General features: G+C 63.1%; 54 protein-coding genes (2 of these 54 cut by a window edge). 26 read left to right on the plus strand and 28 right to left on the minus strand.

From position 1 onward, the window contains the following. On the plus strand, positions 1–1,214 hold the 3' portion of the coding sequence (locus tag EJV47_RS01530; protein ID WP_126691374.1) for a DUF4270 family protein. Its footprint begins 97 nt before the window's first position; 1,214 of the gene's 1,311 nt are visible here — the last part of the coding sequence; the start codon falls outside the window, past its left edge; the stop codon is at positions 1,212–1,214. Positions 1,215–1,319: 105 nt separating this feature from the next. Here EJV47_RS01530 and prmA read toward each other — a convergent pair whose 3' ends face one another. The 10 genes from prmA to uvrA all read right to left on the minus strand — a co-directional run bounded on the left by prmA (position 1,320) and on the right by uvrA (position 12,468). Next, a complete protein-coding gene (gene prmA, locus EJV47_RS01535; protein ID WP_126691375.1) occupies positions 1,320–2,159 on the minus strand; it encodes a 50S ribosomal protein L11 methyltransferase in 840 nt (279 codons plus the stop codon). A gap of 207 nt (positions 2,160–2,366) precedes the next feature. Further along, positions 2,367–2,753: a 7(1) septoil knot domain-containing protein gene (locus EJV47_RS01540; RefSeq protein ID WP_243650969.1), complete on the minus strand. Its 387-nt coding sequence runs from the start codon at positions 2,751–2,753 to the stop codon at positions 2,367–2,369. Between the two features lie 348 nt (positions 2,754–3,101). Then, positions 3,102–3,866, minus strand: a complete 765-nt coding sequence (tpiA, locus tag EJV47_RS01545) for a triose-phosphate isomerase (protein WP_126691376.1) — start codon at positions 3,864–3,866, stop codon at positions 3,102–3,104. A gap of 205 nt (positions 3,867–4,071) precedes the next feature. Continuing rightward, complete coding sequence (locus tag EJV47_RS01550; RefSeq protein WP_165903576.1) at positions 4,072–5,016, minus strand: tetratricopeptide repeat protein; 945 nt, start codon at positions 5,014–5,016, stop codon at positions 4,072–4,074. An 85-nt stretch (positions 5,017–5,101) separates the two neighbouring features. Further along, the gene (locus tag EJV47_RS01555) at positions 5,102–5,905 is read right to left on the minus strand and encodes a hypothetical protein (RefSeq protein WP_126691378.1); all 804 of its coding nucleotides are present in this window, start codon (positions 5,903–5,905) and stop codon (positions 5,102–5,104) included. Between the two features lie 55 nt (positions 5,906–5,960). After that, on the minus strand, positions 5,961–6,374 hold the full coding sequence (locus tag EJV47_RS01560; protein ID WP_126691379.1) for a DUF2251 domain-containing protein: 414 nt from the start codon (positions 6,372–6,374) through the stop codon (positions 5,961–5,963). 71 nt (positions 6,375–6,445) lie between these two features. Then, positions 6,446–6,556, minus strand: a complete 111-nt coding sequence (locus EJV47_RS29100; protein WP_424321747.1) for a PID-CTERM protein-sorting domain-containing protein — start codon at positions 6,554–6,556, stop codon at positions 6,446–6,448. A gap of 180 nt (positions 6,557–6,736) precedes the next feature. Further along, on the minus strand, positions 6,737–8,806 hold the full coding sequence (locus tag EJV47_RS01565; protein ID WP_126691380.1) for a T9SS type A sorting domain-containing protein: 2,070 nt from the start codon (positions 8,804–8,806) through the stop codon (positions 6,737–6,739). A gap of 179 nt (positions 8,807–8,985) precedes the next feature. Beyond that, a complete protein-coding gene (locus tag EJV47_RS01570; protein WP_126691381.1) occupies positions 8,986–9,465 on the minus strand; it encodes a hypothetical protein in 480 nt (159 codons plus the stop codon). Positions 9,466–9,633: 168 nt separating this feature from the next. Then, on the minus strand, positions 9,634–12,468 hold the full coding sequence (gene uvrA / locus EJV47_RS01575; RefSeq protein WP_126691382.1) for an excinuclease ABC subunit UvrA: 2,835 nt from the start codon (positions 12,466–12,468) through the stop codon (positions 9,634–9,636). Between the two features lie 224 nt (positions 12,469–12,692). Between uvrA and EJV47_RS01580 the strand changes: the two genes are divergently transcribed. Both EJV47_RS01580 and EJV47_RS01585 read left to right on the plus strand, forming a co-directional pair. Further along, complete coding sequence (locus tag EJV47_RS01580; RefSeq protein ID WP_243650970.1) at positions 12,693–12,920, plus strand: helix-turn-helix domain-containing protein; 228 nt, start codon at positions 12,693–12,695, stop codon at positions 12,918–12,920. Position 12,921: 1 nt separating this feature from the next. Beyond that, a complete protein-coding gene (locus EJV47_RS01585) occupies positions 12,922–13,515 on the plus strand; it encodes a ScaI family restriction endonuclease (protein ID WP_126691384.1) in 594 nt (197 codons plus the stop codon). Here EJV47_RS01585 and EJV47_RS01590 read toward each other — a convergent pair. Next, positions 13,512–14,369, minus strand: coding sequence for a DNA-methyltransferase (locus EJV47_RS01590; protein WP_126691385.1), 858 nt, complete (start codon positions 14,367–14,369; stop codon positions 13,512–13,514). The two genes, EJV47_RS01585 and EJV47_RS01590, sit on opposite strands and share 4 nt — an antisense overlap. A gap of 438 nt (positions 14,370–14,807) precedes the next feature. Here EJV47_RS01590 and EJV47_RS01595 point away from each other — a divergent pair, with 438 nt between their 5' ends. From EJV47_RS01595 to EJV47_RS01610, 4 genes are all read left to right on the plus strand, one after another. Continuing rightward, positions 14,808–16,148, plus strand: coding sequence for a hypothetical protein (locus tag EJV47_RS01595; protein WP_126691386.1), 1,341 nt, complete (start codon positions 14,808–14,810; stop codon positions 16,146–16,148). A gap of 545 nt (positions 16,149–16,693) precedes the next feature. Beyond that, a complete protein-coding gene (locus EJV47_RS01600; RefSeq protein ID WP_126691387.1) occupies positions 16,694–17,389 on the plus strand; it encodes a hypothetical protein in 696 nt (231 codons plus the stop codon). A gap of 131 nt (positions 17,390–17,520) precedes the next feature. Beyond that, positions 17,521–18,522, plus strand: a complete 1,002-nt coding sequence (locus EJV47_RS01605) for a hypothetical protein (protein WP_126691388.1) — start codon at positions 17,521–17,523, stop codon at positions 18,520–18,522. Next, positions 18,519–18,992: a DinB family protein gene (locus tag EJV47_RS01610; protein ID WP_126691389.1), complete on the plus strand. Its 474-nt coding sequence runs from the start codon at positions 18,519–18,521 to the stop codon at positions 18,990–18,992. Before EJV47_RS01605 ends, EJV47_RS01610 begins: the two co-directional genes overlap by 4 nt. A 12-nt stretch (positions 18,993–19,004) precedes the next feature. Here the strand turns inward: EJV47_RS01610 and EJV47_RS01615 are convergent, their stop codons facing one another. Then, the gene (locus EJV47_RS01615) at positions 19,005–19,535 is read right to left on the minus strand and encodes a hypothetical protein (RefSeq protein WP_126691390.1); all 531 of its coding nucleotides are present in this window, start codon (positions 19,533–19,535) and stop codon (positions 19,005–19,007) included. 399 nt (positions 19,536–19,934) lie between these two features. On the opposite strand from EJV47_RS01615, the gene EJV47_RS01620 reads away from it, so the two are divergent. The 5 genes from EJV47_RS01620 to EJV47_RS01640 all read left to right on the plus strand — a co-directional run bounded on the left by EJV47_RS01620 (position 19,935) and on the right by EJV47_RS01640 (position 26,276). Then, positions 19,935–20,618, plus strand: coding sequence for a hypothetical protein (locus tag EJV47_RS01620; RefSeq protein ID WP_126691391.1), 684 nt, complete (start codon positions 19,935–19,937; stop codon positions 20,616–20,618). A gap of 127 nt (positions 20,619–20,745) precedes the next feature. Beyond that, positions 20,746–21,774: a hypothetical protein gene (locus EJV47_RS01625; RefSeq protein ID WP_126691392.1), complete on the plus strand. Its 1,029-nt coding sequence runs from the start codon at positions 20,746–20,748 to the stop codon at positions 21,772–21,774. A 203-nt stretch (positions 21,775–21,977) separates the two neighbouring features. After that, complete coding sequence (locus tag EJV47_RS01630; protein ID WP_126691393.1) at positions 21,978–23,009, plus strand: acetate and sugar kinases/Hsc70/actin family protein; 1,032 nt, start codon at positions 21,978–21,980, stop codon at positions 23,007–23,009. A gap of 247 nt (positions 23,010–23,256) precedes the next feature. Then, complete coding sequence (locus tag EJV47_RS01635) at positions 23,257–24,756, plus strand: alpha/beta hydrolase family protein (RefSeq protein ID WP_126691394.1); 1,500 nt, start codon at positions 23,257–23,259, stop codon at positions 24,754–24,756. Between the two features lie 119 nt (positions 24,757–24,875). Further along, entirely contained in the window at positions 24,876–26,276 is a 1,401-nt protein-coding gene (locus EJV47_RS01640) for an alpha/beta hydrolase family protein (RefSeq protein WP_126691395.1), read from the plus strand. 71 nt (positions 26,277–26,347) lie between these two features. On the opposite strand, the gene EJV47_RS01645 is transcribed toward EJV47_RS01640, so the two are convergent. The 8 genes from EJV47_RS01645 to EJV47_RS01680 form a co-directional block, all read right to left on the minus strand. Continuing rightward, entirely contained in the window at positions 26,348–28,402 is a 2,055-nt protein-coding gene (locus EJV47_RS01645; RefSeq protein WP_126691396.1) for a DUF4974 domain-containing protein, read from the minus strand. A 35-nt stretch (positions 28,403–28,437) separates the two neighbouring features. Beyond that, positions 28,438–29,523, minus strand: a complete 1,086-nt coding sequence (locus EJV47_RS01650) for a FecR family protein (RefSeq protein ID WP_126691397.1) — start codon at positions 29,521–29,523, stop codon at positions 28,438–28,440. 171 nt (positions 29,524–29,694) lie between these two features. Further along, on the minus strand, positions 29,695–30,519 hold the full coding sequence (locus tag EJV47_RS01655) for a DUF4249 domain-containing protein (protein WP_126691398.1): 825 nt from the start codon (positions 30,517–30,519) through the stop codon (positions 29,695–29,697). Next, the gene (locus tag EJV47_RS01660) at positions 30,516–30,782 is read right to left on the minus strand and encodes a hypothetical protein (RefSeq protein ID WP_126691399.1); all 267 of its coding nucleotides are present in this window, start codon (positions 30,780–30,782) and stop codon (positions 30,516–30,518) included. The genes EJV47_RS01655 and EJV47_RS01660 overlap by 4 nt, the downstream gene beginning before the upstream one ends. Then, on the minus strand, positions 30,782–33,151 hold the full coding sequence (locus EJV47_RS01665) for a TonB-dependent receptor (RefSeq protein ID WP_126691400.1): 2,370 nt from the start codon (positions 33,149–33,151) through the stop codon (positions 30,782–30,784). Before EJV47_RS01665 ends, EJV47_RS01660 begins: the two co-directional genes overlap by 1 nt. Before the next feature lie 271 nt (positions 33,152–33,422). Then, the gene (locus EJV47_RS01670; protein ID WP_126691401.1) at positions 33,423–34,157 is read right to left on the minus strand and encodes a head GIN domain-containing protein; all 735 of its coding nucleotides are present in this window, start codon (positions 34,155–34,157) and stop codon (positions 33,423–33,425) included. Positions 34,158–34,370: 213 nt separating this feature from the next. Beyond that, the gene (locus tag EJV47_RS01675) at positions 34,371–34,973 is read right to left on the minus strand and encodes an RNA polymerase sigma-70 factor (protein ID WP_126691402.1); all 603 of its coding nucleotides are present in this window, start codon (positions 34,971–34,973) and stop codon (positions 34,371–34,373) included. Positions 34,974–35,098: 125 nt separating this feature from the next. Further along, positions 35,099–36,397, minus strand: a complete 1,299-nt coding sequence (locus EJV47_RS01680) for an MFS transporter (protein ID WP_126691403.1) — start codon at positions 36,395–36,397, stop codon at positions 35,099–35,101. Between the two features lie 363 nt (positions 36,398–36,760). Here EJV47_RS01680 and EJV47_RS01685 point away from each other — a divergent pair, with 363 nt between their 5' ends. From EJV47_RS01685 to EJV47_RS01710, 6 genes are all read left to right on the plus strand, one after another. Continuing rightward, on the plus strand, positions 36,761–37,186 hold the full coding sequence (locus tag EJV47_RS01685; RefSeq protein ID WP_126691404.1) for a hypothetical protein: 426 nt from the start codon (positions 36,761–36,763) through the stop codon (positions 37,184–37,186). A 94-nt stretch (positions 37,187–37,280) separates the two neighbouring features. Beyond that, on the plus strand, positions 37,281–37,817 hold the full coding sequence (locus EJV47_RS01690) for a DUF6799 domain-containing protein (RefSeq protein ID WP_126691405.1): 537 nt from the start codon (positions 37,281–37,283) through the stop codon (positions 37,815–37,817). Positions 37,818–38,053: 236 nt separating this feature from the next. Beyond that, a complete protein-coding gene (locus EJV47_RS01695; protein WP_126691406.1) occupies positions 38,054–38,689 on the plus strand; it encodes an RNA polymerase sigma factor in 636 nt (211 codons plus the stop codon). Next, the gene (locus EJV47_RS01700) at positions 38,667–38,858 is read left to right on the plus strand and encodes a hypothetical protein (protein WP_126691407.1); all 192 of its coding nucleotides are present in this window, start codon (positions 38,667–38,669) and stop codon (positions 38,856–38,858) included. Before EJV47_RS01695 ends, EJV47_RS01700 begins: the two co-directional genes overlap by 23 nt. 85 nt (positions 38,859–38,943) lie before the next feature. Beyond that, the gene (gene nth, locus EJV47_RS01705) at positions 38,944–39,618 is read left to right on the plus strand and encodes an endonuclease III (RefSeq protein WP_126691408.1); all 675 of its coding nucleotides are present in this window, start codon (positions 38,944–38,946) and stop codon (positions 39,616–39,618) included. 21 nt (positions 39,619–39,639) lie between these two features. Continuing rightward, positions 39,640–40,059 carry a hypothetical protein gene (locus tag EJV47_RS01710; RefSeq protein WP_126691409.1) on the plus strand — a complete coding sequence of 140 codons (420 nt, stop codon included), beginning with the start codon at positions 39,640–39,642 and terminating at the stop codon, positions 40,057–40,059. A gap of 2 nt (positions 40,060–40,061) precedes the next feature. On the opposite strand, the gene EJV47_RS01715 is transcribed toward EJV47_RS01710, so the two are convergent. Continuing rightward, positions 40,062–41,261 (minus strand): glycosyltransferase family 4 protein, encoded by a 1,200-nt coding sequence (locus tag EJV47_RS01715; protein ID WP_126691410.1) that lies wholly within the window; start codon positions 41,259–41,261, stop codon positions 40,062–40,064. 141 nt (positions 41,262–41,402) lie between these two features. Continuing rightward, positions 41,403–42,416 carry a gliding motility lipoprotein GldB gene (gene gldB / locus EJV47_RS01720; protein ID WP_126691411.1) on the minus strand — a complete coding sequence of 338 codons (1,014 nt, stop codon included), beginning with the start codon at positions 42,414–42,416 and terminating at the stop codon, positions 41,403–41,405. A gap of 112 nt (positions 42,417–42,528) precedes the next feature. Here gldB and EJV47_RS01725 point away from each other — a divergent pair, with 112 nt between their 5' ends. Next, a complete protein-coding gene (locus EJV47_RS01725) occupies positions 42,529–43,197 on the plus strand; it encodes a porin family protein (protein WP_126691412.1) in 669 nt (222 codons plus the stop codon). A 157-nt stretch (positions 43,198–43,354) separates the two neighbouring features. Here the strand turns inward: EJV47_RS01725 and EJV47_RS01730 are convergent, their stop codons facing one another. The 3 genes from EJV47_RS01730 to EJV47_RS28855 form a co-directional block, all read right to left on the minus strand. Further along, positions 43,355–44,962 (minus strand): Rne/Rng family ribonuclease, encoded by a 1,608-nt coding sequence (locus EJV47_RS01730; RefSeq protein ID WP_126691413.1) that lies wholly within the window; start codon positions 44,960–44,962, stop codon positions 43,355–43,357. 468 nt (positions 44,963–45,430) lie between these two features. After that, complete coding sequence (locus tag EJV47_RS01735) at positions 45,431–46,342, minus strand: tetratricopeptide repeat protein (RefSeq protein ID WP_243650971.1); 912 nt, start codon at positions 46,340–46,342, stop codon at positions 45,431–45,433. Positions 46,343–46,449: 107 nt separating this feature from the next. Continuing rightward, a complete protein-coding gene (locus tag EJV47_RS28855; protein ID WP_279389053.1) occupies positions 46,450–46,968 on the minus strand; it encodes an HU family DNA-binding protein in 519 nt (172 codons plus the stop codon). A gap of 21 nt (positions 46,969–46,989) precedes the next feature. On the opposite strand from EJV47_RS28855, the gene mutY reads away from it, so the two are divergent. The 4 genes from mutY (at position 46,990) to recG (ending at position 51,471) form a co-directional block, all read left to right on the plus strand. Further along, on the plus strand, positions 46,990–48,033 hold the full coding sequence (gene mutY / locus EJV47_RS01745; protein WP_243650972.1) for an A/G-specific adenine glycosylase: 1,044 nt from the start codon (positions 46,990–46,992) through the stop codon (positions 48,031–48,033). A gap of 94 nt (positions 48,034–48,127) precedes the next feature. Continuing rightward, a complete protein-coding gene (locus EJV47_RS01750; RefSeq protein WP_126691414.1) occupies positions 48,128–48,565 on the plus strand; it encodes a single-stranded DNA-binding protein in 438 nt (145 codons plus the stop codon). Positions 48,566–48,690: 125 nt separating this feature from the next. After that, on the plus strand, positions 48,691–49,278 hold the full coding sequence (gene gldD, locus EJV47_RS01755; protein WP_481249173.1) for a gliding motility lipoprotein GldD: 588 nt from the start codon (positions 48,691–48,693) through the stop codon (positions 49,276–49,278). A 96-nt stretch (positions 49,279–49,374) separates the two neighbouring features. Then, complete coding sequence (gene recG, locus EJV47_RS01760) at positions 49,375–51,471, plus strand: ATP-dependent DNA helicase RecG (RefSeq protein ID WP_126691416.1); 2,097 nt, start codon at positions 49,375–49,377, stop codon at positions 51,469–51,471. A 58-nt stretch (positions 51,472–51,529) separates the two neighbouring features. Here recG and EJV47_RS01765 read toward each other — a convergent pair whose 3' ends face one another. After that, entirely contained in the window at positions 51,530–51,757 is a 228-nt protein-coding gene (locus tag EJV47_RS01765; protein ID WP_126691417.1) for a hypothetical protein, read from the minus strand. A gap of 393 nt (positions 51,758–52,150) precedes the next feature. Between EJV47_RS01765 and EJV47_RS01770 the strand changes: the two genes are divergently transcribed. Both EJV47_RS01770 and EJV47_RS01775 read left to right on the plus strand, forming a co-directional pair. Continuing rightward, a complete protein-coding gene (locus EJV47_RS01770; RefSeq protein WP_126691418.1) occupies positions 52,151–53,602 on the plus strand; it encodes a hypothetical protein in 1,452 nt (483 codons plus the stop codon). Between the two features lie 3 nt (positions 53,603–53,605). Then, the gene (locus EJV47_RS01775; RefSeq protein WP_126691419.1) at positions 53,606–53,920 is read left to right on the plus strand and encodes a hypothetical protein; all 315 of its coding nucleotides are present in this window, start codon (positions 53,606–53,608) and stop codon (positions 53,918–53,920) included. A gap of 80 nt (positions 53,921–54,000) precedes the next feature. On the opposite strand, the gene EJV47_RS01780 is transcribed toward EJV47_RS01775, so the two are convergent. Then, positions 54,001–54,408: a winged helix-turn-helix transcriptional regulator gene (locus tag EJV47_RS01780; protein WP_126691420.1), complete on the minus strand. Its 408-nt coding sequence runs from the start codon at positions 54,406–54,408 to the stop codon at positions 54,001–54,003. Between the two features lie 82 nt (positions 54,409–54,490). On the opposite strand from EJV47_RS01780, the gene EJV47_RS01785 reads away from it, so the two are divergent. Beyond that, complete coding sequence (locus EJV47_RS01785; RefSeq protein WP_126691421.1) at positions 54,491–55,342, plus strand: SDR family oxidoreductase; 852 nt, start codon at positions 54,491–54,493, stop codon at positions 55,340–55,342. A 52-nt stretch (positions 55,343–55,394) separates the two neighbouring features. Here the strand turns inward: EJV47_RS01785 and EJV47_RS01790 are convergent, their stop codons facing one another. Further along, a protein-coding gene (locus tag EJV47_RS01790) for a WD40/YVTN/BNR-like repeat-containing protein (RefSeq protein WP_126691422.1) crosses the window boundary here: on the minus strand, positions 55,395–55,790 show its 3' end. It continues 525 nt past the right edge of the window; only the last 396 of its 921 coding nucleotides appear in the window; its start codon lies off the right edge, out of view — the gene reads right to left on this strand; the stop codon is at positions 55,395–55,397.

Below are 55,790 nucleotides of genomic sequence, written 5' to 3' on the forward strand. Positions count from 1 at the left end.
GCGCCCTGGGCGTGGACGACGGCACCCTCGCGGCCGCCTACGTGGATACCATCACGGTGCGCACTTCCACCGTTCTCACCGATTCAGTGGTGTCGTCCACGTCCTCGTACCTGCTGCTCGGGCGCTACCAGGATGCCCGGCTGGGCAGCGTCACGGCCCGCAGCTACTTGCAGGTGGGCCAGGCCAGCACCTTCACGCCCGAGGCCGGCGCCGTGCTCGATTCGTTGGTGCTGGTGCTCACGCCCGATACCTACCGCTACGGCGACACCACCCGCACCCAGACCCTCGAGGTGCACCGGCTGCAGACCGATTTGCGCGGCACCGCCACCTACTACACCGCCGACAGCCGCCCTTACGACGCGGCCACGCTGGGCCGCCGCACCTTCCGGGCCCGCCGGCCGCTCAGCAGCCTGCGCGTGCTCCTCGACAATGCCTTGGGCCAGCGCCTGCTCGATGCGGCCCGCCTGGGCGCATTGGGCACCACCGACGAGCTGCTCTACCTGCTGCCGGGCCTGGTCCTCACCCCCGCCGCCACCGACGATGCCGCCCTGCTGCGCTTCGCGGTGGCCGGCTCGGCGCTGCAGCTGTACTACCACCTCAGCTCGGAGCCCGACCAGCAGCTCAGCCACAGCTTCGAGCTGGCGTACGGGCCGGCGCACTTCTACCAGCTGGAGGCCGACCGCCGCGGCAGCCTGCTCACGGCCCTGCCAGCACCGCGCCAGGCCTTACCCAGCGCCCTTACGGCCGAGGAAACCTACATTCAGGCCGGGCTGGGCCTGCAGACGCGGGTGGAATTTCCTTACCTGACCGATTTGAAAGACCTCAGCGGCGGCATCGTCATCAACGCGGCCACGCTGGAGGCGGAAGTAGTGGGCAGCAGCGAAAACCGCTACCTGCCGCCGCCCACCGAGCTGCTGCCCCGCCTCACCGATGCCGGCAACCACCTCGGAGCCCGTTTCGGCGACGCCAGCGGGGTGGCGGTAACGGCTGGCTACCAGCGCGGCACTTCGCCCCGCACCGGGCTGGAGCGCGGCCTGTACACGGCTTCGCTCACCACGTACTGCACCCAGGTGCTGGCCGGTACCCTCGCCAACAACGGCATCCTGCTCGGCCCCGCCAGCGGCGACATGGTGGAGCGGGTGGTGCTGGGCAGCGGCCGCAATACCACCGCGCCCATGCGCCTGCGCGTGTTTTTCACCCGCATCAAGCCCTGAACGGGTAGCGCAACCCAAACTAAAACGTCATTCCGAGCATTCTGTTTGATGCGCAGAATGCTCGGAATGACGTTCTGTTTGATAAACGCCCTGGCGTATCAGGCCCTACGCTTTCGTGAAGATGGCCGACACCCAGTGGTTCTGCACGCGGTGCGACTGGTAGCGGAAGCCTTCCCGCTCGGCCGCTTCACGGATGAGGTGCAGGTCTTCCTCGTAGAAGCCGGAGAAGATGATGGGGCCGCCGGGCTGCAGGTAGCCGTAGTAGGCGGCCATGTCGTCGAGCAGCACGTTGCGGTTGATGTTGGCCAGAATCAAATCGAACGGGGCCTCCCCTTCCAGGGCCGTGATGTCGCCGAGGCGGGCTTCTACTTTGTCCTGCACGTTGTTTTCCAGGGCATTGTCGGCGGCGTTTTCGGCGGTCCAGGGCTCTACGTCCACGGCCAGCACGTAATCGGCGCCCAGGTGCACGGCCATGATGGCCAGAATGCCGGTGCCGCAGCCCATGTCGAGCACGCGCTTGCCCTGGTGGTCCACGGTCAGCTGGTTTTCAATCATCAGCGCCGTGGTGTTGTGGTGGCCGGTGCCGAAGCTCATGCGCGGCATAATCACGATGTCGTAGGGCAGATCGGGGCGGGGCTCGTGGAAGGGCGCCCGCACCGACACCTGCTCGCCGATGACCAGCGGCTCAAAGTTCTTTTCCCACTCCGTGTTCCAGTTCTGGCGCGTAATCACGCGGTGTTCGGCCACGGGCATGCCGGCGGGCCAGTGCTGGTACTTGTCGATGATGGCCTGGGTGGCGTCCTTATCGAAGGCGTCCTCGGTGGTGTAGGCGCAGAAGCCCTGCTCGTTTTCCTCGAAGGTGTCGAAGCTGAGCTGGCCCAGCTCGGCAATGAGGATTTCGGAAAGGTCTTCCGGGGCGGTGACGCGCAGCTCGATAAAGTCCATGGGGCGGAGAATGGGTGGAATGTTGAAATATCCCTAATGTGGCCAATGAGCTGATTCCGCGCTACGGCGAACAATCGAGCTGGCGGCTTCCGGGGCGCCAGGCACATTCGGGGCCGCAAAGATGCGGCGGTTTTCGCGGCGGCGCACAAAAAAGCCGCCCCGGCCGGGTGGCGCGGGGCGGCTTGTGCTTGCCAGGGTACAGCGAGTTTAGTCCTTGCGGCAGCCGGCGAAGGAGCGCACTTTGGTGTAGAAGATGCCGAAATCGGCGAAGGAGCGGTTGTCGGTGACCAGCACGCTGTAGTCGGCAAAGTCGCGGGCGTCGGTGATGTACCAGAGGCCGGGCTTGTCGGCGAAGAGCTTGTTGGCTTCCTGGTACACCACCAGGTTGGCAAAAGCCTCCTGCTGCTCCACGTACACCGTGGCCGAGCAGAAGCCGCGGCGGCGCGGGTCGCGCTCCAGGTACACGGCCCCGTACAGCTTGCAGGGGTCGGCGTAGCCGCGGCCCTGGCGCAGGTCGGCCGGCGCCAGCGGAGCTTTGGCAGCGGCAGCGGGCTGCCACCACAACAGGGCCGAAACGAGGGTAGTCAGGAGCATAAGCAGAAGGAATCAGGGGGCGGTTGTGGCCGAGACAAGGACCGCGCCGGAATGGTTCGGCTCCGCGTGGTGCCACGACTTTCGGAGTCGTGGCACCACTACGTTTAAGCCGCCGAGGTGCAGCCCTGAATCAAACGGATGTAGCAGGAAGGTAAACTAGCTTACGAAGCCAAAAATCTTAGTTCGTAAACTAATTTACCGTCTTCATTATCTGTGTTTACAGGCAACCAAGGCAGTTTTTAGGCGCTGCCGAAGCTGATAAGCCGCTGGCGTCAGCACGCGAGATGTCCCGGTTTCGCTCGCCATGACGTTCTATTCCGGCCGTTTCTGATAAGCCGTCCGCAGCTTTTAGAACGACTTGATAATCTCGGTGAAGTCGCGGGACTTGAGCGAGGCGCCGCCGATGAGGCCGCCGTCGACGTCGGGCTGGCTGAACAGCTCGCGGGCGTTCTGGGCGTTGGCCGAGCCGCCGTAGAGGATGGTGGTGTTCTGGGCCTGTTCGGCGTCGTAGGCGCGGGCCACCTGCTCGCGGATGAAGGCGTGGACTTCCTGGGCCTGCTGGCTGGTGGCCGTTTTGCCCGTGCCGATGGCCCAGATGGGCTCGTAGGCAATGACGACCTGGGCAAACTCCTCGTTGGAGAGGTGAAACAGGCCGTCTTTCAGCTGCTTTTCGATGAACTTGAAAGTCTCGTCGGCCTCCCGCGTTTCCAGGGACTCGCCCACGCAGAAGATGGGCTTCAGGCCGGCCCCGAGGGCGGCTTTCAGCTTCTGGCTCAGCAGCTCGTCGTCTTCGCGGAAGTACTGGCGGCGCTCGGAGTGGCCCAGGATAACGTACTCGGTGCCGATGGAGGCCAGCAGCTTGGCCGACACCTCGCCGGTGAAGGCGCCGCTTTCCTTCTGGTGGCAGTTCTGGGCGCCCAGGTGCAGCTTGCCGCCCTCGGGCAGCAGGCGGCCCACCACGGGCAGCAGCGGGAAGGGCGGGCAAATCACCACTTCGGCCGGCGAGGAAGCCGCTTCGTCCTGCACCATGTGCACGATTTCCGACACCAGGGCCTGCGCGTCCTGCAGGGTGGTGTTCATCTTCCAGTTGCCGGCGACAATGTTCTTGCGCATAATCAGAAAGCTCAGAGGGGAATGGTGAGCCGCAAAGAAACGCAATTGCCCGGCTCCGCCCTCAACGCCGCGGCCGGCAAGCCGCCCCTCGTGCAGGGCAGCCCGCCGGCCGGACTTGTTTATGGAAGCAGTGGCCGCGTAGGCCGGGCGGCCCGCCCGGCCCCTGGCAACGCGTCAGCAGTCCGGGAAAGGCCCTGGGCCACGCTTACTGAACGACGGTAATGCAGTACGAGCCCGTGCCCACCGTTGGCGAGATGGAGCGCATATTCGCCAGCCGCACCTTCACCGTGTTGTCGGCCGATACCCAGGCCGTGCCCACGACGATGTTGCCGTCGACCACCTGGGGCAGGTCGCCGCAGCGGCGGGCGTAGCGCAGGCCCCGGCGCAGCGTATCCAGCGCTGCCTCGGGCTGGCCCGTGTGGCTGAGGATGTCGCCGAGCTGGTTCAGGTCGCGGGCCACGTCGCAGGTGCTGCTGAGCGCCCGGTCGATGCGCAGGGCCTGCTCCAGGTAGAGCTGCGCGGCCCCCCAGCGGCCCTGCTCGCAGCTGCTCAGGCCCAGGTTGGACAGGCAGCGCGACTCGCTGGGCTGCTGCCCGAGCTGCCGGTACAAGGCCAGCGCCTGCCGGGTGTAGCGCTCAGCCGCCGCGAATTGCCGGCGCTGGATGAGCAGGTTGCCGAGGTTGCTGGCAGACAGGGCCTCCTCGGCGGGCGTGGCGGCGCGCTGCAGGGCGGCCTCGTAGTTGGGCTGGGCGGCGGCCAACTCCTGCCGCTGGCTCTGGATATTGGCCAGCCCGTTGTAGGCAAAGCTTTCGATGCGGCGGTGGCCCAGCTGCCGGGCCAGGCGGCGGGCGGCCAGGTAGTAGCGCGTGACGGCCGGGTAGTCGCCGGCGTAAAAGCAGCAGGTGCCCAAATCGTTCAGGCAGCGCAGCTCCCCGCGCCGGTCCTGCAGGCGCCGGGCCAGGCGCAGGCCCTGCTCACCGTAGCGCCGGCCCCGGGCGAGGTCGGTTTTGTTGAGCTGCCAGCACAGCTCGTCGAGCAGCTGCACGCGGTTGGTATCGGGTGCAGCCGTGGCCAGGCGCTGCTGCAGGCTGTCGATGCTGCGCTGGTCGGACTGGGCGCGGCCGGCCAGCGGGCCGCTGCTCAGCAGCACCGCAAGTCCAAGCAGCCGTCCAAGTTTCCGCCATGCGCGCATCCCGCAAAGCTACGGCCCGGGCGGCTACGCGCTGCGGACGAGCTTAGCTGCTGCGCCGCGGCGGGCGCAGGCTGCGCGCCAGCACCAGCCCGGCCCCCAGCGCCAGCAGCACCGCTTCGGCCAGGGCCAGCCAGCTCAGCTCGGGCACCGCGGCGCGGCGGGCCGCCCAGATGCCCAGCAGACCCCAGGCCAGTACCAGCGGGTACACCGCGTCGCGGAAGCGGAAGGCCAGCGCGAGGCCCAGCAGCAAGACCACCGCCAGCAGCACCACGCTCAGCAGAATGCTCACGTTGGCGGGCGTAGTCCAGCCCAGCTCGCGCAGGGCAATGGTCACGTTAATGACCGTCGCCACCGAAATCCAGCCCAGAAACAACGACAGCGGCCAGCTCGACGGGTGCGGCGACGAACCTGCCAGTACCAGGTGCCGGGCCCGGCCGTAGCCCAGCACCAGCGCTGCCAGCGTGGTCAGCATCAGCACGGTGCAGAGGGCAATCAGCTCGTAGCTGAAGCCGACTACCCACAGCCCGGCGGCCAGGCTGGCTACGGTTACCGGGGCGGCCACCGCGTCGGGCAGCGGGTTCTGCCGCTGGGCCGGCAGCAGCTGCCACACCGCGTACACGGCCAGGGCCAGGAAAATCAGCCCCCAGATGCTGAAGGCCCAGCCCGCCGGCGTGAGCAGCGTGGGGTACTGGGCCGAGACCTGGCCCATGTTCTGCCCGTTGGCGGGGCAGGCGTTCCACCAGTAATTCAGCAGGATGCAGCCGAAGACGGCTGCGGCGGCCAGCCAGCGCCAGAAGCGGGCGGCCGAGGGGGCGGAGTAAGTAGCAGAGGTGGCGAGGGTTTGCATGGCGGCACAGCAAGGTGGGGCCGGACGCATCGGCCGGCAGTGAGGTCGGTGGGGCTCAGGCGGAAAAATACTGGTCGACCAGCTCGTCGGTCAGCTCGCGCGGGGCGTCTTGCTCCTGCCGGGGCGGTGGGAAGCCCGTGCGGCAGAAGCCGGCCCGCTGGCGGAAGTCGTAGAGGGCGTGGCAGTAGCCGTTCAGGACAAAGGCGGCGGCGTCCCCAGCTTCGTTCCAGACGATGCTGGCCGTGACGGGCACCTGCCGGTCGGCAATGTCGGCCACGTTGTAGATGTGCAGCGCGTCGAGCAGCTCCGGGCCGGGCTTGTTGCTGATGGCGTAGACGTAGCCGGTGCTGCCGTCGTCCTCGAACATCACCTCGTAGCCGCCGTGCGCGGCAGCGCTGCTGAGCAGGCGGTTGTCGGCACCCGGCGCGGGCTGCCCGATGAGAAACTGTTCTTCCGTCGTGGAGGCCATAGGGCAAAAACAAAGAAGGAGCCGCGGGAATGCGGCTCCTTCTGCTGTACGGGAATGGGCGTAGCGGGTGTTTAGCGGCGGCGCAAGGCGCTGAGCATGTACGCCGCGCCGCCGGCCAGCAGCAGCGAGGCGCCCCCATCGAGGGGTACGGCCGTGGGGTCGGCGGGCGGGTCGCCGGGCACGGGGCCGCCCGAGCCGGGGTCGGTCTGGGCCCGGGCCGCGCCGCATACGCTGAAGCCCAGCAGGGCTACGAAAGCAAGTTTTTCATGTGGAGGGAAAGGGTTGGAGGGCTAAAGCACCCACCCGAGCCGCGGCGTTTCCTCGCTTTTAAGCCACCGCGGCCGGACGGGTGCCCGCCGTTGTTAGTTGATGACCACGCGCTTGGTGAGGGTTTCGGCTCCGGCCTGCAGGCGCAGGGTGTACACCCCGGCTTTCAGCCCGCGCACATCGAAGCTTAGCTGGCGGCCGGCGCTGGGCAGCTCGGCCGTCTGCCGCTGCACCGTCTGGCCCAGGGCGTTGAGCAAGGTGGCCTGCAGCTGCCGGGCACCGGGCACGGCCGGCACCCGCACCGCAAACTGCTCCCGGGCCGGGTTGGGGTACACGCTCACGCTGGCCGCGCTCAGGGCCGCCGCGCTGGCGGTGGGCCGCAGCGGCTCGAAGCGCAGCTCGAAGCGGCTCGTCAGCCGGCCCGCGGTGCCAGCGGTGAAGGCGTAGCGCGGCTGCCGGCGCAGGTCGATGAGCTGGCCGGTCTGCGCGTCGTGCAGGTACACGCGGGCGGCGGCCAGGTTCAGCAGCTGGGCCGCTTCCAGGCTGTAGCTGCCGGCCTGGGGCAGCAGCAGGCCCAGCGGCACCACGGTGCGGCTCGTCAGCGCGGGCAGGCCGTTGATGGCCTGCTCGGCCCCGGCGGCCAGGCTCCACAGGGCGGGCATGCCAGCGGCGCCGGGCTGCAGCTTCAGCGCGTCGTAGCCCGCATCCACGCCGGCCGTGGCGCCGGCCTCGAAGTACACGTACGTCTCGTCGGCCGCGCTGCCGGCGGCGCCCAGCGTGAGCTGCACCAGCGGCCGGGTTTCCACCCCGCGCTGCAACGGGGCTTCCTGCCCAAATTGCGTGAGGCGGGCACTGCGCGGTAAAGTGAGGTTTACCACCGAGCCGGGCTGACTGACGCGCACGAAAAAGGCCTGGCCCAGCGGCAGCACCGGGTTGCCCACCCCGTTAATGTAGCTACGATAGCGGCCCGTATACTGGCCAGTGCTCTGGTACACGCACACGGCCCCGTCGAGGCCGGTGGGGATAGTCACTTGGCGCCAGTCAAGCGGCGAGGGGAAGGGGTTGCCCAGCAGTTGCCAGCCACTTTCTGCGTCGGTGCCGCGGGCTAGAGCCAGAGCCACGTCGCCCAGGTTCGGCGTGCCCCGGAAGCTCAGCACACTGCTGGCGGGCAGGTTCACGGTGTAGCCCCGCCCAATTTCCAGGGGGCTGCTCAGGGTCACCGGCGACTCCCAGCCCTTGTCGAAGCTGCTGAGCCCCGTGGCCGGGCTGCTGGCCAGCCGCGCCTGCACGTAGCCGAACACGGTGGGAAAGGGCGTCACGCTGCCCGGTACTGCGGTGGAGTTATAGGCCGGGTTCACCACGGGCGTAAAGCCGGCCGTAGTCAGGCTGGCTACCGTTGCGCCCTGTACCGGGGCCGACAAGTGCCGGTAGCCCGCACCCGGGTTGAGGCCCGGATTGATGCTGCGCTGGATGACAAGGGGCCCAATCAGGGGCGCCGGCGCCGTGCTGCGGTCATCCAGCAGGGCCGTGCCGGCTATTGGGTCCGACAGTAGCGTGAGGGAGCCGCTGGCAAGAAAATCCGTCCGGACCAAAGTCGAGCCCAGTATTACCAGGCGCTGGGCCACGCTGACGCCGTTGCTCAGTACCAGAGCATTGTTTTGCGGCGGCCCCTGCAGGTTCTGCACGTCCGCCGTCAGACTTCGGACCCGCGAGGGCAGTCCGCTACCGGTAAACTGTGCCCCCGGCCCGCTAATCATGGTCAGCACGGCCCGGTATTCGTAGTTGGCATCGGGGCTGAACTGCCGCGTGATGTTACGCACGCTGCCCAGCCCGCCGGAGGCAGCAATGCCATCGGAGGCCGTCACCACGAGCGTGCCGCCGGCCTGCAGCTCGAAGTTGCCGCCGCCGACGAGGTAGCCGTTGGTGTGAAGGGTGCCCCCGTCCATCACCCGGATGGTGCCCAGCGCCCCGGTATTGGCCGTCATCAGGGCGTAGCCGCCGCTGGCCACCGTCAAGTCCTGGTAGGCGCCCCCGACGGTCTGGAAGGAAGTAATGACGGGGCTGTTCTGAGCCCGCACCAGCGTCGTGGTGCTGAGCCACAGGGCCAGCACACCGCTAAGAGCAACTTGACCGAGCCGACGGGTAAGAAGTAGGTATTGGGGCATACGAGGGCAGGAATAAGGTGGGAAGGCAGACACGACGGTGGCCGAGAGCTGCCGGCCGCGTCGCGTACCGGTCGCTCAGCCGGCGCCTTCTTTTAAGGTACCAAAAACCGGCCATCAACCTATACTTTTCCTCTCTATTCTTGCACAAAATCCGGCCAACCGAAGGCCTGGTGTTAGCTTTAGGCGTCGGCGCAGTCGGGGGCGTCGCGGTGCAGGCGGTCCAGCTCGGCTTCCCACTCCTGCCACAGCGCGGCGCGGCGCGGGTTGCCCTCCAGCAGCCAGTCGAAGGCCGTGGCGTCGTCGGGGAAGAAGTGCAGCTCGAAGGATATAGCCGCGGGCGGGTTGAACACCGGCGCGGTGGCCACCATGTGGTTGTGCAGGTCGGAGGGCAACACCAGGGCCAGGTTCTGCACCGGCGTGGCGCGCATGGCCGGAAACCAGCTTTCCAGAATCCAGGCCTGCTCTACCGGGCCCATGGGCGGCAGGTTGTCGATGTTCATCAGCCAGTGCCGCACCCCGTGCTGCCGGCTGAAAGTGACCAGCTGCGTGAGGGCCGGCACGAAATCGGGCAGGCGGCAGCCCCGGCGCCACGCGGCCCGCAGCAGCGCCGCCAGCGCGTCGTGCTGCAGCTGAATCACGGGTATGTCGTGCACTATCATTAGCCGGAGCGGTTGCTTGCCAAGAAGTTACGATTTTCCCCGCCGGGTTGTGCCTCGGCTGCCGGATAAAAAATCAGAACGTCCTTCAGCGCATTCTGCTTGATGCCCAGAATGCGCTGAAGGACGTTCCAGTGGTTTCGTTCGGGCGGACGCGGGCTAAAGCCCGCGCTACAGCTTCTCGGCCAGGAACCGGGCCGTGTGGTTCTGGTGCTTGAGCTTCACGAAGTCCTCCGGCGTGCCCTCGAACAAGAGGTGTCCGCCGTTGATGCCGCCTTCGGGCCCGAGGTCGATGAGCCAGTCGGCCGCTTTCACGATGTCCATGTTGTGCTCGATGATGAGCACCGAGTTGCCCTGCTCCACCAGCGCGTTCAGGGCCGTGAGCAGCTTGTTGATGTCGTGGAAGTGCAGGCCGGTGCTCGGCTCGTCGAACACGAACAGGATTTTGTCCGACTGCAGCGTGTTGCCCTTGGTCAGGAACGAGGCCAGCTTCACGCGCTGGGCCTCCCCGCCCGAGAGGGTGTTGGCCGACTGCCCCAGGCGGATGTAGCCCAGGCCCACGTCGTTGAGCGGCTTCAGGCGCTCGGCCACCTTGGGCTGGTCGGCGAAGAAGTCCAGGGAGTCTTCCACCGTCAGCTCCAGCACCTCGTCGATGCTGCGGTCCTTGTACTTCACTTCCAGGATGTCCTGCTTGAACTTGCGCCCGCCGCAGGCCTCGCAGGTCAGGAAGATGTCGGCCATGAACTGCATTTCAATCTTCACCTGCCCTTCGCCCTGGCACACCTCGCAGCGGCCACCCTCGATGTTGAAGGAGAAATGCGAGGGTTTCAGCCCCCGGGCCTTGGCCAGCGGCTGGTCGGCAAAGAGCGTGCGGATGGCGTCGTAGGCCTTCACGTAGGTCACCGGGTTCGAGCGGCTGCTCTTGCCGATGGGGTTCTGGTCGACAAACTCCACGTGCGACACGGCCGACAGGTCGCCGCCCAGCTTGTCGAACTTGCCCATCGACTCCGACGCCGTGCCGCCCAGGTGCCGGGCCAAGGCCGGATACAGAATGCGCTTCACCAGCGTCGACTTGCCCGAACCGGACACGCCCGTCACCACCGTCATCACGCCCAGCGGAAACTTCACCGTGAGGTTCTTCAGGTTGTTTTCGCGGGCCCCGACGACCTCCAGCGCGTTGCGCCAGGGCCGGCGCACCGCCGGCACCGGCACTTCCAGCTTGCCGCTGAGGTACTGCCCGGTGTATGTTTTGTCGTCGGCGAGGATTTCCTGATAAGTGCCCTGGAACATCAGGTTACCGCCACCCGAGCCGGCTTCCGGCCCGATGTCGATAATCTGGTCGGCTTCCTCCATCATCTTCTCCTCATGCTCCACCACCACCACGGTATTGCCCAGCTGCTGCAGGCTGCGCAGCACCCCAATGAGCTGCTCCGCGTCCTTGGGGTGCAGGCCAATGCTCGGCTCATCGAGCACGTACATCGAGCCCACCAGCGCCGAGCCCAGCGAGGTAGCCAGCTGAATGCGCTGCGACTCCCCACCCGACAGCGTATTCGACAGGCGGTTGAGCGTGAGGTAGCCCAAACCCACGCGCACCAGGTAGCTCAGGCGGTTGTGCACCTCCGTCACCAGCCGGTCCGACACGCCTTTCTCGTGCTCGGTGAGCGAAAGGTTATCGAAGAAGTTGAGCGCGTCACTGATGGGCATCAGCACGATGTCGCTGATGCTGCGGCCGTTCACCTTCACGTACTGGGCATCCTTGCGCAGGCGGGTGCCGCGGCAGTCGGGGCACACGGTGCGGCCCCGGTAGCGGCTCAGCAGCACCCGGTACTGAATCTTGTGGGTCTGCTCCTGCACCCAGTCGAAGTAGTCGTTCAGGCCCTGGAAGTACTTGTTGCCCTCCCACAGCAGGCGCTGCTCGGCCTCGGTCAGCTCGTTATAAGGCCGGTGAATCGGGAAGTCGAAGCGGATACCGTTCTTGAGCAGCGGCTTCAGCCACTCGCTCTGCTTCTCGGTGCGCCAGGGCGCCACGGCCCCCTCAAACACGGTCAGGGTTTTATCGGGAATCACCAGGTCCGGGTCGATGCCCAGCACCGAGCCGAACCCCTCGCAGCGCTGGCAGGCGCCGTAGGGATTGTTGAAGGTGAAGAAGTTCACGCTCGGCTCCTCGAACTCGATGCCATCCAGCTCGAAGCGGTCGGAGAAGGTTCGCGTCTCGTCGGTGAGCTTTACCAAGCAGGTGCCGTGGCCCTCGAAAAAGGCCGTCTGCACCGAGTCGGAGAGGCGGAACTGCAAATCCTCGTCGCCGGGCTGAATCACGGCGCGGTCAATCATAATCTGCACCTCGCCCTGGGGCTCGGGCTGCCCCTCGGCCAGCAGGTCCTCGATAAAGGCCATTTCGCCGTTGATAATCACGCGGGCGTAGCCTTTCTGCAAAAGCAAATCCAGCTCCTTGCGCAGCGGGCGGCCTTCCTCGGCGGGCAGCAGCGGGGCCAGCACCATCACGCGGGTGCCCTCCGCCAGGCCCATGAGGTAGTCCACCACGTCGGCCACCTGGTCCTTGCGCACTTCCTGGCCCGATACAGGCGAGTAGGTACGCCCCACGCGGGCGAAGAACAGCTTGAGGTAGTCGTATATCTCGGTGCTGGTGCCGACGGTCGAGCGGTTGTTGCGCACGGTCACCTTCTGCTCGATGGCAATGGCCGGCGAGATGCCGCGGATGTAGTCCACGTCGGGCTTGTCCATGCGCCCCAGAAACTGCCGGGCGTAGCTGCTCAGGCTCTCCACGTACATGCGCTGCCCCTCGGCGTAGAGCGTGTCGAAGGCCAGCGAGGACTTGCCCGAGCCCGACAGGCCCGTGACGACGATGAACTTGTTGCGCGGGAAAGCCACGCTCAGGTTCTTGAGGTTGTGCACCCGCGCGTTCTTGATGATGATGAACTCGCGCGGATCGAGTTGGTCAATCGGGTCGGCCGCCGGGGCGGCTACTTGCAGGTTCTGCTGGGCCATAGGTTCCTCTAACAGCGTTTCCCACCGCGAAGGTTTCGGCTAACGGCGTTAGCCGCGGGACGGGCCGGCGAAGGTACGCAGGGGCGAGGGTAGAAGTGAGGCCCGACGTTCATAAGCCACAAAGACTCCAGCGCGACAAGTGCAGCGCATAAAGGCAAATGCCAACTATAGTATGTTGTCCGCGCTGCATACTAAAAATAGCTTTGCCGCTGTGCCCGAGGGTCGTGCGCCAATTTATGAAGCAACCAATATTGATTCAGTTCGGCGAGGCCGTCCGCACGTTGCGCAAGGCCCAAGGCCTTTCGCAGGAGCAGCTTTCTTTTAAAGCCAATCTTCACCGAACCTATATCGGCATGATAGAAAGAGCGGAAAAGAATATCACGCTCATCAACATGGAAAAAATTGCCAATGCGCTGAATGTAGGCATCATTGAATTACTTAAAAAATACTAACATGCCCGCCTTCCCTTACCACGGCACCGGTGTAGCCGAATGGTCCGGTATTACCGATAGTCTTATCAAAAATCACCCATTAAGTGCCGATGAAATTAGGGATGTAGTTTTGAAATCATGGGACGATATATTTGAATCCAGTATAGGGTCCTTCTATATTGGTAAAGATATATTTCCTGCCCCCCAGATCATGAGCTTTTTCCTGCACGAACTGGTTGCACACTATCTGAGTCTTCGGCACCCAGGCGTATACAAAGTCGGTACTGACAAAGCTGACAAAGACATTCAGCATGTAAGTGATGCGCAGTATTCCATCGAAATAAAAGCATCTTCACACAAGAGTCAGATATTTGCCAATAGAAGCTACGCGCAGCCGCAATCAAGTGCTGGCAAAAAAGGCAAAAGCGGATATTACATTACTATCAATTTCGAAAACTTCAAAACGGCTAAAGGCCGCCCCAAGATCTTGCTAATCCGCTTTGGCTATCTGGACCATACCGATTGGATTGCCCAAAAATCGGAAACCGGGCAGCAAGCGCGACTTGGGCCGGACGTGTATGCTCATAAGCTCCGGCAAATCTACAAAGCTCCTTAAAACAGCATTGGCGTCATCGCCTGTAACGCTTTGGCTTTCGCCTCAGCCGCCAACCGGGCAGCAATAATTTCGCAGTAATCTTCGCGCAACTCAAAGCCGATAGAGTAGCGGTTATGGGCCGCGCATACCTGCGCCGTCGTTCCCGAACCCATGAACGGGTCCAGCACCACGTCGCCCTCGTTGGTAAAGCCCAATACCAGCCGCGTGATTAAATCAACGGGAAATTGCGCCGGGTGCGTGGTCCGCTCTTCGGACGAGCGGTTGGCACCCGAGGTAACTTTGGCTATCTGCCAAACGTCGGAAGGATTTTTTCCGAGCGTATTGCAGCGCAGCTTGCCATTCTTTTTTTGGTTGGGATATTTCACGTCCGGGTCCCTGATAGCATCCAGATTAAACGTGTAATCCCGGCTGTTCTTGACGTACCACAACACCTTCTCGTTCCGCGGCGACAAATAGTGCCTGGCCGCCACCCCAGCCCCATAATTCCATACGATTTCCTGATTTAAGAAAAAGTTGATCTTATCCCAAAGCAAATAGGTAATAGGCACCGCCCGCCCCTTGCCCGGAACTTCCAGATAACCCACGTTCAATAAGTAGCTGCCATTCTCGCGGGTAATTGCAGAAATGGCATTACTCACCTCGACCAGCCAGCTTACAAACTCCTCCACCGGCTTGATTTCTTCGTACGCCTTGCCAATGTTGTAAGGTGGGCTGGTTATCGTGGCATCTATCTCCACGCCTTTTTCCCGGAGCTTACGCAGCCCTTCGGCGCAATCCATGTGGTAAATGATTGCCGAATCACTCTCGTAGTAGGGTTGACCCAAAGCGTCCTTCAATAGGGCGAGTCTGCTCATGCTGGTGTGCTAACTTTAGTATACAAAAATACGGACCATACCTAACTTATGCAATAGCTGGCGTTGGGACTTTCTGCCTACCCGCTTCCCTTACGGGAAGCGGGTACTGGTCGTCTGCCCGTTGTCTTCCTCACGCCGCCCGGCCCCAACGAGGCGGCACGGGCTTTTATCATCCTACCAGAGCGCCCGAAGCTCCGTTGGCCACACCCGAAGCTGCCGCCGCCGAAACAGCGGCCGCCGGGGCGGCTACTTGCAGGTTCTGCTGGGCCATAGGTTCCTCTAACAGCGTTTCCCACCGCGAAGGTTTCGGCTAACGGCGTTAGCCGCGGGACGGGCCGGCGAAGGTACGCAGGGGCGAGGGTAGATTCAGTGGTAGCACTGATGCGCGGTGGGGTGTATTGGGGTAGACTTGCATAGTACAAATCATCATTCCACTCTATGAAAACTCTCACAACACCACTGCTTTTCATTACCTTGATATTGACACTTTTTTCAAACAGTGGTCAATGCCAAGATGAAAAAGGCCTGTCTTTTAAACAAGAAAGAATTTTGACCCTAGAATCGAATACCAATACAAAAACAACAACAATCATAGTAACAGTTGATAAAAGCCTGATTAACAGTGATAAAAAAATTCATATTTATCCTAGCCAGGATAAATATGAATCAACTATAGATTTAACAAAAATTCAATTGCCTTTAGAGAATAAATTCAAGATTGATAGCAACGTTGTAGAAAACGGAATTTCTTTTACCTTAAATCTTCCTGTTGATGCATTACAAGAAAAGACATTAACAATTAATGCCGAAATCTTAGATAAAGACAGCAAACCAGTTCCAAAATCTTTAAAGCAAATGATTATAATTATAAAACCAGTACAAAACAACGTATCCAACAATAAAAATTTTGAGTTCTGGGTACTAACAGGAACAAATTTCGATTTACTAAACGATGTAAAGCCACAAGAACTATTTATTAGAATCAATACTATTTTCAAAATAGCAGAGTGGAAAGAAACAAAGGAAACAAAGAAAGCGAAAGACAAATCATTATTCGGACAAATAGCATTCTACCGAAATAGATATTATGCTGTGGATACAGCCTCAACGGGGTTACCCTTTTCTAGTGTAAAAAGACCCTTAATAGGAAGTAACCTATATACAATCACGCAAGGAACATATCGACGCACAACAATACAAACCATAGATCCAGTAGCCTGTCAATTTGATTTGATGTACAATATAAATACATTTCAGGAGCATAATTACTTCCTAACACTAGGAATGCTAGTATCTACGTCTAATGTGAATATTAGATACAAATACGATTATTTAGACACAACTTTTTTCGCAAGGACATCCAGACCTGACACTATTAAAGGTTACGGCGGACTAGGCACCACTTTTCTCCCAGAAAAAATTTCATATAGAACAAGTTCAGGAAACATCAATTTAGGCTTATTATGGATATATGATACAAATACAATAAATATCAAAACTCATTTAACAACAGGAATAAGTTCATTTTCAAAGCTAATTTCATATTCCGAAACAAGGGGCGCAGGGTCAGTGTATAGATTCGACAACTACATAGAACCATACGCACAAATGCGAATGTTTGCCACTCAAAAAAGTATTGGAATAAGCCTTGGAGCAGAAGCATTTATTAGAAAAAATGAAGTTACAGCATTTAATTTCACTCTTTCTAAAACATTTGATGCTACACAGCTTGGCTCTATATTCTCACCTATATCAAGCTTAAAACCGTCAACAAATTAAGCACAACCATTAAGGATATTAAAATATTCAATATAAAATGCGGTCCTTTTCTCAGCATTTTACTTTCTTAATCCCGCGCCGCCTGGTCCCCACCAGGCGGCGCGGTTTTTCATACCCGCCCCTACCAGCCCTACAAACCACCCGCCCCAACCGAAGCAGCGGCGGCACCGACCGAAACTGCAGCGGCCGGGTACGAAGGCCCGCCCCCAGGCCCTGAAACGCTACCAACGATGCCCAAAGCGGCGGCCACAGGCTCCAAAAAGCCGTCCACAACACCCGAAGAGGCGGAAATAGCTGTTGAAAGACCTTCGGGGACTGTGGAAAGAGCTTCGGTTGCTGTTGGAGAAGCTTCGGGTGCTATGGAGGGAGCTTCGGGAGCCGTGGAGGGAGCTTGGGTTGCTGTGAGCGGTGCTTCGGGAGGTGTGGATGGAATTTCGAGAGCGGTGGTTGGAGCTTCGGATGGGATTGGGTAGCTTTTCGGCACTCGGGCCGGGGCTTATCGGGCGGCGGGCCGGGCATTTTTCCACCACTTCATGTTTACCGTCATGCTTGACAAGAATCCGATTGCCGAGTACCCCTTTACCCAGGCCGATCTGTGGCAGCGCTGCCTGGATTTACACACGGCCCTGGACCGCGACGCGGCCGAATTGGCTAAGCGCGGCGTGACGCCGCAGCGCATTCAGAAATTCAAAGACGACACGGCAGATTTTGGGGAGATGGAGCCTGATTCGGTGGTGCAGCAGGAGGGTGCGGCCGTGACGGAGGAAAAAGACGCGGTGCGCGTGGCGCTGGAAACGGCTATGCAGGCGGTATTGGGGATTGTGGCCATGAAGCACGACCCGCGTACGGCCAGCTACAAGCGCTTCGGGGCCGCCAACGTGCCCAACCTTAGCGACGCCAAGCTGCACCTGGCGGCCACGATGCTGGTGAAGCAGGGGCGCAAGTACCTGGAGGAGTACGCGGAGCAGGGACTAACGGAGGCGCTGCTGACGGAGGTGGAGACGCAGAACGCGGCTTTCGTGGAGAGCCTGGCCGACCGCAAGGAGGCCGAAAGCACCCGCAGCGGGGCCACGCGGGCGCGCATCCTGTTTGGCAACGGGCTGTACCGGCAGCTGGTGCAGCTGTGCGCGGCCGGCGACTCGTACTGGAAGCTGACGGATGCCACCAAGGCCCGCGAGTACGTGGTGGCTCCGACGCCCGTAGCGGCCCCGGACGCGGCGCGCCCGGTGGTGGCGGGGTAGCGGGGGCGAGCAGGCCCAGGAGTACCGGCCCGGTCCGCACGTTGCGGGCCGGGCCGGTTGGTGTCTGGCCGGCGTCAAACGAACTTCCCGATTGCTTAACATTGCCGACCCGCTGCCGTTGATTTCCCGCTATGCTGCTTTCCAGTCCTCTCGGTACACTTATCAGTGTGATACAATCTGTGCGCCTACAGGCCGTCAACAACGCCGATCTGCTGAAAAAGAATGAGGCCGCTACCCGGGCTGCGCTTATTGACCCCATCCTGCGCGCCCTGGGCTGGGATACGGCCAATGTGCGGATGGTGGAGCCGGAGCACGTGGTGGCCAACAAGCAGAAGCTGGACTACCTGCTGAAAGACGCTGCGGGCACCGTAGCCGTCGTTATCGAAGCCAAATGCCTGCACGAGCAGCTGGATAAGCTGGGCCACGTGGGGGCCGCTATCGGCTACGCCTTTTCGCTTAAACCCCGCCGGCTGTTCATTACCGATGGCCTGCAGTGGCACTACTACTCGCCCGCTCATTCGCAGTTCCACCCAATGGAAACCATCAATCTGCAGGAAGCAGACGCCGCCACGGCGGCACTGGAGCTGGTTGGGTGGCTGGACGCGGCCCAGTTCGGCTATTTTTCGCAGCTCCAGCCCGGCTACCCGCTGCCTGCTCCGCCACTGCGGGAGCCGGCGGTGGCTGAGGCAGCCGCGGCCAAGTCCAGAGCCCGCGCCCCGAAAGTTGGTAAGCCCACGAAAGCCGAGGCAGTGCCGGATGGCTTCGTGCCCTTGACGCAGGTTAATACGCTGCAGCTGCAGCCCGGCCAGAAGCCGACGCAGCTGCGCCTGCCGGATGGTACGGTGCAGCCGGTGAAGACGTGGAAGGATGTCTTGGTAAGGGCCTGCGAATTTGTGCTGGAAAACCGTCCGGACTTGTCGATTCCTTTCCCTGACCGGGCGGGCAAGAAAACCAAGCTTTTTGCTCATCAGCCGTTTCCCGCCGGAATCGGCAGCTTCAAAACGCAATACAGAGGCCAGCCGCTGTTTATCTATACGAATTATAGTGCGGACGCCTGCCTAGCCAATGCGCAATACATCCTCGGCTATATGCCCGAGCACCAAAAGCAGCAAGCATTAGCCGTGAAACTATGAACCTGCCCACTGAGCTTGCCCGGCACCAGCGCGCCGTGTACTTCGGCGGCAACTGGACCAGCGTGAATCTGCAAGCCACCCTGGCCGACGTGAGCTGGCGGGAAGCCACCACGCTGCGGCCGGGCTTCAATACCATTGCCGCGCTGCTCTACCACGTCGATTACCATACCGGGGCGGTGCTGGGCGGGCTGCGGGGCGGCCCGCTCACCGCCAAGGACGCCTACACCTTCAACCTGCCGCCCGTTCAATCGGCGGGTGATTGGGATGCTTTGCGGCAGCAGGCGGGCCGCCAGGCCGAGTCCCTGGCCGCGCTGATTGAGCAGTTGCCGGAAAGCCGGCTGGATGAGGATCTTACGGACCCGAAACACGGGAGCTACTACCGCAACCTGCAGGGCCTGGTGGAGCACGCGCACCACCTGGGCCAGATGGTGCTGCTCAAGAAGCTGCTGCGGCCGGCGGGGCCAAGTTGACGGCCCGACGGACTACCGGCCCGGCGGGCTGAGCCGGTAGCTGTCGTTGTAGAAGTCGGTGGTGAAGCTGTTGCTCCCGAACACCGGCAGCTTCCGGGCGGCGGCGTAGGCCAGCGGCCGTGCCGAGGGCTGCCCGGCCAGCAGGTCGCCGGTGATGAAGCCGGGCACGAAGGCCAGGCGCAGGCGGGCGGGCCGGGTGGTGGCGCGGGCCGAGCCGAGGGGGCGCAGGCGGCCGTAATAGACTATGGCCTGTCGGGGTGCCAGGGTAACGGGCGTGGGAGCGTCCTTGTCGCAGAGCAGCACCGAGAGGTGGTAGGCGCCTTCCACGGCCCAGGAATCAGTCCAGGAGCAGGACATCTGGTAGAACGTGAGGGGGCGGTGGGCCTGGTTGCGCACCTCCAGGCGCACGAAAAGCGCCTTCTCCCCTTTCTGGCCCTCGTAGTCCTTGTTGCGGCCGACCAGCTCGGCCCGCACGCTCAGCTCGCCAGCCTGGGGCCGCGGCGGCCGGAACAGGGTGACGAACAACAGGGTGATGGGCAGCATATCAGTGAGGGTAAGGCAGCCCCGGGTTGCGGAGCGGTTAGTCTCTCCTCAACCGGGGAGGAAAGCAAGCGGCGTGGAACTAAGGATGGCTGACTTTGACGTCCGAACGTTCTTTAGCTCCAGCTTTTCAAGCACCACTTACCCCTGCTCAGCTAAGAAGAGGAGCTATAGCGGTTTCGCAAGCGGTCCGGCTTGCCTGTGGTAGCGCGGGCTTTAGCCCGCGTCCGCCGGCACGATTCCGTTGCTGAATTCGCAGACGGCGCGGCCAAACGCGGGCTAAAGCCCGCGCTACCTGCCGGCCGGACTGTTCACAAATCCGCTACAGATCTGGCTTGGCGGCTAGCAAATAAACGCGCCGAACCAGTAACATTGCGCTACGCACGTTCCGTAACCGCTGCCATGCCCGATCAAGACAACCTCGGCCGCAAAATCCTCGGCTTCTTCATCAAGCCCGACGACGCGGCGCCCGGCCAGCCCGCCGCAGCCCCCGCCCCTGCTGGTCCGGCCGGCCAGCAGCCCCTGGCCGGCACGCCCCCGCCGGCCGCCCCACTACCGCCCGGCTCGGTGGACACCAAGTTTGCGCAGCACCTGGCCGACGTGCTGGCCAAGAACAACCCGCCCGGCCCCGACTACTTCGAGTTTCGGGAGGCGCTGCGCAGCCTGGGCACGCTGGGCCTGAGCGAGGAAAAGCAGTACCAGGCCGCCTGGGCCTCCTTCAAGGCCCTGGGCGGCACCGCCGACGTGGCGGTGCTCACGCACACGGCCAACCAGTACCTGAACGTGCTGGGCCAGGACCGCGACGCTTTCCTGCAGAGCGTGGACGGGGCCATCAAGGAGCGCGTGGGCGGGCTGCAGCAGGAACAGCAGAACCTGCGCGCCGAAAACGAGGCCCTGGCCAAGCAGCTGCAGGAAATTCAGCAGAAGATGGCCGCCAACACCGAGCGGCTGACGGCCATGGACGGCGAAATCACGGCGCAGAGCACCAAGCTGCAGCAAAACCGCCAGAACTACGAGGCCACCTACGCCGTGTTCACCCAGCAAATCAAAGACGACCTGAGCAAGCTCGCCAGCTACCTGCGGTGAAATGGCGAAATGGTGAAATGGTGAGTTGACGTTCCGTTTGCGCAAAATGCGCAGCACCTGCCGAACATCCACTCACCACCTCACCAATCACCATTTCACCACTTCACCATTTCACTATTTCACCGTCATGGCAACTCCTGACTTTTCGCAAATCGGCGGCAACTCAGACGTGGAGAAACGTTCGTTCTGGTCGCGGCCCGAGGGTATTCTGGGGCTGGCCGTCATCGTGGCGGCCGGCGGCGTGGGGCTGTACTTCTTCAACGAAATCGTTGAGTTTCTCATCAAGGTGGTCAGCAACACCCTGCAGCTGGGCTTGCTGCTGGGGGCGGTGGCCCTGCTGGTGTTTCTGCTCACCAGCCGCGACATCCGCACCGGGGCATTTTTCCTGTTCAAGACGCTGATGCGCAAAATGGCCGGGCTCATTATCCAGCTCGACCCCATTGCCATTCTGAAGATTTACATCGACGATTTGAAGCAGAAGCGGCAGAAGATGCAGGGGCAGATTGACACCCTGGCCGGGCAGCTGGTGAAGCTCAACAAGAAAATCAACGAGAACAACGACCTCATCAAGCAGAAATTCGCCGAGGCCAACAAAGCTTCATCAATGGCCGACCGGCCGGGCATGAAGGAGGCCTCGCAGCTGGCGACCATCGAGGGCGCGGGCCTGCAGCAGATGAACGAGAAGCTGCTGCCGCTGCAGCGCAACATGAAGGTGGTGCTGGCCTTTATGGAGAAGGTCAACCAGAGCGCCGACTACATCATCAAGGAGACGGAAATCAAGGTCCGGCTCAAGGAGGTGGAGTACAAAATCGTAAAGGAAAGCTCCAGCGCCCTGCGCACGGCGGTGAGCATCTTCAAGGGCAACCCCGACAAGAAGTTTTACTTCGACGAGTCGATGGAGTACATCCAGGACGACATGAGCCAGAAACTGGGCGAGATGAAGCGGGCTATGGATTTGTCGATGGACTTCATCAACTCGGTGGACGTGCAGAACGGCATCCTCTCCGACAAGGGCCAGGCCATGCTCGAAGCCTACAACAAGGGCGAGTTCAAGCTGGTGCAGCTCGATGCCCAGCCCGACGTACCCGCCTTCCAGCCCCGCCCCGGCGAGGTAAACCCGCCCAAGGACGCGGGCTACCGCAACCTGCTGGAATAGCTTCCACCGCACCCGGACCAAGGACCTCATGCAGAGCTACCCCGGCACGTCATGTCGAGCTTGTCGAGACATCTCGCTCGCGGAGTAATCTTCTCGTTGAACAGAATATTACTCTCGGGCCTCAGCACGCGAGATGTCTCGACAAGCTCGACATGACGTTCTAAAGACTCCTTCCCCGACCAACCCTCAACCTCCTTACTTCCATGCAACGCTTAACCCTGGCCGGCCGGCTGATAATCACGGCCGTCATCATTGCCGCGCTGTACTTCGGTATCCGGTACTTCACCGGCGGCAAGCTCGGCACCGACACCCCGGCGGCTACCACCGAGTCGCCGAGCATCCCCGGCAGCACGGCGCCGGCCGCCGGCTCCACCGACGCGGCTACCGGCTCCGCCGACAACGCGTCGGCTACGACGGCCACGCCGGCAGCCTTTACCTACGAGGCGCCGCAGCCGGTCAACGGCAAGCTCAAGGGCGTGGTGGAGCTGGGCGCCTCGGGCTTCAACTCCTTTATCGTGCGCATCGACGGGCAGAAAAACTGGAAGCTGGAAAAGGCGGAGTTCGGCAATAGCCTGGTTATCGAGAACATGGCCTCCGACGCCGACGTGCGCGCGGGCCTCAAGAGCTACATCGGCAAGATGCTGGACTACGGCGTGGCCGGCCGCGACATTCACTTTGTGGTCAGCTCCGGCGCCATCAAGGCCGAGAATACCGGCAAAATCATCAAGGCCCTGAAGTCCTTGAACTACGTGGTGAATACCGTGACGCCGGAGAAGGAAGGCGTACTGGCCCTGCGCTCGGTGCTGCCGCCCTCCTACGCCGACCAGGCTTTCGTGATGGATATTGGCTCGGGCAACACCAAAATCAGCTGGCTGAGCGGCGGGCAGCCCAAGTCGCTGGAAACCTACGGGGCCAAGTATTTCCAGAACAGCACCGACGACGCCACCGTGGCCGCCGACGTGAAAGCCAAGGCCGGGCAGGTGCCGGCCGAGCTGCGCCAGACCTGCTTCATCATCGGCGGGGTGCCCTTCGAGCTGGCCAAGCAGGTGCGCAAGGGCGAGGAGCGCTACACCGTGCTCAGCGCCCCCGACGCCTACAAGCTGGACAACGCCAAGTCGAAGGCCGGGCTGAACATTTACCGGGCCGCGGCCGAAGCCACCGGCGCCAAGCAGTTCGTGTTCGACTGGGACGCCAACTTCACCATCGGCTACCTGCTCACGCTGCCCTCTAACTAGCCGGCTGGGCGGCTTCGCTCCCACGGCTTCGGCCCGCCCTGCATGCCCGGGGTGGGCCGAAGCTTTTTTATTCTGACACGCAGCCGGGAAATTAGCCGGGAAGCCTGGTTGGCGGCGTATCATTTTGGGAAATTGGTATCCAGGCCGGGGCTTCTGCGTAAGCGGCTCGTCAGCTTTGCGTAATTTTGGTATTCTGCCGCCAAAATCCGTAGTTTTCAACTCTTTGACGAGCTTGTCTTTGAACTATATGAAGAATTTTTTACGCTTGCTTCCGGCGCTGGCCCTGCTCCTGCTGCCGCTACTGGCCGCCGCCATGCAGCGCAAGCCCACCGACTCGCCCCTGGGCGGGCAGTGGCGCGGCAACCTCAAAGTGCCCGGCGGCACCTGGGAACTGGTGGTGACCATCGTGCCCCTGAGCAACGGCACGCTCTACGCCACGCTGGACGTGCCCAAGCAGAAAATCAGCCGCATGCCCGTGCAGGCCGAGCTGAAGGGCGCCGACGTGACCATGCGCATCGAGGAGGCCGGCAGCAAGTTTGTGGGCAAGCTGGCCGCCGATGGCAAGCACATCAACGGCACCTGGACGCAGCCGGCCCTGACCACGGCCCTGGTGCTGGAGCGCACCACCGGCTCGGTTATCAATGCGGCCACGTTTAAGCCTTCGTTGCCCTACCGCGAGGAAGAAGTGGTGGTGCCCAACAAAGTGGCCAAGCTGCGCCTGACCGGCACGCTCACCGTGCCCCAGGGCAAGGGCCCCTTCCCGGCCGTGGTGCTGATTTCGGACTCGGGTCCGCAGGACCGCAACGCGGTGATGGACAACTACCGCATGTTCAACATCCTGGCCGACTACCTCACCCGCCGCGGCGTGGCCGTGCTGCGCTACGACGACCGGGGCGTGGGCAAATCCACCGGCAACTACCGCTTGGCCACCACTGCCGACCTGGTATCGGACGCGCAGGCGGCCATGGGCTTTCTGCGGGCGCACTACAAAATCAACAAGACGCAGGTGGGCATGGTGGGCCACGGCGAAGGCGCCAACGTGGCCCTGCTGGCCGGGGCCGACAAAAACCCGCCCAGCTTTATCGTGTCGTTGGCGGGCTACGGGCTGTCGGGGCCGGAGGTGCTCAAGCGGCAGCAGGTGGAAATCATGCGCCTGATCGGGGCGAACACCCAGCAGGTTACCTCGGCCCTTCAGCTGCACGAGCGGATGCTGAGCATCATCCGCGAGACGCCCAGCAACGATTTGGCCCGCGCCAAGGTGTCGGCCATGCTGCGCATGTCCAACGCCGACATCGACTTTACGATGGTGCAGGCCCGCGCCGCCCAGCTCACTTCGCCCTGGTACCGCTACTTCATCGACTTCGACCCGCAGACCAAGCTGGGCCAGGTGCAGTGCCCGGTGCTGGCCCTGAACGGCGCCGCCGACCTGCTGGTGCCCGCCACCAAAAACCTGCCCATGCTGCAGAAAGGCCTGAAAGCCGCCGGCAACCGCAAGGTGGAAACCCACAAGCTGCCGGGCGTGAACCACTGGTTCCAGTCGGCCCAGACGGACTGGCCGCTGGTCAACGGGCAGGTTCAGCCGACTTTTTCGCCCAAGGCCCTGGCGCTGATTCACGGCTGGGTGGCGCAGAACAGCACCCCGCCGACGCCGGCCGCCGCGCCCGAGCTAGCCAAGCCCGCGGTGAAGGCCGCCAACAAGCGCACCGGCAGCATTGCCACCCAACCTTCCCAACGAGCCGCCCGCTAGGCGGCTCGTTTGCTTTGGGCCACCGCGGCTGCAACCCGGACCGCGGTATTCTTCTCCTCTGATGAAACCGAACCGGCCGGCTTTGGCCTTACCCTCGTAGCCGCCCCATATCTTTCTTCATGCCCCGTATCCGCCTGCTCGCCCGCCTCAGCCTGTTTTTCCTGCTCTGCCTGCCGCGGCTGGCCGAGGCCCAGTCGGCCCCGCCCCTGGCCGGCGACTGGCAGGGCAGCCTACAGGCCGGCGGCACCGACATTCCGCTCATCGTGCACCTGCGGGCGGCCGACGGCGGCTACTCCGGCACCCTCGACAGTCCTAAGCAGCAGGCGTACGGCTTGCCCATTGCCGCCGTAATCGTGCGTGCCGACAGCGTGCGGCTGCGCCTGACGGCCCCGGCCGCCCAGTTTGCCGCCCGCCTGTCGGCCGATGGCAAGCAGCTGGTGGGCGCCTGGCAGCAGGGCGGCCGCGCGGCCCCGCTCACGCTCAGCAAGCAGGCCGCCGGCACCGTGGCCCCGGGCCCAAAGCGGCCCCAGGAGCCCAAGGCGCCCCTGCCCTACCGCGCCGAGGACGTGACGTTCAGCAACGCCCAGGCCGGCATCAAGCTGGCTGGTACGCTCACGCTCCCCGCAGGCAAAGGCCCGTTCCCGGCCGTGGTGCTGGTCACTGGCTCGGGCCCGCAGGACCGCGACGAAACCATCTTCGGGCACCGGCCCTTCCGGGTGCTGGCCGATTACCTCACCCGCCGCGGCTTCGTGGTGCTGCGCTACGACGACCGGGGCGTGGGCCTCTCGGGCGGCAGCCAGGCCACCTACACCATGACCGACGGCGTGGCCGATGCCCAGGCCGCCCTGGCTTACCTACGCAGCCGGCCGGAAGTGCAGCGTCAGCAGACGGGCCTGCTCGGCCACAGCGAAGGCGCCATGATCGGGCTGCAGACGGCTACCCAGCCCAACCCGCCGGCTTTCCTGATTTCCCTGGCCGGCCCGGCCGTGCGCGGCCTGGAGGTGATGGTGCGCCAGAACGAGGACCTGGCCCGGGCCGCCGGCCTGCCCGCCGAACAGGTAACGGCCAACCGCGCCCTGAACCAGCAGATTTACATGACCGTGCTGCAGACGCCCGACAATCAGCAGGCGCAGACGCACGTGGTGGGGCTGCTGAAGCAGGTCGGGATGAACGCGGCCCAGGCCCAGCAACAGGCCGCTGCCGTCACCACGGCTTGGTACCGGCAGCTGCTGGCCTACAACCCGCAGCCGCTGCTGGCGCAGGTGAAGTGCCCGGTGCTGGCCCTGAATGGCTCGAAGGACCTGCAGGTGGCGGCCAGCGTGAACGTGCCGGCCTGGGAGAAAGGCATCCGCGCCGGCGGCAACCAGGACGTAACCGCCCAGGAGCTGCCGGGGCTGAATCACCTGTTCCAAACCGCCCGCACCGGCCTCAGCGACGAGTACGGGCAGCTGGAAGAAACCTTCGCGCCCGCGGCCCTGGCCGTCATCGGCGACTGGCTGGCCCGGCACACGAAGAAGTAAGAGCCGGGAAAAAGCAGCCGCCCCGCTTGCACAGAGGTGCGAGCGGGGCGGCTTGCTTATCAGGCGGCGGCTCAGAAGCGCAGGCCCACGCTGTAGCCGTACCAGCCCAGCACTTTAGTTGTCGCGTTGCCCTCGTCCAGCCACAGCTTGCGGCCCTGGCTGAGGTTGGAGTACACCCGGCCCTCGGTGGTATCGAAGCGGCGGGTGACGAGCAGGCTCACGGTGGGCCCGGCTACCAGGCGGATGTGGCTGCTGGGCTTGAAGGGCGTCAGGCCCAGGAGCAGGCGCAGCTGGTTGTGCAGGTTCAGCTCCTTGGTCAGGCCGCGCTGCTCCTCGTTGACCTGCATCGTGGCCAGGTCGAGGCTGAGGCTGAGGCGCCGGCGGCTCCACATATCGGTGCCGGCGCCGTAGCCCGCGGCCCAGCGGCGCGGGCCGCTGCCGAAGCCGTCGTAGGCGGCCGTGAGGAAGGTGTAGAACGCGGCCGAGCCGCCCAGCTTCAGGCTGGCCGTGACGGGCCAGGTTTCGGAATGCGTCAGCTCCAGGCGGTGGTAGCCGTGCACCACGAAGTTGAACGGGGCCAGGCTCACGCCCTGCACCGAGTCGGCGAAGTTGACCAGGCCGGCTACCTGCACCCCGCGCACCGTCCCGGCCACGTTGAACAGCCCGGCCGCCTGCACCCCGCGGGTTTCTTTGGTCACGTTGAACAGCCCCGCCACCTGCCCGCCCCGCATCGAAGCCAGCGACACGTTGAACAGCCCCGCCGCCTGCACGGCCGGCTTGCCGCCGGCTTGCTCCGGGCCGGCCTCGTAGCGGGTGGTTTCGGCGCCGGATGCCGGGTCCACGCTGGCCGTCAGCACCGCCGTGCGTTTGCGCGGCCCTACGAAGTTGAACAAACCCGCCGTCTGCGCCCCCGCCACCGGCCGGGTCGCCACGTTCAGCAGCCCGGCCGCCTGCCAGCCGGTGCCGCTGCCGCCGAGCACGTTGGCCAGCCCGGCTGCCTGAAAGCCGTCGAGGTTGCGCCCCACGACGTTGGCCAGCCCGGCCAGCTGCACGCCCGCCACGGTGTCGCGGTCCACGTTGAACAGCCCCGCCGCCTCGAACCCCTCCACCCCGGCCGCGTAGCCCCCGAGCACGTTGATGGATACGTGGTTGACCGTTTGCCCGCTGCGCAGCCCGTTCGAGCCCAGCGGCCCCAGAAAGGAAATCTGGGCCGCTTTGGTATAAGCCCGGGCCGGCTCTTCGGCCGGCGGCTCCACCGCCGGAGCAGCCGCCGACGCCACCGAATCGGCGGGTGCGGCGGGGGGTGGGGTAGCGGCCGCCGGCGGGGTCTGCGTTGCGGCGTCGGGGCCAGGAGCCGGGGCCGCCGAAGCCGTGGCGCCCGGGTCGTTGGCCGGGGTATTGTCGGGCACTTTCACTGCCGGCTCCGGTGCAGATTCGGCCGCCTGCCCCGCTTTACCCGCTGGTTTGGCCGCTTTAGTGGCTTTTCCAGCCGGAGCACTGCTGGCTCCGGGTGCCTTGCCGCCGGTGGCCGTGCGGCCCTTGGCCGAGGCCGCCGGAGCACTCGACGCAGGCTTGGCGGAGGTTTTCTGCGCGGGGGCCTTGTCCGTTTTGGGCCGCACGGGCGTTTTTTCCGGGGCGGCGGGGCGCGTCGTTTCAGCCGGGGCGGCGGGGCGCGGGGCGGGCGTGGCCGCCGCGGCGGGGGCTGCGTCCGGGGCTTTGTCGATGACGGCCTTGCTGACGGTGGTTGTGGTAGCGGCCGGGGCAGCGGCGGGGGCCGGCTTGGCCGCCGGGGCGGCTTTCGGCGGGGCGGGGTGCAGCACCAGCTGGTCGCCCACCAGCTCGTAGCCGATGTTTTTGCCTTCCAGCACCTCACCGAGCACCTGGCGCAGGGGCTGGTTCTGAGCGTTGAGCGTGACGGGCTGGCGCAGGTTCAGGGCCGTGTTGCTGTAGGAAATGCGGATGCCGTACTGCCGCTTGAGCGTGCGCAGCACCGATTCCAGCGGGGCCTGGTTGAAAACAACCGTCACCCGGCAGTCCAGCACGGAGCTGGTGCGCCCCTGGGCGGCGGCGGGCTCACCGGCCAGTGCGCACAGCACGGCGGCGGCCAGGCATATGCGGTTGCGCATAGCGGCAAAGGAGGAAAAATGAGGTCAGAGGGAAGTTACAGGCTGGGGCAGCCCGGTCCGTCAAGGGTATAGCCGCCCTGGGCCGACTGCGTCACCGACAGATTAGCCGACAAGCTCACCACCCGCAGCACCTGGGGCAGCTGGGCCTGGCGGAAGGTACCGGTGAAGCGGCAGTTGGCCAGCTCGGGCCGGCTCAGCTCCACGGGCGTGCCGTAGTAGCGCGTGAGCGTGCGGGCCACTTGGTGCAGCGACTGGTTCTCAAACACCAGCTCGTCCTGCTGCCAGGCGCGGAAGTTCGGGTCGGTGATGCGCTGCTGGGTGGCCAGGGCCGGCGCCGCGCGGCGGATAACGCCGCGCAGGCCCGGCGTGAGCAGCACCGAGTCCTGCACCGCCACTTTCTGATGGTCGGGACTGAAAGCCACGCGGCCCGTCACCACCGATACCTCCACCGAATCCTCGGTGGCGTAGGCGCGCACGTTGAAGGAGGTGCCCAGCACGCGGGTGCGGGTGTCGGCGGCCAGCACCGTGAAGGGGCGGCTGGGGTCTTTCTGCACCTCGAAGAAGGCCTCCCCTTTCAACTGCACCGTGCGGCTGCCCTGGCCGAAGTCGGCCGCGTAGCTCAGGGTGGAGTTGCGGTTCACCCACACCTTGCTGCCGTCGGGCAGCGTGGAGAGCTGACGCTGGGGGCCGGCCGCCACGGTCACGGTTTCGGCGGCGCGGGGCAGCAGGAAATTGCGGGCCAAGGCCCAGAAGCCCACCAGCAAGAGCACGGCCGCGGCCACGCGCATCCAGGGCTGGGCGGGGCTCCACATCGATACCACGCGGCCCGCCGGCTCGGCTTCAACCGGGGCTCTGACGGGTGCAGGAGCCGGCGCCGAGGCTAGCCCCGCGGCGGCGCTGAAGCGCTGCCAGGCCGGCTCCACGTCGGCTTCGGTGAAGACCTCGGCCACGTGGCCGCCCCGCTCCCAGGCGCGGGTGGCGTCGGTGAGCAGGCGCAGACGGCTGGGGGCGGCCGTGAGCCACTGGTGCAATTCCGCCTGCTCGTCGGCCGTGGCTTCGCCAGCCAGGTGTTTGGCTAGCAGCTCCCAGGGAGCTTCCGGGTCGGCGAAGAGGTGAGGCATGGCGGAGATTGAGCGGGGAATTTCGGGAATTTCGGCGGATGTAGCGCCAGGGGCTGCGCCGTAGCGCGAAGCTCTGCTTCGCGTATTCCGCACGATTGTCGCAGAACGAGTTCAACGCTTGTCGTTCTGGATACGCGAAGCGGAGCTTCGCGCTACGACGCTAACGATGCGCTACGGCTGGATGATCAGGCGGGCCGAGCGCACGGCGGTGCCAGCGAAGTAGCCCACGGCCTTCGGACCGGCGGCGTTGACGTTGACCACGTTGCTGCGCACGTTGGCCGGGGGCGTGGAAAACAGGCCTACGTTATTGATCTGCCCGTACATTTCGTTGAGGAAGTGGAAGTAGTCCTGGGGCAGACTCAGCAGCTGCACGCGCACACTGTCGCCGGGCTGCAGCGGCTCCCCGTTCAGCTCGATGTCGCCGATGTAGCGGCCGTCCACCATGTCGTCGGCGCGCACCGTAAGGTCGTCGGGGTCGTTCTGCAGCGCCCCGTTGATCCAGATTTTGAAGCGGTAATAGTCGCCCACGCCGGGCAGCTCGGGGCCGTTGTAGAAAGCGTAGCGGCCATCCTCCCAGCCCGCCTCGCCGGACTTGGTACGCTGGGTCAGCCCGTCGATGTGGGGAATGCGCTTGATTTCGGTGGCGGCGCGGTACTCCTGGCCCTCGGCCCGGATGGTCAGCACGTACGAGTTGCCGATTTTGCCTTGCATGGTCTGCGTCTGGTAGAGGCCGGGGGCGGTTTCGCGCAGGGTTTCGGCGTGACCCTCGTTGTCGGCCAGCAGAAGCTCGGCGCCGCGCACGGCGGGCAGCTCCTCGCCGTTGAAGTAGGCGCCGGTTTTGGTCAGCCGGATGGTGTAGGGGCCGGGCTGGTCGGTGATGTTGCCCTCCACGGCCAGCTGGGGCTCGGGGTCGGGCAGCTCCACGGGCACCACGTCGGTGCAGCTGCTCAGCAGGCCCGTCAGCAGCAGGGGCAGTAGGTACAGGAGGCGTTTCATAGCTCAGAAGGGCAGCTCGGGTCGTGGGAGTATTCGATTTCGATGGTCAGCACGCGGCGGTGGTCGGCCGTCGGGGCGGAGAAGGCGAAGCGCAGCTGCTCCGGCTCCACCACGAACCCCGTCTCGTAGAACAAGGACAGGCCAACCGTGGTGGACGCCACCCGCAGGCTGGTTTCCACCGTGGGGTAGTAGGTTTCGGTGTGCGGCAGGCGCAGCCCCGGCAGCGCGGCTACGTCGGCGTAGGTGAGAGCGGGGCTGGCCATCAGAAATTGAAGTTGTAGGAGACGGAGGGGATGACGGAGCCGAACACGGACAGGCGCACGGCCTCGGTCTGGCGCGGGTTGTCCTCGTTCTGGCGGAAGTAGATGCCGTAGGCGTTGCGGCGGTTGTACACGTTGTACACCGAAAACACCCACTCGCTGCGCCAGCGCCGGTCGGGCTTCTCGCGGTTTTGGAGCGTGGCCCCGAAGTCGAGGCGGTGGTAGGCCGGCACGCGGTAGTTGTTGCGGGCGTCGCCGCTGACCACCGGCACCACCAGCCCGTCGTACACGAAGCGGGCGTTGGGGAAGGTCGTTGCCACCCCGGTGCCGTAGGCGAAGTTGCCCGACAAGGTCAGCCGCGGGGCCACTTGGTACATGCCCACCACGTTCAGGCAGTGGGTCTTATCGTACTTATTCGGGTACCAGTCGTTGCGGTTGATGCCCTCAATCTGCCGCTCCGAGCGGCTGAGCGTGTAGCTCACCCAGCCCGAGAGCTTGCCCTGGTTTTTCTTCAGGAAGAACTCAGCCCCGTAGGCCCGGCCCTTGCCGTAGAGCAGCTCCCCTTCCAGGTCCTTGTTCAGCAGGGTGTTGGCCCCGTTGATGTAGTCAATCTGGTTGTCCATGGTCTTGCCGAACACCTCCACCGAGGCCTCGTAGGCGTTGTCCCGGAAGTTGCGGAAGTAGCCCAGGGCCACCTGGTTGCCGCGCTCCGGCCGGATGTTCTGGGTGCTCGGCGTCCACACGTCCAGCGGAGTGGCGGCGGTGGTGTTGGAAATCAGGTGGATGTACTGGGCCGTGCGGTTGAAGCTGGCTTTCAGGCTACTGTTCAGATCCAGCGTGTAGCGCAGGGAAGCCCGGGGCTCCAGGTTGGCGTAGCGCTTCACCAGCTCCCCGTCCTTGGCCGGGCGGGTATTCACCGGCTGCTTGCGCTGCCCGGTCACGCCCACGTAGTCCGATATGTCGGCGCCGCTGCCCAGGAAATCGAAGACCGACACGCGCAGGCCGTACTGCAGCTGCAGGCGCGGGCCCAGGGTCTGCTCATTATCAATATACGCCGCGTACTCGCCGGCCTGCTGGGTGGCCACTTTCAGCGGCACGAAGATGGACTCGGTGCTCAGCGGCTTCACCGTGGCCGGCTCGAAGCGGTAGCGCGTGCCCGCCACACCGGCGCTGAGGGTGTTGCTCGGGTTCAGCTGGTACGTAAAATCGGCCTTGCCGGTGTAGTTGCGCACCTTGGAGGTCCACTCGAAGGCCTGGCTGCCCTGGGGCACACCGAGGCCGTAGTCGTACTGCGCCGCCACGGCCGAGAACGAGCCGAACAGCTTGGGCGAGAACTGGTGCGTCCAGCGCAAAGAGCCGCCGGTGTTGCCCCAGTCGTTCTTGAACACGTTCGCGAAGTTGAACACGTCCCGGCCGCGGTAGCCGGTCAGGGTCAGCTGGTCGCGGGCGCTGAAACGGTGGCTGAGCTTCAGGTTCAGGTCGTAGAAGTAGGCCTGGTTGTCCTTTTGCTCCGGAATCAGCTTCAGAAACAGGTCGCCGTAGGAGCGGCGGCCCGACACGGCCAGCGAAGTGCGGTCCTTGATGAGCGGGGCTTCCACGGCCAGGCGCGAGGAAATCAGCCCGATGCCGCCGTTGGCCGACAGCCGCTCGGCCGTGCGCCCGTCGCGCATCTTCACGTCGAGCAACGAGGCCAGCCGGCCACCGTGCCGGGCCGGAATGCCGCCCTTGTACAGGGTCATGTCCTGCACCGCGTCGGGGTTGAAGGCCGAGAAGAAGCCCAGCAGGTGCGACACGTTGTAGAGCGGAATGTCGTCCATGAGCACCAGGTTCTGGTCGACGCCACCGCCGCGCACGTTGAAGCCCGAGGCCCCCTCGCCCACCGTCGTCACGCCGGGCAGCAGCTGAATACTGCGCACCACGTCCACTTCCCCGAGCAGGGCGGGCATGAGCTTGACGGTTTTCATGTCGAGGCGGTTGACGCCCATTTCGGGCTTTTTCACGTTGTCTTCGGCCCGCAGGCCCTGCACCACCACTTCCTGCGTCTGATGCGTCTGGGCCGAGAGTTTCAGGCTGCGGTTCAGGTCGCCGCTGAGTGTCAGCGTCACCTGCTGGGGCTCGAAGCCCAGAATCTGGTAGGTGACGACGTGGGTACCCGGGGGCAGTTGGAGCTTGTAGAAGCCGTTTTCGTCGGTGCTGGTGCCCAGGCCCAGGGCTTTGACGAACACGCTGGCCCCCACCAGGGCCTCGCCGGTAGCGGCGTCGCGCAGGGTGCCGCTGAGCGTGGCCGTTCGGGCGGGCACAGTCTGGCTCCAGCTGGGGCCAGCGGCAAGCAGCAAGCCCGCCGCCAGGCCCCATCGAATGGATGATGTCATGTTTGTTTTCATAGGCGCCCCCTGGCGCGGCAGATTCGGCCGGCCGGGAACGGTGGTTTGGAATGAGGAGCAGTTTTTTTAGGGTGTGAGGGTAAGCGGGTAGGAGTTTAGGAGTTGGGTTGACGGAGTCAGCCAGTCCCGTTGGTTCTGCTTGCCCAACAGTGGGCCCGCAGCTGGTTTGGGTTAAGCCGCTCGGCGCTACTGAATATTTCCCCTATCCGTAGGCGCCTGGTCAACTCCTACACTCCTACCCTCATACCCTCCTACCCTACTAATTCCCCGTCAGCACTTTGCCGGAGCCGCTGATGCGGGTGGTGACGCTGGGCGTGCCGCGGTAGTACACCGAGCCCGAGCCGCTGATTTCGGCCGAGAGGGTGCGGGCGGCCCGCACGTAGGATTTGCCCGAGCCCGAGATGCTGACGTAGGTATCCTGGGTGCTCAGGTCGTAGGCGGAGGCTTTGCCCGAGCCCGAGATGTTGATGTTGTTGCTGGTGGCCGCGCCGCGCAGCTTCACCTCGCCCGAGCCGGAAATGCTGGTCCGCAGCCCGTCGACGCCCTGCAGCTCCATATCCGCCTCGCCCGAACCCGACACGCCCACCCGGAACGAGGAAGCCGACCAGGGCCCGGCGGTGCGCAGCTTGCCCGAGCCCGACACCTCCACCTCCGACAGCGCCGGCACGGTGATGTACACCTTGATGGGGTCGTGCCCGGTTACACGTACGTGGCCGTACTCGATTTCCAGCTCGTCGCCGCTGGTTTCGGTTTCCAGCACGTCCAGGATGTTGCGCTGGGCTTCGATGCGCACTTCGCGCTGCGGCCCCTGGGTCAGGATGACTTCGGCGTCGATTTTCAGCTCCACGCGGCTGAAGTTGCTCACGGTGCGGGTTTCCGTCTGCGTCGGGCCGGTGCCGCGCACCCGCGGGCCGAAAGCGTCGCCCTCGTGCGAGCAGGCGGTGGTGAGCAGCAGGGCCGGGAAGAGCAGGGTCGGGAGCCAGTTGGTTTTCATAGTCGTTGTGGGGGTTGAGTGGTCTGTTTTTCGGGTTTCTGCTGGTATGATCCGCAACCCCGGCCCTACCCCCACGCCACCCGAAAAAATATTTTACAAAACCCACAATCAACTGACCTACAGCAGCATTATTTAACAATCATCAAATCAGACTGCCTTCAGTCCCAGCTCCGCCCCGAGCTTTCCGGTGCGGCCGCGAAAACCCTGCTAACCTTACTGCCCCAGCCACCACCACAGCAGCAGCCAGGACTGCAGGCTGGTGAAGAAGCCGCTCAGCTTCTCGCGCATGATGCGTAGGGCCTTGCCCATCTGGTTTTCCACCGTCTTGGGCGCCACGTCCAGGGCCTCGGCAATCTGCTGGTAGCTCAGCCCTTCCTGCCGGCTCATCAGAAACACGGCCCGACACTGCGGCGGTAGGGCCTCCAGGGCCAGGGCCACCAGCTGCTCGGCTTCCTGCGCGTCGAGCTGCTCGGCGGTGGAGTCGCGGGCCGGCTCGGGCACGACGGCCTCGTCCCAGCCCACCTGCCGCTTGCGGCGCTCGGCGTGGCGCAGGGCCGCGTTCATGGCCGCCCGGTACAAGTAGGCTTTGTAAGTGGTGGTGATGCTGAGCGAGTCGCGGTTGTTCCAGACGCGCAGAAACACGTCCTGCAGCAGATCCTCCGTCACGGCCCGGTCCTGCACCACCCGGTAAATCACGTTGCCCAGCGGCCGGTAGTAGCCCTTGAACAAGGCCTGCATAAACGCCTCCCCGTCGCCGGTGCGCTGCAGCTCCGCCAGGCGGATTTCCAGGGCATCAAGGGTATCGACTTCGGGCATAGCAGCAGCAACTAACCGGTGCAGTGCCCGCGCCGCACGGCGCCGGGCGCCGCAAAGCTACGGAACATAGCGTTTCGGCTAGGCTTTATCGAAGTCACAATTGTATGTGATAGGGGCGGCGGTTGTTAGGCGCCCAGCTCCTCTTTCACGTCGTGCAGGCGGCGCAGGCGCGGGGCCAGCACCGCCGTGATGCCCACCACCAGAATGGTCATCGAGCCGCCGAACACTACCGAGGGCACCGTGCCCATCAGCCGGGCCATGGCTCCCGACTCGAAGGCCCCGATTTCGTTCGAAGAGCCGATGAAGATGTTGTTGACGGCCGATACGCGCCCCTTCATGTGTTCGGGCGTGAAGGTGTGAATGAGCGTGGAGCGCACAATCACCGACACGGAATCGAACACGCCGGTGAGAAATAGCAGCAGCAACGACAGCCAGAAGTTGGTGGAAACGCCGAACAGGATGGTAGCCAGCCCGAAGCCCGCCACGGCCCACAGCAGCTTCTGCCCCACCCGGTGGCGCAGTGGAAAGTAGGTCAGCAATACCGCCATCAGCACCGAGCCCACGGCCGGCGCGGCCTCCAGGTGGCCCAGCCCGGCGGCGCCCACTTTCAGGATGTCCTTGGCGTACACCGGCAGCAGGGCCACCGCCCCGCCGAACAGCACCGCAAACATATCCAGCGCCAGCGCCGCCAGCACCAGCTGATTGCTGAAGATGAACTGCAGCCCGCTCAGCACGCTTTCCTTCAGGTTCAGCTGCTCGCCCACGCGCTCGGGCAGCGGCCGGCCTTTAATGCTCACAAACTGCAGTAGGGCTAATAGCAACAGCCCGGTGGCTACCGCATAAGAGCCAGGTATTCGTACAAAGTCGAAACTAACCAAGTAGCCGCCGATAGCCGGCCCCAGCACCGCCGAGGCCTGGTAAGTAGTGCTGTTCCAGGTAATAGCGTTGGCCAGCCGTTCCCGGTCGGGCAGCAGCTGGGGCATGAAGGCGAACAGGGCCGGCCCCAGAAAGCCCCGCGCAATGCCGCTGACGAAGATGACGGCGTACAGCGGCAGCGTATAGAACCGCTCCTTGGCCAGCAGCGGCAGCCCCCAGGGCGAAGCCAGCCCCCACAGCGCCGCCGCGCACAGCAGCAGCACCGCCACCGCCGCCACGATGATGTTCTTGCGCCGCACCGTATCGGCCACGTGCCCAGCGTAGAGCGACACCCCAATGCTGGGAATGGCCTCGGCCAGCCCGATAAAGCCCAGCGCCAGTGGGTCGTTGGTCAGGTGCAGAATCTGCCAGCTCACCACCAGGCCCTGAATGCGCGTGGCCACCACAAAGCACACCCGGGCCGAAATCAGGCGGCGAAACTCCGGCAGGCGTAGCGCGGCGTAAGGGTCGTGACGGGGGGCGGCGGGAACGGCTTCGGGAGTAGGCATAGAAGGCAGCTAACGAAGAAACGGCCGCAAAGGTAGCCTTCGGGGGCAGGGCGGGCGGGTTTTCCTGTCGAATGTTGGCTGCCGGCTCTTGCAGAAGACGGTAGGTTTTAGTACTATTGTTTACTACCACTTGCGCCCTCTGCTCCTGCCGTAGCGGCGCCCTTCCGGTTCGGCTTATCCGTTCCGCTGCCCGTGGCCGGCGCCATTTCGTGTTTCGGTGCCGCCGCTCTTCTCCGGTGCTGCCCCCTTAGGGCCTGGCTTTTTGCTGACGGGCTGCCCGCCCTGGGTGCTTGGTCTGATCATCCGTCTTTCCCGGTCAAGCGGCCCCGCGTTTTGCGCCAGCCGCTTCCATTCCCTACGCCTATGAGCGCCGCCGTCACCGACTTCGTGGACCTGGCTTTCCGCGACGACCTCGACCTGCTGTTTGGCCGCTGGCTGCGCACGGCCGACGACCAGGAAGTACGCCAGGGCTACGAAGCCGCTTTGGCCTTAGCCCTCCCGCGGCGGGCCCACTACTGGCTGCTGGATTTGCGCCGGCGCGGCCCCATCAGCCCCGCCGCCCGCCGCTGGCTGCTGGAGTCGTTTCTGCCCCGCCTAGTCAATGGGATGCCCGAGCCGCTGCACCTGGCCTACCTACTTTCCCCCAATCACCTGGCCGAAGTATCGGCTGAGGAGCTGAGCATTCCGTCCCTGTTTCACGCCACCTGCCACATCGGCCTCTTCACCGATGAGCACTCGGCCCTGCAGTGGCTCGACCACCACCGCGAAGCTCACGGCGTGCCGCATTGAGGCTCCGGGCCGGCCGGGCCGGCATAACGACGCCCCGAGCCGCCGCGTACTAAGCCCCAGCCGCGGCGCCCACTTTCCGCCGCGGGCGCTGCCTATGTTCCGCCTGCTGCTCACTGCCCTGCTGTGCTGCGTCGCCCTGCTAACGGCCGCGCAGACTACCTACGCCCTCAAAGACGGTGCCTTCCGCGAAAACGATGTGGTGATGCGCCTGCAAGCCGGTCAAGCTTCGCGCCTGGAAGGCCCGCTCACCTTCAACGACGGCTCGGTGCTCAACCCCAGCGGTATTCTGGTAAAAAAGGATGGCACCCGTCAATTGTTGCCCAACGGCCAGGCCGTAAACATGCAGGGCCTGGTCGTGAACCTGCGCGACGACATGCAGTCGGCCCAGGCCATTGAGCAGCGCAACCGCACCGTGGCCGGCGGCCGCGGCGAGGCCACCGTACCCGGCGCCGCAGTGCCCACGGCCGCCTCGCCCGAGCAGCTACAGCGCCTGCAGCAGCTGGAGCGCCGCGTGGCCCTGCTCCAACAGCTCACCGACCGCCTCGCTGAGCGCACCGCCCAGGCCGTCGGCTCGGCCCCCGGCACCGCCCCCCTCGACGCCCAGATTCGGGCCCTGGACAGCCCGCGCTAGGCCGCAGGCTTGATTTTTGCTACGACCAAAAGCCCGCTCCGTGCGGGCTTTTTTGCGGCCGCCGAAAAAGGCCTGAAAAAATATTGTCGAGAACGGGGCCGTACCCGTTGCATCCGATGTAGCAGAATTATACATTTGGTCACTGCGATAATTCACGCGCTCTTCACTTCCTGATTTTTCACGGCAACCTGCACAATATGGCCTAAAGCTCTACGTTCCCCTAACCGTAGCCCTTTATGGAAACCATGCAGCCGAGCGACTCCGCGTTGATTTCGCTCTACATTGCCGGCAAGGAAGAAGCCTTCGCCCTGTTGCTCGCCCGCCACAAGCGCCGGGTCTTCACCACGATCATGCTGATCGTGAAAGACCCCATCGTGGCCGAAGACCTGCTGCAGGATGCGTTTATCAAGGCGGTTCACACGATGAAAAGTGGTCGGTACAATGAAGAGGGGAAGTTTTCGTCGTGGATTTGCCGCATCGCCCACAACCTAGCCATCGACTTTTTCCGGCGCCAGAAGCGCAACCCCCAGCTCAACCTCGACGCCACCGGCCACGCGTTCAACTCGTTGTCGTTGTCGGAGGAGAGCGTAGATATGACTTTGTCGCGGGAGGAAACCTACAACCGCCTGCGGGAGTTAATACAGGAGTTGCCGGCCGCGCAAAAGGAAGTGCTTATCATGCGTCACTACGGCGACATGAGCTTCCAGGAAATTGCCGACGCGACGGGGGTGAGCATCAATACGGCGCTGGGTCGTATGCGCTACGCGCTCATCAACCTGCGGAAGAAAATGGCCGCCCAACCAGTTTTCTATGATCAAAACCTTTACCCACGAGACTCTGCTCCGGTATGTGTACAACGAATTGCCGGCTAAGGAGAACCACGACGTAGAGCAAGCCCTGTTGCACGACGCCGACCTGGCCGCCCGTTGCGCCGACCTGCTGGAAGCCCAGCGCTACCTCGACGCGCTGCAGCCCGGCCCCTCCGACCGCGCCGTGCAAAACATCCTGCAGTACTCCCGCACCTTTCTGCGCGCGGAGTAAGCGGTGAAATGGTGAGATGGTGAAGTGGCGAGCGTAGCTTTGTTGTAGGCTACTCGCCATTTCACCATCTCACCATTTCGCTTTTATGCGCCTTGCCGAACGGTTTCGCCGCTTTCTGGGGTACTTCACCGAGAACTTTCCCGCGCCCGAAACCGAGCTGCACTACGGCAGCCCTTACGAGCTGCTGGTGGCCGTGGTGCTCAGCGCCCAGTGCACCGACAAGCGGGTGAACCTGGTCACGCCCAAGCTGTTTGAGCAGTTTCCGACGGCCGAGCACCTGGCCGCGGCTTCGGCGGAGGACATCTTTCCCTTCATCCGCAGCGTTTCGTACCCCAACAACAAAGCCAAGCACTTGGCCGGCCTCGGCCGCATGCTGGTGGAGCGGTTCGGCGGCGAAGTGCCCGACCGGCTGGAGGATCTGCAGCTGCTGCCCGGCGTGGGGCGCAAAACGGCCAACGTTATCGTGTCGGTTATCTACAACCAGCCCGCTATGGCCGTGGACACGCACGTGTTCCGGGTGGCGCACCGGCTGGGACTGGTGCCCCGCTCAGCTACTACCCCGCTGGCGGTGGAAAAGGCCCTGGTGAAGCACATTCCCGAGGAGCTGATTCCCAAGGCCCACCACTGGCTGATCCTGCACGGCCGCTACATCTGCGTGGCCCGCAGCCCCAAGTGCCTGCAGTGCCCGCTCACCGACATCTGCAAGTACTACAACAGCTCCGTGAAGCCTGCTCTGGAGCCGGTAGTAGCGCCGGTGTAGGCGCCTTGATTTCCGTCAGCAATGAAGCGTGTTGCGTGCCTGGTGTTGCTGCCCCTGCTGTTCAGCTGTCGGAAGGACCATTCCAGCTATGAGCAGCGGGCGGTGACGAGCTATATCCGGCGGACGATGGACAAACGTGGCCTCGACTTCGACGCCGACTACATCCCCGTCAGCTGGGATACGCTAGCCGTTTCCCGCCGCGACTCGCTGCTCTGGTACATCGGCCCCGTACCGGCACCGGCTGCGGTGGCCGCGCTGCCCCGGTACCAGCGCAAACGCCTGGAACAGGCCGTAGCATCGAGGGCTTACCGGGATACCACGCGCATTGGCACTTACGTGGTGCATGTATTCCGCTGGAAGGGCGAAGACAACCGCCTGAGCACGGATACCCTACGCTACCTGGTTTTCCGCAACGGCCTCATGGTGCGCAGCTTCCGCTGAACTTAGCCCGCGGCCTGCTCCAGAATCAGCTGCATGCGGGCGGCCAGCTGCTGCCGGTCGAACTGCTGCCGGGCTACGGCCTGGCCGCGCTGCCCGGCGGCCCGGGCTTCGGCGGGGGCGGCCAGCACGGCGGCCAGCTGCTCGGCCAGCCGCTGCGGCTGCTCCGCGGGTACGTACCAGCCGCAGCGGTGCTCTTCGACGAACTGCCTGGTCCAGCCCGGATTCGTCACGATTACCGGCGTGGCCACGGCGAGGCTGTCGTAGAATTTGGCGGGCGAGTTGGTAGCCAGCACCGGCTTGCTGATAAACGAGGCCACCGACACGTCGGCGGCGGCCAGCCAGGTGAAGACGGCGTGCCGGGGCTGCGGCGGCACCAGCCGGATGGCGGGGCAGCGCGTGGCCGCTTCGCGCAGCAGCGGCTCGAAGTAGCCGTGGCCCATGAACAGCCACACCACGTCCGGTCGTTGCTGATACAACTCTTCGGCGGCCTGCACCAGCGTCGGTATGTCGTTGGCGCGGCCGAAGGTGCCGGCATAGAGCACCACCGGGCGGCCTTCCAGTCCGTGCTGCCGACGCAGTTCCGCCACCGCGGCGGGCGTGGCGCGGGCCGCCTGGTCGAGGTCGGTGCCGTTGAGCAGGGTGCTGATTTTGTCCGCGCCGAAGCCCAGGCCGCGCACGTAGTCCGTCATGCCCGGCGAGAGGGTGACGATGTGCCGGGCCTGCTCGTAGAGCTTCCGTTCGGCGACGTAGAGCTGTTGCTGGGCCAGCGGGTTGCGCACCGCCCCCATTTCGATGGGAAACGTGGGCCACAGATCCTGCACCTCAAACACCCAGGGCACCTGCCGCCGCCGCGCCACCTGCCCCGCCACCCAGGCCGCCGACAGCGGCGTGCTGATGCCCCACACGACGTCGGGCCGCGGAATGCGCAGGCCCTGTCGCCAGGCGTAGCCCATGTACTTCACGAAGGCCCAGCCCCGCGCCGCCACGCCCATGCGGTTGTGGTAAGGAATATCGGCCGCCAGCAGGTCCACGCCCTCCGGCAACCAGGGGTACTGCTGCGTCAGCCGCTGCCGCTCCCAGGTGTTGGTCGTTATCAGCGTAACGCGGTGCTGCCGGGCAATATGCTGCAGCAAGGAATAGTGCCTGCTCGTCGCGGGGCAGTCGGGGTTGGTGTGGTACTGGCTGAAAACGGCAATGTGCACGGGGCGGGGCAATGATTGAATGAGGGAATGATTGATGGTCAAATGGCTGGATGGCTAAATGGTCGTTCTGGCGTTATAACGGCCAGACATTCAACTATTTAACCATTTGGCCATCAATCATTTAGTCATTCCCTCATTCAATCATTTTTTAGGTCGGTAGTGCGAGTCGTTGAGGATGCGCTGGGCGTCTTTGTTGGCCATGAGCTGGGCCAGCGTCACCTGGGGGTTGTCGGCCATGTACTTGCGCACGATTTGCCAGCCAACCCAGCTGCCTACGCGGCCGGGGCAGGTTTTGTCGATTTCGGGCACGTTGGGCCGCTCCCCTACGTACTTCTGAATCTGGAAGGGCTGGGTGCTGTACAGCAGGTTTTTCTGCAGGAAGTGCCCCCAGATTTTCGCCTCGTTGTAGTGCACATTCTCCATGTCCTTGGCCGAGAAGCCCATAAGCAGGGTGTCGGCGGTGCAGGGCAGCGTCTTCTCGGCGAAGTACAGGGCCTTGCCGTTCTGAATCATTTCGCCCAGCATCGTGGTGTTGATCAGCTGCTTGCGGTTGTACTTGCTCGACACCACTTCGGCCACCCGCGGCATGATATACTCGGGGCGGTAGCGCCGCAGCAGGTAGTTGGGCGCGTCGGGCTGGTACATGGCCCTGGGCCCCACGAAGTAGTCGATGTTGATGACCAGCAGGCTGTCGTTGGCAAATAAATCCTGCCCCATCAGGCCGCTGACGTAGGTTTTGGTTTGCGGCACCCTGAAATCGGGGAAATAGTAGCGCACGTGCTGGAAAAAGCGCTGCAGCTCACCCTGCCGCTGCTCGGTGCTGCCAAACGTGCTGTCGGCCTGCTGACCGAACTGCCGCAGCTTGGGGTTGGTGGCCAGGCTCACCAGCATGTTCTGCAGCTCGGGGGCGGGGTAGCGGGGGCGCTGCAGGTAGTAGCGGGCAAACACCGGCTCGGCGTCCATGAAGCGCTGGGCATCGGCCGGGGTCTTGATCTGGAAAAACGACTTCTCTAACCGGTCCAGCTGCACCGGGGCCTTGACGGCGGCTATTTCGGCCGGCATTTCGCACTTCTGGTCGTTGGTGCAGGCATTGAGGAGCAGCGTAGCCGCCAGCAGCGGCAAGCTCAGCCAGGGGCGCAGACGCGGAAAGGGCATGGCGGGTAGCGGGGGGCTTCTATATTTAGGGCGAAATTAGCCAAAACGCCGGCCCGCCCGTATCCGGCTTGGCCCCAGCAACGCACGGCGCGGCCTAAGCGTGTCACTCCCTATGAAAAAAGCCCTACTCGCGCTGGCCCTGCTCACGGGCGGCGCCGTCACCACGGCCTCGGCCCAGGTTGAAATCGGCCTGAAAGTTTCGCCCAGCGTCAGCAGCCTGGCCGCTACCTCGCCCCCGGTAACTAGCTTCAAGAAGGACGGCAGCCTTGCCAGCATCGGCGGCGGCCTGGTGGTCGACTATTTTTTCGGCCAGAACTACGCCTTCAGCACCGGCCTGCAGTTGACCAGCAAGGGCGGCAGCATCCGCTACGTTCAGGACGACCAATTGGGCAAGCCCAGCGATGTGCAGAAGGTTCGCCTTCAGTACGTGGAAGTTCCTGTTACGGTGAAGCTGTTCACTAATGAGGTTGCTACCGACGTAAAGCTTTACTTCCAGGTGGGAGGAGTGGTCAGCGGCCTCACCGGCGCCCGCATCGACGGCGAGAAATTCTATCGTGGCACCCAAGACAAGTCACGCAGCCATTTCCTATTTGCCGATTTCGGCCTGCTGGGCGGCACCGGTGTCGAGTACCAGCTTGGCCAGAGCACCAAGGTATTCGCTGGCGTGTCGTATCATCATGGGCTGCTCAACATTGACCGGTATTTTGACAATTCTCGCAGCTTCGATGACGTGAGCATCAAAAACCGCGAAATTGCCCTCGACCTCGGCCTGAAGTTTTAGGGTACTTGGTAGTAGGTAGTAGGTAATAAGACTCGCAGGTCCGTAGTCCTACTACCCAATACCTACTACCCAATACCTACACGACGCCCCCACCGTTCCAGCAGCGTGAACGGTGGGGGCGTCGTGGTTTGTAATCAGTTCGCGAAACGGCCGGCGGCTAGTCGTCCGATTCGTCGTCGCGGTCCTGCAGGCTATTGATTTCGGCCGCCCGGCTGTGCAGCTCGATTTCCTCGCCCCGCTCGTCGTGGATGCGGTAATCGGTGAGGCCCAGCGAGGTATCCTTCACCACCTTCACCCACTTGTAGTACTTCATGTACCACTTCATCTGCTTGCTAACCAGGCCTTTGGTATAGTAAGCGTGCAGGAAGGGGTGCACGTACAAGGTCAGGCCCGAGTGGTTCTGGTTTACCAGCAGTTCATCGATGCTGAAGTCGATTTCGTCGGTGACCAGAATGGAGGCCGTAATCTTACCGGTGCCGCCGCAGGTGGGGCACACCTCGGTGGTGGTAATGTTCTGCTCGGGCCGCACGCGCTGCCGCGTGATTTGCAGCAGCCCGAACTTGGTAATCGGCAGGATGGTAAACTTGGCCCGGTCGCGGGCCATGATCTGCTGCACCGTGTCCTCCACCTTCTTGCGGCTGTCGGCCGAGCGCATGTCGATGAAGTCGACCACCACGATGCCGCCCATGTCGCGCAAACGCAGCTGCCGGGCCACTTCCTTGGCGGCCGCCAGGTTCACCATCAGCGCGGTGGCCTCCTGGTCGCTCTGCTGGTTGCTCTTGTTGCCGGAGTTTACGTCGATGACGTGCAGGGCCTCGGTGTGCTCGATGACGAGGTAGCCGCCGCCGGGCACGGTCACGGTTTTGCCGAAGAGGGTTTTGAGCTGCTTTTCGAGGTCAAACTGCTCAAAAATCTTCGTCTTGCCAGTGTACAGCTTCAGCAGCTCCAGCTTGTCGGGCGCAATCTGCTGCAGATACTGGCGCAGCTCCTCGTACATCGGCTGCGAATCGACGTGGATGGCGTCGAACGAGTCGCTGAGCATGTCGCGCAGCATGGACGACGTGCGGCCCAGCTCACCCAGCACCTTGTCGTTCGGCTTGGCCGTGCGCAGGTTCTGGTAGAGCTGTTCCCACATGTTCGCCATGTTAGTCATGTCGCGGTCCAGCTCGGCCACGTCGCGGCCCTCGGCCACGGTGCGGATAATCACGCCGAAGCCGTCGGGCTTAATCGACGCAATCAGGCGCTTGAGCCGGTCCCGCTCGTTGCGGCTCACAATTTTCTTCGACACCGAGATGGTGTCGGAAAACGGGATGAGCACGAGGTAGCGCCCGGCCATTGACAGGTCCGAGGACAGGCGCGGCCCCTTGGTCGAAATCGGCTCCTTGACAATCTGGACCAGCAGTTGCTGGCCCTTTTTCACGATGTCGGCCATCTTGCCGACTTTCTCAAGCGCGGCGTCGCGCGGGAAGCCCTTCAGGTGCGCCACCGGCGCCTTGCCGCCGTGGACGAGGCGCGTCCACTTGGCCAGGGTCTGGAATTGCTCGCCCAGGTCGCCGTAATGCAGGAAGGCGTCCTTCTGATACCCGATATCAATAAACGCGGCGTTCAGGCCGGGCATGACTTTCTTGACGGTGCCAAGGAAGATGTCGCCCACCGCGTAGTTGGTGTCGTTGCGGTCGAAGTGATACTCGATCAGCCGCTTGTCCTGAAGCAGGGCAATCCGCTCGCCTTCCTGAGTCGAATTAATGATTAACTCGTTACTCAATGGAGTTCGGGGTTAGCCGGCTGTCCGGACGCAGATTCTTGTCAGTCAATAAGTTCAACCTCGCATAAGCCAAGAAGGGAAGCCGGCGCCAGGCACCAGCTTCCCCCTATTCAGTTCCACGGGGAGAACGTAACCACAAAGCCACGCCCGGGAGTCGGCGGGGTGAAACATAGGGCGCGCCCGGGCTCATAGCCAGCGGGTTAGCGCCCAGCAAACCCCCGCGGGCTTACTTCTTCTTGTGACGGTTTTTGCGCAGACGCTTCTTCCGCTTGTGGGTGGCAATCTTGTGACGCTTTCTCTTTTTACCGCAGGGCATGAGTGTGAAATGGTTAAATGGTTGAATTGTCAAATGGCTAAATAATTAAATGGCTGGATGGTCAAATGGTCAAATGGTTGGTCGTTCAGGTGAATTCAGAACAGCCGACCATTTAACAGTTTAGCCATTTAGCCATTGAACAGTTTAGCCATTCATTGAAGCTTTTGAAGTTCTTCGTTCACCGAAGTCAGCAAACCAGGGTCGGCGCTCAGGCTTTTGGTTTTCAGGAAGGCCTGCTTGGCCTGCTCCTTCTTCCCGTCCTGCGCCAAAGCTACGCCCAAGTAGAACTGCCCGTTCACGTTCTTGGGGTTCACCTTCACCAACTCCTCGAAACGCTCCACCGCCTTGTCGGCCTGGTTGCTTTGCAGCGCCAGGATGCCCAGGTTGTAGAGCGCCTTCTCGTTTTTGGGGTCGGCGGCCAGTACCTCGCGCAGCATCATGATGCCGGATACGGGGTTGTCGCTGGCCATCAGCGCCATACCCATGTTGGTTTTGGCGTCCAGGTTCTGCGGGTTCTGCTTGAGCACTTTCTCGTACAGCTCCCGCGTCTTGGCGCTCAGCATTTTGGCGCGCTCCTCCGTAGCCGCGAAGCTGTAGGCTTCGAAGTACTGGTCGGCGGCGCGCTTCCACGCCTGTTCGCCTGGCTTAGCAATAGCCACCTGCTCGTAGTAGTAGCCGGCGCTGTCAAAGCGCTGCACCTTCTGGTACTGCGCCGCCAGGTCGTTGGCCACGCGCAGCTTGCTCACGCCCTCCGCCGACTGGTAGCGGGCCACCAGTGAGCTGAGTTCCTTGCGCTGCTCGGCCGAGGCCATGGTGTGCGGCTGTTCCGGCGTGGTGCCGGCACTGGCCGAAACCGGGCCCGACGAAGCCTCGGCTTTGGAGCCGTTGGTCTGCGGGCCGCCGCCGTCGCGGGTGGCGGTGGCAGCAGCGTCGCGGGCGGCTTCGCCCTTGCCTTCCTTCGGTTTCATTACCCCTTTCGGCAGCAGAAACAGCCCCACCACCACGGCGGCGGCGAGGATGAGAATGAACAGTTGGGGGGATGCTACGGAGCGGCTGGCAGCCATACTTGGAAGAAAAAGGCTGCCGCCGGGCTGCTGCTTTCGGGGCAGACCAGCACGGCGGCGGCCGGCAAGTTTACGAAGAACCGAGCGGTTTTGGGCCTAGCCGGAGCTTAGGCTTGTACCGGCTGCTCTTTTACCTTCTTGCTGTTTTTGATCTTGCTGATGAAGGTTTTCGAGGGTTTGAAGCTCGGGATGAAGTGCTCGTCGATGATAATCGACGTGTTTTTCGAGATGTTGCGGGCTACTTTCCGGGCCCGCTTCTTGTTTACGAAGCTACCGAAGCCACGCACGTAGATGTTGCTGCCGTTGGCCATCGAATCCTTCACCACTTTGAAAAAAGCCTCAACGGTTGCGGACACGTCGGTCTTTTCAATGCCGGTCTTCTCGGCAATCTCGGCAATTACTTCTGCTTTGGTCACTGTATTAGGAACCTGAAAAGTGAAAAAAAGAATGGGCAAAAAGCTTTCAAAATCCCGTAAGCCCTTGCCCGGTAGGCATTTCGGGGCACAAAGGTAGCCCCGTTTTTTGGTTTTACAAATGTAATTGCCAAATACCCTGACGGAAAGCAATTGCAAAGCAATATATTCACAATCAACAAGTTGACCAACTTTCCTCCCCAAACCGCACATCCTTTCTTTGCCCAAGCCTTATTGGACTGGTACCCGCGCCACCGCCGCGACCTGCCTTGGCGCCGCACTCAGGACCCGTACGCCATCTGGCTGTCGGAAATCATTCTGCAGCAGACCCGCGTGCAGCAGGGCCTGCCCTACTACGAGCGTTTCCTGGCCGCTTATCCGACCGTGCAGGACCTGGCCAACGCCCCCGAGCAGGAGGTGTTGCGGCTCTGGCAGGGGCTTGGCTACTACTCCCGGGCCCGCAACCTGCGCTTGACCGCCCAGCAGGTGGTAAACGAGTACGCAGGGCAGTTTCCGGGCACCTACGCCGAGCTGCTCAAGCTGCGCGGCGTCGGGCCGTACACGGCGGCGGCCATTGCCTCCTTCGCCTTCGGGGAGCGGGTGGCCGTGCTCGACGGCAACGTGTACCGGGTGCTGAGCCGGGTGTTCGGCATCACCACCGACATTGCCCAGCCGGCGGCCCGCAAGGAGTTTCAGCAGCTGGCCGACCAGCTGATTTCCTACGACAACCCGGCCGACTACAACCAGGCCATTATGGAGTTCGGGGCCATTCAGTGCACGCCGGTGAATCCCGACTGCCTGTTCTGCCCGGTGCGGGAGCAGTGCTTCGCGTTTCAGCACGGCATGGTGCAGCAGCTGCCGGTGAAGTCGAAAGCCAAGGCGGCGCGCACGCGCTACTTCCACTACTTTGTGCTGCGGCACGGGGAGCAGGTGTATTTGCGGCGGCGCGGCGGCAAGGACATCTGGCACGGGCTCTTCGACTTTCACCTGCTGGAAACGCCCGAGGCGGAGCTGCCGGCCAAAGCGCTGCTAACGGAGCTGGAGCAGCTCGGGGCGCGGGTGACGACCAACCGCGTGAGTGAGCCGGCGGCGCTGATGCGGCACACGCTCAGCCACCAGAAGGTGGAGGCGCGGTTTCACGAGCTGTGGCTGGATGCCCCGCTGGCGCAATCGGCGCTGCAACAGGCTGATTTGCAAGCTTATTCCGCAGCGCAGATCCACGATTTGCCCAAGCCGGTTATCATCAGCAACTACCTGGAACAGAAATCAATAATTTAATTGCTAACATATTTGGAATTGCGCAAAATTGTTTGCTAATTGTATGGGTAATTCAACCTCTTATTCCTCTTTTTCAACCAAACCCGAAGACACCATGTCGAGCGTAAACAAAGTAATCCTTATCGGCAATCTGGGCACCGACCCGGAAGTACGGCACCTGGAAAGCGGCGCGGCCGTGGCCCAATTCCGCCTGGCTACCAACGAGTTCTACAAAGATAAGCAGGGCAACCGCGTGGAGCGGACCGAGTGGCACAACATCGTGGCCTGGCGCGGGCTGGCCGAAATGGTCGAGAAGTACGTGAAGAAGGGCCAGTCCATTTACGTGGAGGGCAAGATTCGCACCCGCCAGTACCAGGACAAAGACCAGCAGACCCGCTACGTGACGGAAATCGTGGCCGACGAAATTACCATGCTGGGCGGCGGCCGTGGTCAGGGCGACCAGGCGGGCGGGCAGCAGCCCAGCGCGCAGGCGGCGCCGGCCGAGCAGAAAACCTTCCGCCAGGAAGCCGAGCTGAACGAACTGCCGTTCTAAATCCGCTGTTCATCGGCAAATGCCGCCCCGGTCACGCGCTGGCCGGGGCGGTTTTGCTTTGTGCGCCGGCTGCCGACGCATTGCGCGCTGATTTCCGGCTAATTTTGGCTTGTCACCTTTATTTTCTGCCTGTGCTTCGCTCCTGTTGCGCGCTGCTGGTAGCTGGTCTGTTGCTTGCGGGCTGCACTTCCACGCCGGACTACACGCCCAAACCCAAAGGCTACAACCGCATCGACCTGCCGCCGCACCGCTACCAGCCGCTGCCGCCGGGCCACCCGTACCGGTTTGAGTACTCGCAGTCGGCGCGGATCCTGCGGGATTCGTCGTACCTGGCCCAGCCGCACTGGATCAACGTGAACTACCCCGCGCTGCACGCCAACGTGCAGATTACCTACACCAACATTGCGGGTAACCCCAAGCTCTTCAACAAGATGCTGGAGGACGCGCGCAAGCTCACGGGCAAGCACCAGATCAAGGCCACGGCCATCGAGGAAAACACGCTGAAGACGCCCGACGGCAAGAAAGTAGCCGTGTTCGAGCTGAGCGGCGACGTGCCGAGCCAGTTTCAGTTCTACACCACCGATTCCACGAAGCACTTCTTCCGCGGGGCCCTGTACTTCCGCACGGCCGTAGCCAACGACTCCCTCGCGCCGGTCATCGACTACGTGAAGGAGGACATCGTGCACTTGGTCAACACCCTGAAATACCAATAGGCCTTGATGGCTAAATGGTCGAATAGTTAAATGGCTGGTCGTTCGAACGCAGAACAATCAACAATTCAGCAATTTAACCATTTAACAATCTAACTCTTGAGCAGCATTTTCCAAACCAAGCTGAGCCTGCTGCGCGGCATGGATACGCGGCGGGCCGACGTACTGGCCAAGGAGCTGAACCTGTTTACCTACGGCGACCTGGTGCAGTTCTACCCTTTCCGCTACCTCGACCGCACGCAGTTCTACCACGTCGTCGACCTGCACGACGACCTGTCGATGGTGCAGGTGAAGGCCACCGTGCGCACCAAGGAAGTGCTGGGCGAAGGCCGCAAGCAGCGCCTCGTGGCCCAGGCCCAGGACGAGAGCGGACAGCTGGAACTGGTGTGGTTCAAGGGCGTGAAGTGGTTTGAGAAGTGGGTGAAAAACCACCAGGAGTACATTATTTTCGGCAAGCCGACCCTGTTTAACGGCAAGCCGCAGATGGCGCACCCCGAGTTGGAAGAGGTGTCGGAGCAGAAGCCGGGCACCTCGTTTCTGCAGCCGGTGTACTCCAGTACGGATAAGCTCAGGAACTTCAACCTCGACAGCAAGGGCATTGCCCGCCTGACGGCGCAGGTGATAAAGCTCTGCGCTCCGCACTTTCACGAAACCCTCTCGCCGGAGCTGATTCAGCGCTACGCCCTGATGCCCAAGGCGGAGGCCATGCAGCAGATTCACTTCCCGCAGAGCAACGAGCTGCTGCAGGCGGCGCGCTTCCGCCTGAAGTTTGAGGAGCTGTTCTACGTGCAGCTCAAACTGTTGCGGCAGCGCGACGTGCGTAAGGTGGAGCTGGCCGGGCAGATTTTCGATAAAGTGCCCACGCTCACGCACTTCTACAAGAACGTGCTGCCTTTCGACCTGACGATGGCGCAGAAGCGGGTGATTCACGACATCTACAAGGACTTCTGCTCGGGCAAGCAGATGAACCGCCTGCTGCAGGGCGACGTGGGCTCCGGCAAGACCATCGTGGCCTTCATCAGCATGCTCATTGCGGCCGACAACGGGGCGCAGTCCTGCCTGATGGCCCCCACGGAAATCCTGGCCGACCAGCACTACGAGGGCCTGAAGAAGTTCGCCGACATGCTGGGCCTCAAGATCGGGCTGCTGACCGGCTCGACGCGTACGGCCGCCCGCCGGGTGCTGCACGAGCAGCTGCGCTCGGGCGAGCTGCACATGCTGGTGGGCACCCACGCGCTGCTCGAAGACGTGGTGCAGTTCAAGAACCTGGGCCTGACCATCATGGACGAGCAGCACCGCTTCGGGGTGGCGCAGCGCTCCAAGCTCTGGCAGAAAAACCCTAACGTCATCCCGCACGTGCTGGTGATGACGGCCACGCCCATTCCGCGCACCCTGGCCATGACGCTCTACGGCGACCTGGACGTGTCGGTCATCGACGAGCTGCCGGCGGGCCGCAAGCCCATCGTGACGGTGCACCGCTTCGACGCCAACCGCCTGAAGGTGTTCGAGTTCATGCGCCAGGAAATCCGCAAGGGCCGGCAGTGCTACGTGGTGTACCCGCTCATCGAGGAAAGCGAAGCCATGGCCGACTACAAGGATCTGATGGACGGCTTCGAAAGCGTGTCAAGGGCGTTTCCGGAGTACCACGTGAGCATCGTGCACGGGCGCATGACGGCCGGCGAAAAGGACGCGGAGATGCAGCGTTTCGTGAAAAACGAGTCGCAGATCATGGTGGCTACCACCGTAATCGAGGTGGGCGTGAACGTGCCCAACGCCTCGGTGATGGTCATTGAGTCGGCGGAGCGGTTTGGCCTCTCGCAGCTGCACCAGCTGCGCGGGCGCGTGGGCCGCGGCGCCGACCAGAGCTACTGCATCCTGATGTCGGGCTACAAGCTGAGCAAGGACACGCGCACCCGCCTGGAGACGATGGTGCGCACCAACAACGGCTTTGAAATTGCCGACATCGACCTGAAGCTGCGCGGCCCCGGCGACCTGATGGGCACCCAGCAAAGCGGCGTGCTGGACCTGCTGGTGGCTGACCTAGCGAAAGACGGCAAGATCCTGACCGAATCGAGGGCGGCCGCGCAGGAAATACTCCACGAGGACCCGACGCTCAGCAAGCCGGAAAACCAGAACATCCGGCGCCACATCGAGTCGTTGCCGTCTACGGCGGTAAACTGGAGCCGGATTAGTTAGCAGTATCTAATTGTACATATATAGCCATAAAAAAACGGCCTCTAAGCCGTTCCACAGTCTAGTTAAGCGAGACTGGGTTGGTCTTTCGGCCGTATTCGATGGCGTCGGCGGCAGCCTGGCCCGGCACATCCTTGTAGCTGACGTGCTGCACAAAGAACGACTGCATGGACTCTACGTGCTGCTGCACCGGTTTGGTAGGAGCAGCGCTTATGCGGCTTTGGTCTTTTGCATTTTTGCCAACTATCACGAGGGCAATCAGCAAGGCAAACTGTAGTAAAGATTTCATGGGAAAAACAATCAGTGGAGAGGAGCGGCGCCCGCGGGGTACGGTCGCCAGGATTTCTGCTGAACCCGGTTGGCACAGCGAAAGAAGCTCAGTGGCGTGAGCTTCGTGCACAGAAATCAGCGTGGCGTGGCTGGGGAAACTAGGCCTGTGCACAAATTTATCAATTATATACAAGTTTACAAGCTCCGTGGCCGTAAATCTGTACATACCCGCCGTTGCAAAGAAAACGGCACCGGGCGCGTTAGGTGTCAGCGAAAAGGTTATGAATGCGTGAACATTTCAGCGGGCCGGCTGCCCAGCGGGGCCTTTACGGGAATGGTCGACTGAATGATACCTTTGGGAAGTACATTTTCCCTGGTTGGACGACTTTCGCTCCGTTAAACCCCTAACGACGTGCGTTTTACTCTGAAATTTTTTTTCACCGCCGGCTTGCTGGCGGCCGCTTTGCTCCAGGGCGCCCCGGTGGCGGCCCAGCGCGTGCGCTCCACTCCCTTCGCCTACGTGCCCGAGCACACCGAAGACCCTTACAATCAACGCGTCCACGTGAAGACGCTGGCCCTGCCCGGCAGCACCGACTTCATTATCCTGAGCCACCGCTCGGCCGGGGAGTACGCCGTGGAGCGCTACGACGCGGACTTGAAAAAAATCTGGGCGGCGACCGTACCCGTGGCGCCGGGGGAGAGCATGGAAGCCTTTGCCCGCAACGACCAGCAGGCCCTGGTGGTCATTCACCACGGCGGCGAAACGGGCCAGTACCTGCTGGTGCAGCCCGTGGACCTGAAAACCGGGCAGAAGCTGACGGCGAAGAAGATGGCCGAAGGCGGTTCGCAGGAGCGGCGACCGGGCATCAGCATCTCACCCGACGGCACCCAGCTGGTGGCCTGGCGCTATGTCACGCGCGATGCGCAGATCAAGGCCCTCACGGCCGCGCACTACGACCGGCAGCTCACCAAGCTCAAGGACCGCAGCTACGATTTCCGCGACCTGGGCTCCTTCTTCTCCCCCAGCGTGCACGTGGCCAACGACGGCACCCAGTACGTGGCCCTTATCGGTGACGACAACCAGAAGCTGACCGTGCGCCGCTACCGCGACCAAGACGCCGACATCAAGGTGATGGCCGTGACGGTGGGCGGCACCTACGGCGGCAAGAAGGTCACGATTCGGGACTCGCAGTGGCGCCTGCTCGACGGGCGGACGCTGTACGCGGCCACCATCTGCGCCGACTACGCTTCGGGTGAGTACTACAGCCTGAAGCTGGTGAAGTTCGACTTCGCCGCGGCCGACATGAAGTTTGCGCCGGAGTTCAAGTTTACGCCCGAGTACCTGGCCGAAACCAACAAGCTCACCGGTGCCAGCTACAAGCGCCTCGACGACATCTACCTTTCCGACGTGGTGCGCACGGCCGACCAGAACGTGGTGGTTATTGCCGAGCACAAGGCCGAAGAAGGCCCCGACGCCCCGGTGCGCGCCCGGGAGCTGCACGTGTTCGGCTACAACGAGTTTCAGTCGCCGACCTGGCACCAGATTATTGCCAAAAACCAGGCGGCCCCGATTACCGAAAGCTTCACCGGCATCGGCTACCGCGCCGCCCCCATCGGCAACGACGTGCAGGTGGTGACGCTGGAAAAGCTGAAGGAGAAAACCGACCTGCAGCTACGCAAGATTGCCGCCCTGGCCGGCACCGTGACGGAGCCGAAAGCCCTCGGTCTGAACGTGGCCAACGACCAGCAGGTAGCCTACGTGAAGGACTTTACTGCCTGGCTCGACGACAAGACCATGATTGTGGTGACGCGGCCCAGCAAGAAGTCGGCGGCGCTGCAGCTGAACAAGCTCGTCTTCAAATAAGCCATGCTGGCCTTCTACCTGCTGCCCGACGACGCCCCGCGCCCCGGCCCGCCCCGCTTGGAGGAACTGCCGAAGGCGGGCGAGCTGTCGGCCGAGGACTTCCGGGAGCTGCAGGCGCAGCGTATCATCGAGGGGCGCCTGAGCTACGAGCAGGATTTTCGCTGGAGCAGCGGCGTGGCGCAGATGAAGCTGCAACTGCTGCTGCACCGGCACCCGCAGCTCCGCCCCGACGACGCCAGCACCCCGGAGCAGCGGCTGTTCGTGCTGCTGTTGAACGCTTCGGCGGCCGACTCCGGGCTGCTGGCAGTGGCTGAGTAAGCATTGCAGGGTTCCGCAGAACGCATCGAGCCGCCCCGGTCTGGGGCGGCTCGATGCGTTCTGGGCGGGCACTGAGCGGATTATTCGGTGGGCGGAGTGCGGCTCCAGCCTTCCACAATGGTGGGGGTGCTGCGTTCCAGCCAGTCGGCCAGGTCGCGCACTTTGGCAGCAGCCTGCGTGCCGAGCGGCGTCAGGCTGTACTCCACGTGCGGCGGCACCACGTCGTGGGCCACGCGGTTCACCAGGCCGTCGGCTTCCAGCCACTGCAGCGTCTGGGCCAGCATCCGCTCGTTGACGCCCCCGATTTGCCGGCGCAGCTGGCTGAACCGGCGGGTTTCGCCTTCCAGCGCCATCAGCACCAGCACGCCCCAGCGGCTGGTTACGTGCCTCAACACCGTGCGCGAGGGGCAATCCACCGCCATCAGGTTGCCGCGCCGCACCCGCTCCGACAACAGGGCGGTTTCCTCAACCATACCGACTTTTTCCATACTTACCTTTTTGTACGTACTTACTTTATGTAAGTATACCAAATACTTTTGATCCGTCAACCATCCAACGACACCCCACGCTATGAGCATTGCCATTACGGGCGCCACCGGCCACCTGGGCCGCCTGGTCGTCGAGAACCTGAAGAATACTGATTCGGCCGCTTCCATCGTCGCCCTGGTGCGCGACCCAGCCAAAGCCGCGGACCTCGGTGTGGAAGCCCGCCGCTTCGACTACAGCCAGCCCGACACGCTGGCCCCCGCGCTGCAGGGCGTGGAAAAGCTGCTGCTGATTTCGTCCAACGAAATCGGTCAGCGCGCCGAGCAGCACCGCAACGTCATTGAAGCCGCCAAGCAGGCGGGCGTCAAGCACCTCGTCTACACCAGCCTGCTGCACGCCGACTCCTCACCGCTGAGCCTGGCCGACGAGCACCGCGCCACCGAAGCCGACCTGAAAGCCTCGGGCCTACCCTACACCATCCTGCGCAACGGCTGGTACACCGAAAACCACACCGGCTCCATCGGCGGTGCCCTGGCTGGCGGCGCCTTCCTCGGCAGCGCCAAGGACGGCCAGATTTCCTCGGCCACCCGCGCCGACTTCGCCGCCGCCGCCGCTGCCGTGCTGGCCGGCTCCGGCCACGAGGGCAAGACCTACGAGCTAGCCGGCGACGAAGGCCACACCCTCACCGACCTGGCGGCCGAAATTTCGCGGCAGAGTGGCAAGGACATTCCCTACAAAGACCTGCCCGCTGCCGAGTACGCCGCTATCCTCACCGGCTTCGGCCTGCCCGAGCACTTCGCCCACGGCATAGCCGGCTGGGACGCCGACGCGGCCTCGGGCGCCCTCTACGACGACAGCCGCCAACTCTCCCAGCTGATCGGCCGCCCGACCACGCCGTTGGCTACGGCCGTGGCCGACGCGCTGAAGCAGGCGTAATCTAGGCTTCGAGCCAGAAACAAAAGGCTGCCCCAATATCGGGGCGGCCTTTTTAGTATCTTCTTATCAACCGGTTGCCTGCCTTAATCCATACTCTTCTATAGTCGAATGCCCAAAGCCGCCCCTGATTATCACAACGAAGGTTTAATTGCTCCAACTCTGGTAGTAGAACAGTGTCTTTAATTTGGCTATTCGTTATCTGCAGCAGGTAATGAGGTGTCGGACTAAAGCTTCTATTATATCCTACCAGATAAATACTACCATCGCACGCACACACATCATTCAATTCACTTATCGGTTTAATAGTCACAATCGGCTTCCAATCACGGCTGGTTCTTGAAAACAGCTCACCGGTTTCCAAAAACTTAAATCGGGCACCGTCGAAATAAGAATCTCCAAACACAGTGTCGTTTACCGAATAGTTGAGTTCTGGTACAGCTTTTACCAG

Origin of the sequence: Hymenobacter gummosus, from assembly GCF_003970915.1 — a bacterium.
GTDB classification, from domain to species: domain Bacteria; phylum Bacteroidota; class Bacteroidia; order Cytophagales; family Hymenobacteraceae; genus Solirubrum; species Solirubrum gummosum.

What these genes read in the sequence shown, in the direction of transcription:
- prmA (WP_126691375.1), bottom strand. Translation starts at nt 2,159, where the DNA reads ATGGACTTTATCGAGCTGCGCGTCACCGCCCCGGAAGACCTTTCCGAA.
- EJV47_RS01540 (WP_243650969.1), bottom strand. Translation starts at nt 2,753, where the DNA reads ATGCTCCTGACTACCCTCGTTTCGGCCCTGTTGTGGTGGCAGCCCGCT.
- tpiA (WP_126691376.1), bottom strand. Translation starts at nt 3,866, where the DNA reads ATGCGCAAGAACATTGTCGCCGGCAACTGGAAGATGAACACCACCCTG.
- EJV47_RS01555 (WP_126691378.1), bottom strand. Translation starts at nt 5,905, where the DNA reads ATGCAAACCCTCGCCACCTCTGCTACTTACTCCGCCCCCTCGGCCGCC.
- EJV47_RS01560 (WP_126691379.1), bottom strand. Translation starts at nt 6,374, where the DNA reads ATGGCCTCCACGACGGAAGAACAGTTTCTCATCGGGCAGCCCGCGCCG.
- EJV47_RS01565 (WP_126691380.1), bottom strand. Translation starts at nt 8,806, where the DNA reads ATGCCCCAATACCTACTTCTTACCCGTCGGCTCGGTCAAGTTGCTCTT.
- EJV47_RS01570 (WP_126691381.1), bottom strand. Translation starts at nt 9,465, where the DNA reads ATGATAGTGCACGACATACCCGTGATTCAGCTGCAGCACGACGCGCTG.
- uvrA (WP_126691382.1), bottom strand. Translation starts at nt 12,468, where the DNA reads ATGGCCCAGCAGAACCTGCAAGTAGCCGCCCCGGCGGCCGACCCGATT.
- EJV47_RS01585 (WP_126691384.1), top strand. Translation starts at nt 12,922, where the DNA reads ATGCCCGCCTTCCCTTACCACGGCACCGGTGTAGCCGAATGGTCCGGT.
- EJV47_RS01590 (WP_126691385.1), bottom strand. Translation starts at nt 14,369, where the DNA reads ATGAGCAGACTCGCCCTATTGAAGGACGCTTTGGGTCAACCCTACTAC.
- EJV47_RS01595 (WP_126691386.1), top strand. Translation starts at nt 14,808, where the DNA reads ATGAAAACTCTCACAACACCACTGCTTTTCATTACCTTGATATTGACA.
- EJV47_RS01600 (WP_126691387.1), top strand. Translation starts at nt 16,694, where the DNA reads ATGCTTGACAAGAATCCGATTGCCGAGTACCCCTTTACCCAGGCCGAT.
- EJV47_RS01605 (WP_126691388.1), top strand. Translation starts at nt 17,521, where the DNA reads ATGCTGCTTTCCAGTCCTCTCGGTACACTTATCAGTGTGATACAATCT.
- EJV47_RS01610 (WP_126691389.1), top strand. Translation starts at nt 18,519, where the DNA reads ATGAACCTGCCCACTGAGCTTGCCCGGCACCAGCGCGCCGTGTACTTC.
- EJV47_RS01615 (WP_126691390.1), bottom strand. Translation starts at nt 19,535, where the DNA reads ATGCTGCCCATCACCCTGTTGTTCGTCACCCTGTTCCGGCCGCCGCGG.
- EJV47_RS01620 (WP_126691391.1), top strand. Translation starts at nt 19,935, where the DNA reads ATGCCCGATCAAGACAACCTCGGCCGCAAAATCCTCGGCTTCTTCATC.
- EJV47_RS01625 (WP_126691392.1), top strand. Translation starts at nt 20,746, where the DNA reads ATGGCAACTCCTGACTTTTCGCAAATCGGCGGCAACTCAGACGTGGAG.
- EJV47_RS01630 (WP_126691393.1), top strand. Translation starts at nt 21,978, where the DNA reads ATGCAACGCTTAACCCTGGCCGGCCGGCTGATAATCACGGCCGTCATC.
- EJV47_RS01635 (WP_126691394.1), top strand. Translation starts at nt 23,257, where the DNA reads ATGAAGAATTTTTTACGCTTGCTTCCGGCGCTGGCCCTGCTCCTGCTG.
- EJV47_RS01640 (WP_126691395.1), top strand. Translation starts at nt 24,876, where the DNA reads ATGCCCCGTATCCGCCTGCTCGCCCGCCTCAGCCTGTTTTTCCTGCTC.
- EJV47_RS01645 (WP_126691396.1), bottom strand. Translation starts at nt 28,402, where the DNA reads ATGCGCAACCGCATATGCCTGGCCGCCGCCGTGCTGTGCGCACTGGCC.
- EJV47_RS01650 (WP_126691397.1), bottom strand. Translation starts at nt 29,523, where the DNA reads ATGCCTCACCTCTTCGCCGACCCGGAAGCTCCCTGGGAGCTGCTAGCC.
- EJV47_RS01655 (WP_126691398.1), bottom strand. Translation starts at nt 30,519, where the DNA reads ATGAAACGCCTCCTGTACCTACTGCCCCTGCTGCTGACGGGCCTGCTG.
- EJV47_RS01660 (WP_126691399.1), bottom strand. Translation starts at nt 30,782, where the DNA reads ATGGCCAGCCCCGCTCTCACCTACGCCGACGTAGCCGCGCTGCCGGGG.
- EJV47_RS01665 (WP_126691400.1), bottom strand. Translation starts at nt 33,151, where the DNA reads ATGACATCATCCATTCGATGGGGCCTGGCGGCGGGCTTGCTGCTTGCC.
- EJV47_RS01670 (WP_126691401.1), bottom strand. Translation starts at nt 34,157, where the DNA reads ATGAAAACCAACTGGCTCCCGACCCTGCTCTTCCCGGCCCTGCTGCTC.
- EJV47_RS01675 (WP_126691402.1), bottom strand. Translation starts at nt 34,973, where the DNA reads ATGCCCGAAGTCGATACCCTTGATGCCCTGGAAATCCGCCTGGCGGAG.
- EJV47_RS01680 (WP_126691403.1), bottom strand. Translation starts at nt 36,397, where the DNA reads ATGCCTACTCCCGAAGCCGTTCCCGCCGCCCCCCGTCACGACCCTTAC.
- EJV47_RS01685 (WP_126691404.1), top strand. Translation starts at nt 36,761, where the DNA reads ATGAGCGCCGCCGTCACCGACTTCGTGGACCTGGCTTTCCGCGACGAC.
- EJV47_RS01690 (WP_126691405.1), top strand. Translation starts at nt 37,281, where the DNA reads ATGTTCCGCCTGCTGCTCACTGCCCTGCTGTGCTGCGTCGCCCTGCTA.
- EJV47_RS01695 (WP_126691406.1), top strand. Translation starts at nt 38,054, where the DNA reads ATGGAAACCATGCAGCCGAGCGACTCCGCGTTGATTTCGCTCTACATT.
- nth (WP_126691408.1), top strand. Translation starts at nt 38,944, where the DNA reads ATGCGCCTTGCCGAACGGTTTCGCCGCTTTCTGGGGTACTTCACCGAG.
- EJV47_RS01710 (WP_126691409.1), top strand. Translation starts at nt 39,640, where the DNA reads ATGAAGCGTGTTGCGTGCCTGGTGTTGCTGCCCCTGCTGTTCAGCTGT.
- gldB (WP_126691411.1), bottom strand. Translation starts at nt 42,416, where the DNA reads ATGCCCTTTCCGCGTCTGCGCCCCTGGCTGAGCTTGCCGCTGCTGGCG.
- EJV47_RS01725 (WP_126691412.1), top strand. Translation starts at nt 42,529, where the DNA reads ATGAAAAAAGCCCTACTCGCGCTGGCCCTGCTCACGGGCGGCGCCGTC.
- EJV47_RS01735 (WP_243650971.1), bottom strand. Translation starts at nt 46,342, where the DNA reads ATGGCTGCCAGCCGCTCCGTAGCATCCCCCCAACTGTTCATTCTCATC.
- EJV47_RS28855 (WP_279389053.1), bottom strand. Translation starts at nt 46,968, where the DNA reads ATGTGCGGTTTGGGGAGGAAAGTTGGTCAACTTGTTGATTGTGAATAT.
- EJV47_RS01750 (WP_126691414.1), top strand. Translation starts at nt 48,128, where the DNA reads ATGTCGAGCGTAAACAAAGTAATCCTTATCGGCAATCTGGGCACCGAC.
- EJV47_RS01765 (WP_126691417.1), bottom strand. Translation starts at nt 51,757, where the DNA reads ATGAAATCTTTACTACAGTTTGCCTTGCTGATTGCCCTCGTGATAGTT.
- EJV47_RS01775 (WP_126691419.1), top strand. Translation starts at nt 53,606, where the DNA reads ATGCTGGCCTTCTACCTGCTGCCCGACGACGCCCCGCGCCCCGGCCCG.
- EJV47_RS01780 (WP_126691420.1), bottom strand. Translation starts at nt 54,408, where the DNA reads ATGGAAAAAGTCGGTATGGTTGAGGAAACCGCCCTGTTGTCGGAGCGG.
- EJV47_RS01785 (WP_126691421.1), top strand. Translation starts at nt 54,491, where the DNA reads ATGAGCATTGCCATTACGGGCGCCACCGGCCACCTGGGCCGCCTGGTC.